Annotated in this window: 51 protein-coding genes (1 of these 51 only partly in view); 23 read left to right on the forward strand and 28 right to left on the reverse strand. The window is 49.7% G+C overall.

Translation table 11 applies throughout. The features are described 5' to 3' along the window. Nucleotides 1-125 precede the first annotated feature (125 nt). Nucleotides 126-2,198, reverse strand: coding sequence for a cytochrome-c peroxidase (locus ACTS3T_RS01820; RefSeq protein ID WP_462934653.1), 2,073 nt, complete (start codon nt 2,196-2,198; stop codon nt 126-128). A gap of 827 nt (nt 2,199-3,025) precedes the next feature. Then, the gene (locus tag ACTS3T_RS01825) at nt 3,026-4,675 is read right to left on the reverse strand and encodes a CocE/NonD family hydrolase (protein ID WP_462934654.1); all 1,650 of its coding nucleotides are present in this window, start codon (nt 4,673-4,675) and stop codon (nt 3,026-3,028) included. An 89-nt stretch (nt 4,676-4,764) separates the two neighbouring features. Here ACTS3T_RS01825 and ACTS3T_RS01830 point away from each other — a divergent pair, with 89 nt between their 5' ends. Then, on the forward strand, nt 4,765-5,022 hold the full coding sequence (locus tag ACTS3T_RS01830) for a phosphodiester glycosidase family protein (RefSeq protein WP_462934708.1): 258 nt from the start codon (nt 4,765-4,767) through the stop codon (nt 5,020-5,022). Here ACTS3T_RS01830 and ACTS3T_RS01835 read toward each other — a convergent pair. The 4 genes from ACTS3T_RS01835 to ACTS3T_RS01850 all read right to left on the reverse strand — a co-directional run bounded on the left by ACTS3T_RS01835 (nt 5,019) and on the right by ACTS3T_RS01850 (nt 8,064). Further along, on the reverse strand, nt 5,019-5,210 hold the full coding sequence (locus tag ACTS3T_RS01835; RefSeq protein WP_462934655.1) for a hypothetical protein: 192 nt from the start codon (nt 5,208-5,210) through the stop codon (nt 5,019-5,021). The genes ACTS3T_RS01830 and ACTS3T_RS01835 overlap by 4 nt on opposite strands. 240 nt (nt 5,211-5,450) lie before the next feature. After that, nucleotides 5,451-6,236 (reverse strand): MOSC domain-containing protein, encoded by a 786-nt coding sequence (locus tag ACTS3T_RS01840; RefSeq protein WP_462934656.1) that lies wholly within the window; start codon nt 6,234-6,236, stop codon nt 5,451-5,453. A 74-nt stretch (nt 6,237-6,310) separates the two neighbouring features. After that, nucleotides 6,311-6,574 carry a hypothetical protein gene (locus ACTS3T_RS01845; protein ID WP_462934657.1) on the reverse strand — a complete coding sequence of 88 codons (264 nt, stop codon included), beginning with the start codon at nt 6,572-6,574 and terminating at the stop codon, nt 6,311-6,313. A 77-nt stretch (nt 6,575-6,651) separates the two neighbouring features. Then, on the reverse strand, nt 6,652-8,064 hold the full coding sequence (locus tag ACTS3T_RS01850) for a NupC/NupG family nucleoside CNT transporter (protein WP_462934658.1): 1,413 nt from the start codon (nt 8,062-8,064) through the stop codon (nt 6,652-6,654). A 181-nt stretch (nt 8,065-8,245) separates the two neighbouring features. Between ACTS3T_RS01850 and ACTS3T_RS01855 the strand changes: the two genes are divergently transcribed. The 3 genes from ACTS3T_RS01855 to ACTS3T_RS01865 all read left to right on the forward strand — a co-directional run bounded on the left by ACTS3T_RS01855 (nt 8,246) and on the right by ACTS3T_RS01865 (nt 10,505). Then, a complete protein-coding gene (locus tag ACTS3T_RS01855) occupies nt 8,246-8,491 on the forward strand; it encodes a hypothetical protein (protein WP_462934659.1) in 246 nt (81 codons plus the stop codon). Between the two features lie 119 nt (nt 8,492-8,610). Further along, entirely contained in the window at nt 8,611-9,333 is a 723-nt protein-coding gene (gene rnc, locus ACTS3T_RS01860; protein ID WP_462934660.1) for a ribonuclease III, read from the forward strand. Nucleotides 9,334-9,461: 128 nt separating this feature from the next. Further along, complete coding sequence (locus ACTS3T_RS01865) at nt 9,462-10,505, forward strand: Gfo/Idh/MocA family protein (protein ID WP_462934661.1); 1,044 nt, start codon at nt 9,462-9,464, stop codon at nt 10,503-10,505. Between the two features lie 34 nt (nt 10,506-10,539). Here the strand turns inward: ACTS3T_RS01865 and ACTS3T_RS01870 are convergent, their stop codons facing one another. After that, nucleotides 10,540-11,673 (reverse strand): succinylglutamate desuccinylase/aspartoacylase family protein, encoded by a 1,134-nt coding sequence (locus ACTS3T_RS01870; RefSeq protein ID WP_462934662.1) that lies wholly within the window; start codon nt 11,671-11,673, stop codon nt 10,540-10,542. Nucleotides 11,674-11,762: 89 nt separating this feature from the next. Here ACTS3T_RS01870 and ACTS3T_RS01875 point away from each other — a divergent pair, with 89 nt between their 5' ends. After that, nucleotides 11,763-12,875: an S-(hydroxymethyl)glutathione dehydrogenase/class III alcohol dehydrogenase gene (locus ACTS3T_RS01875; RefSeq protein ID WP_462934663.1), complete on the forward strand. Its 1,113-nt coding sequence runs from the start codon at nt 11,763-11,765 to the stop codon at nt 12,873-12,875. A 21-nt stretch (nt 12,876-12,896) separates the two neighbouring features. Here ACTS3T_RS01875 and ACTS3T_RS01880 read toward each other — a convergent pair whose 3' ends face one another. From ACTS3T_RS01880 to ACTS3T_RS01895, 4 genes are all read right to left on the reverse strand, one after another. Then, nucleotides 12,897-13,640, reverse strand: coding sequence for a metal ABC transporter ATP-binding protein (locus ACTS3T_RS01880; protein WP_462934709.1), 744 nt, complete (start codon nt 13,638-13,640; stop codon nt 12,897-12,899). Between the two features lie 147 nt (nt 13,641-13,787). After that, nucleotides 13,788-14,243: a Fur family transcriptional regulator gene (locus ACTS3T_RS01885; protein ID WP_462934664.1), complete on the reverse strand. Its 456-nt coding sequence runs from the start codon at nt 14,241-14,243 to the stop codon at nt 13,788-13,790. A gap of 260 nt (nt 14,244-14,503) precedes the next feature. Then, nucleotides 14,504-15,397: a metal ABC transporter permease gene (locus ACTS3T_RS01890; protein ID WP_462934665.1), complete on the reverse strand. Its 894-nt coding sequence runs from the start codon at nt 15,395-15,397 to the stop codon at nt 14,504-14,506. Nucleotides 15,398-15,399: 2 nt separating this feature from the next. Next, complete coding sequence (locus ACTS3T_RS01895) at nt 15,400-16,140, reverse strand: metal ABC transporter ATP-binding protein (protein WP_462934710.1); 741 nt, start codon at nt 16,138-16,140, stop codon at nt 15,400-15,402. A 420-nt stretch (nt 16,141-16,560) separates the two neighbouring features. Between ACTS3T_RS01895 and ACTS3T_RS01900 the strand changes: the two genes are divergently transcribed. Then, nucleotides 16,561-17,517: a metal ABC transporter solute-binding protein, Zn/Mn family gene (locus ACTS3T_RS01900; RefSeq protein WP_462934666.1), complete on the forward strand. Its 957-nt coding sequence runs from the start codon at nt 16,561-16,563 to the stop codon at nt 17,515-17,517. Here the strand turns inward: ACTS3T_RS01900 and glgA are convergent. Both glgA and ACTS3T_RS01910 read right to left on the reverse strand, forming a co-directional pair. Beyond that, the gene (gene glgA, locus ACTS3T_RS01905; RefSeq protein ID WP_462934667.1) at nt 17,514-18,983 is read right to left on the reverse strand and encodes a glycogen synthase GlgA; all 1,470 of its coding nucleotides are present in this window, start codon (nt 18,981-18,983) and stop codon (nt 17,514-17,516) included. The genes ACTS3T_RS01900 and glgA overlap by 4 nt on opposite strands. A 278-nt stretch (nt 18,984-19,261) precedes the next feature. Next, nucleotides 19,262-20,428 (reverse strand): pyridoxal phosphate-dependent aminotransferase, encoded by a 1,167-nt coding sequence (locus ACTS3T_RS01910; protein ID WP_462934668.1) that lies wholly within the window; start codon nt 20,426-20,428, stop codon nt 19,262-19,264. 607 nt (nt 20,429-21,035) lie between these two features. Between ACTS3T_RS01910 and ACTS3T_RS01915 the strand changes: the two genes are divergently transcribed. Next, the gene (locus ACTS3T_RS01915; RefSeq protein ID WP_462934669.1) at nt 21,036-21,443 is read left to right on the forward strand and encodes a DUF4253 domain-containing protein; all 408 of its coding nucleotides are present in this window, start codon (nt 21,036-21,038) and stop codon (nt 21,441-21,443) included. Between the two features lie 238 nt (nt 21,444-21,681). Here the strand turns inward: ACTS3T_RS01915 and ACTS3T_RS01920 are convergent, their stop codons facing one another. Beyond that, a complete protein-coding gene (locus tag ACTS3T_RS01920) occupies nt 21,682-22,338 on the reverse strand; it encodes a TVP38/TMEM64 family protein (RefSeq protein WP_462934670.1) in 657 nt (218 codons plus the stop codon). Nucleotides 22,339-22,568: 230 nt separating this feature from the next. On the opposite strand from ACTS3T_RS01920, the gene ACTS3T_RS01925 reads away from it, so the two are divergent. Next, nucleotides 22,569-23,900 carry a hypothetical protein gene (locus ACTS3T_RS01925; protein WP_462934671.1) on the forward strand — a complete coding sequence of 444 codons (1,332 nt, stop codon included), beginning with the start codon at nt 22,569-22,571 and terminating at the stop codon, nt 23,898-23,900. Nucleotides 23,901-24,063: 163 nt separating this feature from the next. Here ACTS3T_RS01925 and ACTS3T_RS01930 read toward each other — a convergent pair whose 3' ends face one another. From ACTS3T_RS01930 to ACTS3T_RS01945, 4 genes are all read right to left on the reverse strand, one after another. Further along, the gene (locus ACTS3T_RS01930; protein WP_462934672.1) at nt 24,064-24,330 is read right to left on the reverse strand and encodes a DUF3493 domain-containing protein; all 267 of its coding nucleotides are present in this window, start codon (nt 24,328-24,330) and stop codon (nt 24,064-24,066) included. A gap of 76 nt (nt 24,331-24,406) precedes the next feature. After that, nucleotides 24,407-25,357, reverse strand: a complete 951-nt coding sequence (locus ACTS3T_RS01935; protein WP_462934673.1) for a patatin-like phospholipase family protein — start codon at nt 25,355-25,357, stop codon at nt 24,407-24,409. 103 nt (nt 25,358-25,460) lie between these two features. After that, nucleotides 25,461-27,533, reverse strand: coding sequence for a putative bifunctional diguanylate cyclase/phosphodiesterase (locus ACTS3T_RS01940; protein ID WP_462934674.1), 2,073 nt, complete (start codon nt 27,531-27,533; stop codon nt 25,461-25,463). Nucleotides 27,534-27,833: 300 nt separating this feature from the next. Beyond that, a complete protein-coding gene (locus ACTS3T_RS01945) occupies nt 27,834-28,664 on the reverse strand; it encodes a Cof-type HAD-IIB family hydrolase (protein WP_462934675.1) in 831 nt (276 codons plus the stop codon). A gap of 102 nt (nt 28,665-28,766) precedes the next feature. Between ACTS3T_RS01945 and ACTS3T_RS01950 the strand changes: the two genes are divergently transcribed. Continuing rightward, nucleotides 28,767-29,726, forward strand: coding sequence for a cation diffusion facilitator family transporter (locus ACTS3T_RS01950; protein WP_462934676.1), 960 nt, complete (start codon nt 28,767-28,769; stop codon nt 29,724-29,726). 20 nt (nt 29,727-29,746) lie between these two features. On the opposite strand, the gene ACTS3T_RS01955 is transcribed toward ACTS3T_RS01950, so the two are convergent. Beyond that, the gene (locus ACTS3T_RS01955) at nt 29,747-31,066 is read right to left on the reverse strand and encodes a dihydroorotase (RefSeq protein ID WP_462934677.1); all 1,320 of its coding nucleotides are present in this window, start codon (nt 31,064-31,066) and stop codon (nt 29,747-29,749) included. Nucleotides 31,067-31,221: 155 nt separating this feature from the next. Here ACTS3T_RS01955 and lepB point away from each other — a divergent pair, with 155 nt between their 5' ends. Then, nucleotides 31,222-31,785 carry a signal peptidase I gene (lepB, locus tag ACTS3T_RS01960; protein ID WP_462934711.1) on the forward strand — a complete coding sequence of 188 codons (564 nt, stop codon included), beginning with the start codon at nt 31,222-31,224 and terminating at the stop codon, nt 31,783-31,785. Here the strand turns inward: lepB and ACTS3T_RS01965 are convergent. The 5 genes from ACTS3T_RS01965 to dnaK form a co-directional block, all read right to left on the reverse strand. Next, nucleotides 31,782-32,537, reverse strand: coding sequence for a sulfite exporter TauE/SafE family protein (locus ACTS3T_RS01965; RefSeq protein ID WP_462934678.1), 756 nt, complete (start codon nt 32,535-32,537; stop codon nt 31,782-31,784). The genes lepB and ACTS3T_RS01965 overlap by 4 nt on opposite strands. Before the next feature lie 49 nt (nt 32,538-32,586). After that, entirely contained in the window at nt 32,587-33,285 is a 699-nt protein-coding gene (locus ACTS3T_RS01970; RefSeq protein WP_462934679.1) for an MBL fold metallo-hydrolase, read from the reverse strand. Nucleotides 33,286-33,441: 156 nt separating this feature from the next. Then, nucleotides 33,442-35,196 carry a sensor histidine kinase gene (locus ACTS3T_RS01975; protein ID WP_462934680.1) on the reverse strand — a complete coding sequence of 585 codons (1,755 nt, stop codon included), beginning with the start codon at nt 35,194-35,196 and terminating at the stop codon, nt 33,442-33,444. A gap of 7 nt (nt 35,197-35,203) precedes the next feature. Beyond that, a complete protein-coding gene (locus ACTS3T_RS01980; protein WP_462934681.1) occupies nt 35,204-36,166 on the reverse strand; it encodes a phosphate/phosphite/phosphonate ABC transporter substrate-binding protein in 963 nt (320 codons plus the stop codon). A 362-nt stretch (nt 36,167-36,528) separates the two neighbouring features. After that, the gene (gene dnaK / locus ACTS3T_RS01985; protein WP_462934682.1) at nt 36,529-38,451 is read right to left on the reverse strand and encodes a molecular chaperone DnaK; all 1,923 of its coding nucleotides are present in this window, start codon (nt 38,449-38,451) and stop codon (nt 36,529-36,531) included. 196 nt (nt 38,452-38,647) lie between these two features. Between dnaK and ACTS3T_RS01990 the strand changes: the two genes are divergently transcribed. Continuing rightward, a complete protein-coding gene (locus tag ACTS3T_RS01990; protein ID WP_462934683.1) occupies nt 38,648-38,899 on the forward strand; it encodes a hypothetical protein in 252 nt (83 codons plus the stop codon). Here ACTS3T_RS01990 and ACTS3T_RS01995 read toward each other — a convergent pair. After that, nucleotides 38,871-40,595: an ABC-ATPase domain-containing protein gene (locus ACTS3T_RS01995; RefSeq protein ID WP_462934684.1), complete on the reverse strand. Its 1,725-nt coding sequence runs from the start codon at nt 40,593-40,595 to the stop codon at nt 38,871-38,873. The two genes, ACTS3T_RS01990 and ACTS3T_RS01995, sit on opposite strands and share 29 nt — an antisense overlap. A 171-nt stretch (nt 40,596-40,766) precedes the next feature. Between ACTS3T_RS01995 and ACTS3T_RS02000 the strand changes: the two genes are divergently transcribed. Next, nucleotides 40,767-41,267, forward strand: coding sequence for a protein-tyrosine phosphatase family protein (locus tag ACTS3T_RS02000; protein WP_462934685.1), 501 nt, complete (start codon nt 40,767-40,769; stop codon nt 41,265-41,267). Nucleotides 41,268-41,271: 4 nt separating this feature from the next. Here ACTS3T_RS02000 and ACTS3T_RS02005 read toward each other — a convergent pair whose 3' ends face one another. Both ACTS3T_RS02005 and ACTS3T_RS02010 read right to left on the reverse strand, forming a co-directional pair. Next, the gene (locus tag ACTS3T_RS02005; RefSeq protein ID WP_462934686.1) at nt 41,272-43,488 is read right to left on the reverse strand and encodes a GumC family protein; all 2,217 of its coding nucleotides are present in this window, start codon (nt 43,486-43,488) and stop codon (nt 41,272-41,274) included. A 61-nt stretch (nt 43,489-43,549) separates the two neighbouring features. Further along, complete coding sequence (locus ACTS3T_RS02010; RefSeq protein ID WP_462934687.1) at nt 43,550-44,983, reverse strand: SLBB domain-containing protein; 1,434 nt, start codon at nt 44,981-44,983, stop codon at nt 43,550-43,552. A gap of 812 nt (nt 44,984-45,795) precedes the next feature. Here ACTS3T_RS02010 and ACTS3T_RS02015 point away from each other — a divergent pair. The 7 genes from ACTS3T_RS02015 (at nt 45,796) to ACTS3T_RS02045 (ending at nt 54,149) form a co-directional block, all read left to right on the forward strand. Continuing rightward, a complete protein-coding gene (locus ACTS3T_RS02015) occupies nt 45,796-47,553 on the forward strand; it encodes an S-layer homology domain-containing protein (RefSeq protein WP_462934688.1) in 1,758 nt (585 codons plus the stop codon). Nucleotides 47,554-47,587: 34 nt separating this feature from the next. After that, entirely contained in the window at nt 47,588-48,211 is a 624-nt protein-coding gene (locus ACTS3T_RS02020) for a hypothetical protein (protein WP_462934689.1), read from the forward strand. Between the two features lie 66 nt (nt 48,212-48,277). Next, on the forward strand, nt 48,278-49,633 hold the full coding sequence (locus ACTS3T_RS02025; protein ID WP_462934690.1) for a glycosyltransferase family 4 protein: 1,356 nt from the start codon (nt 48,278-48,280) through the stop codon (nt 49,631-49,633). 75 nt (nt 49,634-49,708) lie between these two features. Beyond that, entirely contained in the window at nt 49,709-51,019 is a 1,311-nt protein-coding gene (locus ACTS3T_RS02030) for a flippase (RefSeq protein ID WP_462934691.1), read from the forward strand. Nucleotides 51,020-51,022: 3 nt separating this feature from the next. Beyond that, nucleotides 51,023-51,844: a sulfotransferase domain-containing protein gene (locus ACTS3T_RS02035; protein WP_462934692.1), complete on the forward strand. Its 822-nt coding sequence runs from the start codon at nt 51,023-51,025 to the stop codon at nt 51,842-51,844. 16 nt (nt 51,845-51,860) lie between these two features. Further along, nucleotides 51,861-52,823: a class I SAM-dependent methyltransferase gene (locus ACTS3T_RS02040; protein ID WP_462934693.1), complete on the forward strand. Its 963-nt coding sequence runs from the start codon at nt 51,861-51,863 to the stop codon at nt 52,821-52,823. Between the two features lie 57 nt (nt 52,824-52,880). Further along, nucleotides 52,881-54,149: a glycosyltransferase gene (locus ACTS3T_RS02045; protein ID WP_462934694.1), complete on the forward strand. Its 1,269-nt coding sequence runs from the start codon at nt 52,881-52,883 to the stop codon at nt 54,147-54,149. 13 nt (nt 54,150-54,162) lie between these two features. On the opposite strand, the gene ACTS3T_RS02050 is transcribed toward ACTS3T_RS02045, so the two are convergent. Then, complete coding sequence (locus ACTS3T_RS02050) at nt 54,163-54,471, reverse strand: hypothetical protein (protein ID WP_462934695.1); 309 nt, start codon at nt 54,469-54,471, stop codon at nt 54,163-54,165. Here ACTS3T_RS02050 and ACTS3T_RS02055 point away from each other — a divergent pair. The 4 genes from ACTS3T_RS02055 to ACTS3T_RS02070 form a co-directional block, all read left to right on the forward strand. Continuing rightward, nucleotides 54,460-55,641, forward strand: coding sequence for a hypothetical protein (locus ACTS3T_RS02055; RefSeq protein WP_462934696.1), 1,182 nt, complete (start codon nt 54,460-54,462; stop codon nt 55,639-55,641). The genes ACTS3T_RS02050 and ACTS3T_RS02055 overlap by 12 nt on opposite strands. A gap of 79 nt (nt 55,642-55,720) precedes the next feature. Continuing rightward, nucleotides 55,721-56,428 carry a class I SAM-dependent methyltransferase gene (locus ACTS3T_RS02060; RefSeq protein WP_462934697.1) on the forward strand — a complete coding sequence of 236 codons (708 nt, stop codon included), beginning with the start codon at nt 55,721-55,723 and terminating at the stop codon, nt 56,426-56,428. Between the two features lie 31 nt (nt 56,429-56,459). Then, a complete protein-coding gene (locus tag ACTS3T_RS02065; RefSeq protein ID WP_462934698.1) occupies nt 56,460-57,605 on the forward strand; it encodes a glycosyltransferase family 4 protein in 1,146 nt (381 codons plus the stop codon). Nucleotides 57,606-57,623: 18 nt separating this feature from the next. Beyond that, on the forward strand, nt 57,624-57,671 hold the beginning of the coding sequence (locus ACTS3T_RS02070) for a glycosyltransferase (RefSeq protein WP_462934699.1). The gene runs 1,140 nt beyond the window's last position; 48 of the gene's 1,188 nt are visible here — the first part of the coding sequence; the start codon lies at nt 57,624-57,626; the stop codon falls past the right edge of the window.

The following is a 57,671-nucleotide window of genomic DNA, read 5'->3' on the forward strand; positions in this document are numbered from 1 at the left end:
GTTGGATACGGATTAATTCGCAAAATTGAGAAGATAAAGGTAGCCCCGACGGTTAAAAGTCTGGCGGGGGCTACCCTTCTAGAGGGCTTAGCGTCTAAGGCTCAGCGTCTTTTGGTGCCCTCAAGCTACTGGCAGAGGTAGCCCCCCGGTAAAGCCACATAAGTGGTACCAACTGGGCAGTCAGCATCTTCAGGACTGATGCCACCGCCAAGGGGTGAAGGATCAGGTGCAGGTTCAACCGCAGCCGTTGGACGAACAGCAATGGGCTGATTCAGGAAGTTAGGACTGCCTTCCCAGCCACCAGCACCCACAGCAGGTAGCAGCAGTTGGCGGTCTTCGGCTTGGCCATCGCCATCGTTGTCTTTGACCTCGCGATCGCTACCGCGTTGGCCGTCAGGTAGCGGTAGCTCTGGGTGATCGAAAGGAGCGCGATCGTAAATCACGCGTTCGTCTGTCAGCGCTTCCATGAAGGCGACAAGATCTTTCTTTTCGCGGTTGGTCAGCCCTAAACGTTCAATGTCTGGGTCGCGGTTACGGTTGTTTTTGAAGTCACCCCCGCGATCGTAAAAGTCCACCACCTGCTCCAGCGTCAACTGACCGCCATTGTGGAAATAGGGAGCCGTTAGCGCAATGTTGCGCAGTCCTGGGGTTTTGAAAGCACCATTAACCGCCCTACGCTCGTTGGGTTTGAGGCGTCCGGTTTCGGCTGGGGCTTCACCCGGCACAATCGGAAAAGGTGGCCCAGCTTGCTGTGCTAGCTTTGTCATCGACAGAGGATTGCCAAAGGGATCGTTGCCGCCCAGTCCGAGGTCTTCGCGGGTGGGGCGCACCCCCACGTTGTAAAACCCATTGTCATAAACAGCGATGCCATCGTTGCCCATCACCATGCGCTCTAAGGGCTGATTTTGCACACTGGCGACAGAAGCCTTGGTTAATTCTGGCCCTGCATGACAGTTGATACATTTCCCTTTGGTCTGGAAAACTTCCAAACCTCGAATTTCACTCCGGCTCAAGGCGTTGCGATCGCCTGCTAGATAGCGATCGACGGGGGTATCATCCGAAATCAGGGTGGCTTCGTAGGCTTGCACCGCTAAGCCAAAAAAGAGCGAAAAATTGTACTCCATCTGGGTGAATTCGTTCGCCCCTGCTTGGTCAGGCGGTTTGTTGATAAAGGCTAAGTCGCCGTCGTCGTCTAACCCGACTAACTGTGAGCTATTCCACCACTGATTGCGAAACGCGTCTTTAATCATGGCGCGGTAGGAGCCTTCTAGCCCATTTTGCGGGGCGCGGCTGCTGGCTCCTAGCACGCTATCGTCAGGCGCTACCAGTTGTTTGGCTAAAGGTCGCAAACTTAGCGTTCGATGAGCAGCTTTCGCCCGACGTTTGCGAGCCCGTCTGCCAATATCGGCAAAGCCGCGTCCTTCGGCTGACATCTCAAAGGCGCTAAGCGGTGGGCCAACAGCTTGAGATGCCAGCGAAGACTGATCCAGGCTGATGCGAGTTGTTTCCAGGCTGTCCTGACGCGATCGCAGCACCACTGCATCCGGATCTCGCTGCCCAAAAGGACTAACACCGTTAAAGTCGTTTTGCGCCCGACCATCCCAGAAGTTACGGAAGTTAAAGACTGCATTGATCACGCTGGGGGTGTTACGCGGTTCAACTCTGCGCACATTGATCCCATGAACGTTAAAAACTTCGTCGGGTACAGGGTTGGACGTTCCCGTTTGCTGGTCAAAGACGCTACTGTGTACCCCTTGTGAAGAGGCGACATCGTTCGTATCTGACAGCACAGTAGAATTGCGATTGTTCGGATTAGATAGTTTATGAAAAGGAAAGTCGTCCACTTTTAGCTGGTAGTTAGGCCCACCTAGCTGAAAAGTTTTATCCGGATCTGGAATAGCTTCTCCGTCTTCTGCATCTTCCCGCGTGATCTGGAGTAACCCAGGGCTTAGCTGGTTGCGAGAACGATTGTCAACTCCAGCATGGAAGTGACAGCTTGCACAAGAGGTTTTACCGTCTGAGCCAATCTGAATGTCCCAAAACAGGGCTTTACCCAGCCGCACTAAAGCCTCTTCATCTTTAACAAAAGTGCTGAGGTTACTGGGTTTGGGCACCGGGACGCTACTTAGAGGTCTGAGCGGTTCGGTTTCCATTTGGGCTGAAGCCACCTGCCCAACTGCGATGACGGCAAAAACCACAGCAGCAACCGATCCTACCCGCTGTAATCGGAACCGACGTCGTAACCAGCGTCGAGAAGTCCCAAGCAGCCAATCCCCCATAGGCCACTTGGGAACAAGTTTTTGAAAAAAGCGTCTAAGTGGAGTAAATCGCCAAGCAAAACAGAACGCTAGGCTTATCCCTAACGCGGCCAAGATATAATAATTCATAGGTTTCTAGTTGCCGATCCATTGCGGATCAGCAGCTTGATGACAGTTGAATGTGCAAGAACTCGACTGTTAAATGGTTCTGGTAGGTCTTCCCCAAGACCTGCCAGATTTTTTTGGATTGGTTCAATCGCTACTAGCTTTTTGGAGCGTGGCGATTAAACGTATTTGGCAGCCTTCCCCAAACCTGCCAAGCCTCTTGAAACAGTAAGGCTAATGAGGTTTCCTCCTGAGTATTAACTACCGCCTGAGCCAGTGCTGGTGCCCTTCAGGTGACTGAGCATCCTGTGAGGTAATGTGTTGAGTCGCAAAGCTAAAGCTCTTTTTGGGAGAATTTTGGCTTTGTCGCCTAAACTATCACTTCAATCAGTCAGCCAGCTAAAGGAGTAAGTAATTTCCACATGAATGAATACTTTTTGAGTGTAATCTCCACCAATGGGATAGTCAAAGTTTTTTTTATATGTTTTAACCAATCGTCCTGATAGGCTACAAAGCCGCTATATAAAGACCTACGGACTTTACTTTGTCAGATCTGCCCACGCCGTTTTATGAAATTTTGGAGATTGAAATGTCAAGTTTTGATGAACTTGTAAAGCTCGTTTCTCTACCATAAGATGGATTTATTGGACAGACTTTTGAGCTTATTGAGAATCTTTATGGATAATTGGCAGTTTTACGACGGTTGGATATTGCTCTCCGGTTGCGATCGCCAAAGTAACAATTCGTGACTCGATTAACCGACTTTCGCCTGCTGTTTTTCCAGTACCCGCATTGACCGCATAGGCTGGAAAGCAAGCCCCACTAAGGCTCAGACGTAAGGCATGACCAGCAGCAATCCGAAAGCAAGTAGGCTGTAGCGATACCGTATATTCCTGGGGATCAGCGGTGTTAAAATTAACCTGATCGAAGCGTTTGTAGCCTTGGGTCAAATTATATACCTGTCCCAAATCGTTCACCTCTGACAAGATAACGCACAAGTCAAAGCTGGGGGCATCGACGGTACAGTAAAGGGTGACCGATACTTCGCCAACCACCCGCAGCTCGGCGGCTAAGGCGGCTGTGGTGTAGGTCAATATGTCGCTACGGTTGTCTAAGTGCGATCGCTCAAATGAACCAGCCGGAATGCCAGCGTGTCCGCCTAAAGCGGGTGCTGGCCGCCAGGGATCATGCACTATTCGCTCTAGTACGGCTGACGGTGGCGGTAGAACTTCAGTCAGCCGACCGTCATCTTCACGGATGCTGGCTAGGCCGCTGCTACTAAAAAAGTAAGTTTGCACTGCACCCATAGGCCAAGTGTCAAATGAACGCCACTGGTTGCTGCCCATTTCAAACAGGCAAATCGCCGCTTCTTGCAGCAGTCCAGTATCTTCACCTTTAAGAAAGTGGTTAAACCAGCGAACCTGAAGACGATCAATCGGGCTGGCGGCGGCTGGGCCAAAATCGCGTCCGCCCACAACCCGACCCCAGGGAAGATGCCCCCAAGGGCCAATCCAGATCTGCTGAGGCGCTGAACCTGCCATTTCTTTGAACAAGCGGATATCTCCTCGCAGGTAAGGATCAAACCAGCCGCCCACATGCAGCATTGGGAGTTTGACATGGGCTAGCTGCGGCTTCAGCGCTGCCCAATATTCATCGGGCTGAGGGTGATCGAGCCAGTCGTGGAAAAAAGAATCGGGTGCCAGCGTGGATAAAATTTGCGGTCGAGCCGGAATCGCGTCGCTTAAAGGCAGATTACGAGCAGCGGCATAAAGCTTTTGATAAGCGGTTTCATCTCCGCGTAGACGAGCCGTTTCAGCCGCAATTTGCACAGCCCAGCCCAGCCCCGCTTGCAAACACAAAGCACCGTTTTCGTACGCCCAATCTGCATAGAGGTCATAGCCTACCATTGCCGGAGCGATCGCCTTTAGGGCAGAAGGTTGGGCTGAAGCCGCATAAAGCTGAGTCATCCCCTGGTAAGAAAAGCCATACATGCCCACCTGGCCGCTACTGCCCGGTAGCTGGGCGGCCCATTCCACCGTGTCGTAACCATCAGCCACTTCGTTGGCAAATAAACGAAACTCACCTGCCGAAGTGCCCCGCCCCCGTACGTCCTGAATGACGACAATATAGCCTTGAGCCGCGTACCAGGCGGGATGCGCATAAACAACGGTTGAAGCGATCGCCCGACCATAGGGCTGTCGCATCAGCAGTACCGGATAGTCTCCGGCAGCGGCAGGTCGATAAACGTCGGCTTCTAAGCAAACGCGATCGCGGGTCTGCATCGAAGCCGTTTCTAAGTAAACTGGCAGCATGGAAGAACTCTAAAGCAGATTTGACACCATACTTTAGCAGCACCAGCTCAGCTTAGTCGTCAGCCCTTTATTCTCTTGGCTAGTCAGGTATAGCGAAAGGCAGCGATCGCCCTGATGCCCGCGCTGCGGCTGGACTCGACAACAGCGGTTACACGCTATGGCTGGTTGTCGTTGACGGTAAACAGCCCCGCTACAGCGAAGGGATGCTGCTGACAGAACTGGTAGAGGTCTTGCAATCACTAGGCCCAGCCAAAGGCCGCATCTGCTTAATGCCCCGGTTCACAATAAAGGGGCGCTGGGAACACTCGGTCGCGACTTCATCTGGGGTTTTATCCGGCCTCCCTTAGCGCTGAGTCGCCCTAACCACTAAAATATACATCGCCGAATCGCGCAGTTGATTGACCCGCGAAGCCTGCAAGCCGTGGTTGGCAGACTCATGCACATGAGCCAACCCCAACAGCGTCGTCGTCCAGGCAATAATCAACGCTGACAAGTTTCGAGCAATGCGTTTGCGGCAGAAGGCACAGTGCAGCATAACGGTATTCCCAGTTCGCTAAGTGGTAGATCATCCATAGCAAAGATGCTATGAGGCTAGAATGCCCGTAGTTTGAAGCATCAAAGCTAACTGACATAGCCCCTAATGGCTCAGTTAGGCTCAGCCATTAGGCTGAAATTCGCCAGCTTGAACCTGAGAAGTCCCTGAGAGAATTTGGCAGCATTGTAGGCCATAACCCCAGTTTTGTTTACAGAATAATAAAAACTTAGCTTTTTGACTTTAAGCCTCAACGGCGAGGCGATCGCCAACTTGCAGCCGTTGGCCGCTTTGGGTGGGGGCTAGCCGGGTATTGACCGCTACTCGGTAAAAATGGTTAAAGCGCGATCGCACGACCCAAGGCGGCAGGGTTTGCGATCGCTGGCGGCTAAATTCTGCTTGAAACTGGGCAGTGGCTTCGCCTGTGTGCGGATCGCGAGTGGGTACGATACAGCGCTGACAAGGATTAATGCCTTGCAGCGTTACCTCGCCAATCCGAAAATTGACGGCCTCCCCCGACTCGCCAAAAAGCTGGTCTTCCCAAAATGCCGGAACACCGTCAATTTCTAAGTTGGTACGCAGGCGTTGACGTACGGCTTCTAAGCTGAGGGGTGGATACCAGCTAGCGATCGCCGCTAAGGTTGCTGTGCTAATAACGGTAGGGCCAGGAGAAGCGGTATCATCCGGAAAGCCCATGCCCCTGTCTTCCCGCAGATGGACAGGCTGGTCAAAATAGTGGCTAAACCAGTCTGCCAAGGCGGGTTTGCCTTCAGGCAGGTGAAAGCTCAGCGGTGCGGCTGAGGCTGTCTGCAACGTTACCAGACTCAGATCAGCGCTAAACTGAGCGCGAATGCGGTGAATTTTAGCCGTCCGCTTGCCGTTGATCACCCGTCCTTTTACGTCAAATAGAGCAAAGCGGCGATCGCCAACTAGCGCCCCACTCGGCAAAACCTGCACCTGCTGCACCGAAACTCCGTCTAAAGACTTGATGGGGTACAGATCAATCCGCGCTAGATAAGGAATAGACATAGCTAGAAAAGAAGCGTCAGCAAGAGGCGTTAGCGATTAAAAGTGGCCAACAAATTGGCGGCTGACGGCTGCTTTCAGGATAGAGTAATTTCTTCGCCAAAACCGAGTCCAGCCCGATAGATCGCTTCCTGGCAAGCGTCAATCGCCTGCTGCTGTAGAGAATTGGGCGGAATATCTTCACACAGTCGGCGGGCTAGGGCTTGGCTAGCGATACAAGCCAGTTGAAAGTCAGCTCCGACCTGCAGTAGATCTTGGAGAAATTGTTGAGAGGTGCGGCGAGTCAAGTAAAGATTACTAAAAAGAATTTTTTGAGGAACCAGCATGCCACGACGAGCCACGAGGGAACTAGCTTTCTCTTCTCAAGGTTCCCTGACTTGTCCGGAAAGTAGATATCCCGGTTAAGGGCTGCAAAATGCTATCGACCCAGCACCGCTGTCCCTTCGTAAAAATAAAGCCCTGCAATACACCCCGTCATTAAGGTGGCTAGCGTCCCGGCCCAAAGTGCTTTCCAACCCAGTTCGCTGATGTCTTGGCGGCGAGACGGCACCAGCCCAGCTAGCCCCCCCACAAAAATTCCGACTGAAGGGATATGGGCAAAACCACAAAGAACGTAGCTGACAATGACCATCGTGCGATCGCTAATTTCGCCACTAGCGGCCAGTCCGGCCAGGGTGAGGTAGGGCGGAATGGCGGTTTCTAGCAAACGGCGGCCAATAATTTTGGAAGCTTCCCACAGTTCTGGCCAATTGTCGGCGGGAGCCGTCATCAACGTCAGAGGCAAAAAGAGCGCCCCCATGATGTTTTGCAACGTCACCACCTGAAAAATTTGGCCGATCCAGCGCAATACAATGATTTCACTGTCTGACCACGAAGCTAGCCCTGCAAAAATCAGGTTTAGCAACGCAATTAAGCCTAAAATTGCCACAATTACCGCAGCAATTCCCACCGCCATTTTGACGCCATCTAAAGCACCTAAAATCAGCGCATCCATAGGACTTTGCTGGGTTTCAGCTTCTCCTTTTTCTTCAGGAACAATGCCTAAGGTTTCGGGCACCCCAGTTTCGGGTACCAAAATCTTAGACATGACAAAAGCAGCCGGGATAGTGAGTACCGAAGCGGCCATCAAATGTCCGGTAATGGCGGGGAAAGTAGGCCGCAAAAAGCCAGCATAGAGCGCCAAAACGGTAGAAGCAATTGAGCCAAAACAAGACGATAACACCGCACACAGCTCACTGCGGGTCATTTGGGCTAGAAAGGGTTTAATGGCGATCGCCGATTCAATGCCCACAAAAATGTTTGCAGCCCCCGCCAAAGATTCCGCGCCGCTGATATTCATGGCCGAGCGAAATAGCTTGGCAAAGACGCGCACAATCGGCTGAATGATATTGAGGTTGTAGAGCAAGCCAATTAAGGCAGCAAAGAAAATGACCTGAGGCAACGAGCGAAAAGCAAAAATAAAGCCAAGATTGAGGTTGTCTGCGCCAATGCGATCGCCTTGAACCGCCGCGAAGGGGGGCGTCAACGCTCTAGCTAGCCAGCGCCCCGCACCGACTGGCCCTGTCGCGGCGTTCGGATCGGGAACAAAGATCGGCCCAAACAAAAACCGGGCCCCTGCTTCGGAAGCGTCAATAATGCCGTTGAGCAAGTCATTGAGAATCAGAACCAGATCACGGGTGCCCGGTATGCGAAAAACCAGCAGGCCAATGACTAGCTGTAGCCCCAGCCCCCAAATGATGACTTTCCAGGGAATGCGGCGGCGATCTTCTGAACCTAACCAAGCAATCAAACACAACCCAAATAAACCCAGAAACGAGAGCAAATTCAGCATTGAGTTGAGTGCCTCCCGGAATGAACTAAGTGCTGAGCCAACGTCAATATTATTCGCAAACGTCCCCACCATATCCGAGGTCACTGTTAATTTGGCTGGTGCTTAAAACTTCGACATGCACTCAAGCCGAAACGATTGCTAGCTCCGATAATAGGAAAGAACTGCAAGCGGCAAGCTGTTTATGGATGTTTTTGCACCGATTCCGCCTGAGTGGACTCAGTCAGCCACCCATGCTTACCGATTTAATTGCCCTCACTGCGATGTGCCAAGCGCTCAGGCTGAGGCTGTTTGGATCAATCGGCGATCGCCTGTCTATACCGAAGGACATCGCCGCAAGTGGCAAGAATTCTATCACTGTAGCTGTGGGACGGCTTGGTGGGCCTGGAGCAGCGATCGCCCCCCAGCAGAAACTTACAAGGAGGTCTGAGCCAGAGCGATCCCAGCGAGGCCAGTCTAGACTGCTAAGATCGCTTTCAAGCGATGGTTGAACGCTCAGTCGGCTGTTAAAGCCAATCGCTTTGGCTCTTTGCGCATCTTTTGGGGTTTATGTCCGCAACTCTCACGCCTGAACGAAAACGGCATCTGCAACAGTTAATTATTCAGCTAGGGCTACCTGCTGCGACCGAAGTAGACTGGCAAAAGCTCAACCAGGCTTTAATCCACCCGTCTTTTCAGGCCAATGAAGCCTACGAGCGGCTAGAATTTTTGGGCGATGCGGCGTTACGGCTGGCAGCAGCAGAGTTTTTACTCCAGGCGTTTCCGGCGGCGTTGGTGGGTGAGGTAGCCGAGCTGCGATCGCGACTGGTTAGCGATCGCGTGTTGGCTCAGCTAGCCGACGACTACAACATTGAGCAGTTTTTGCTGCTGTCTGAGGCTGCTATTCGCGATCGCGCCGGACGCGCTTCTCGCTTAGCAGATGCCTTTGAAGCCATTCTAGGGGCGCTTTATGCCACCACTGACAACACCGCTTTGATCCATCCCTGGCTCGATCCGCACTTTCGCCGCTTGGCGGAAACCATTCGCACGGATCCGGCCTTGCAAAACTACAAAGCTGCTTTACAAGAATGGACGCAAGCCCACTACAAAGTCTTGCCTGAATATCGCACTCAAGAACTCAGCCAAAAACACGGCGACCCGGAACGTTTTGGCGCTATTGTTTGGTTTCAGGCGCGCCAGTGGGGCGAAGGTAAAGGCCCCTCAATTAAGCTGGCCGAACAAGCCGCCGCTCGGCAAGCCTACTATGCTTTGCAGGCTGTAGCCGACAGTTGAGCAATTGCATTTTGGCGGCTGGGCTGGGTGCTAAGGTGCGGTTCCGGCGAAATTTAGCCGTTTGGCTAGCTCACCGATTCGACAAGCCGGGTACTTTGGCTTCAGCAGTTACCTTTAGCAGTCAACAGATGACCTCTCAACTTGGTTTGGCAATTTTTGGGGCAGGGCGGTGGGGCACCCACCTGCTGCGCAACTTTTTGGCGCTACCGGGGGTAACGGTGCAGGCCGTTATCGAACCCGACCCCGCCCAGCGCGATCGCATTCAACGTCAGTTCAAGCTGCCAGAAGCAACTCAGCTGATGGCTGACTGGCAAGCGGCTTTGAACCTGCCTCAGCTACAAGCCGTCGTCGTTGCCACCCCAGCGCAAACCCATTACTCCCTAGTCGAAGCAGCGCTAAAGCGGCGGTTACACGTCTTAGTAGAAAAGCCGCTGACGCTAGATAGCCAGACCAGTCTGGCTCTGTGCCAGCTAGCCGAACGGCAGGGGGTGCAGCTTGTGGTGGATCACACCTATTTGTTTCATCCGGTGGTTGAGCAGGGTCAAGCTGTCTTGGCAAAAAAACGGCTCGGCCCGCTGCGTTACGGCTATGCTACCCGCACAAATCTGGGGCCAGTGCGACAAGATGTAGATGCCCTTTGGGATTTGGCCATTCATGACCTGGCAATTTTTAACCACTGGTTAGGCGAAACACCTTGCCAGGTGAGCGCTCAAGGCCAAACCTGGCTGCAAAATACGGTAACGGATTGGCCGCAGTTTCCTCATGGACTGGCAGATTGGGTGTGGGTGAAGCTAACGTATCCCAGCGGCTTTCAGGCAATGCTGCATTTGTGCTGGGCGAATCCTGACAAGCAGCGGCGTTTGGCTGTGGTAGGCGATCGCGGTACGCTGATTTTTGACGAGATGCAGCCAGAAACGCCGCTGACGCTGCAACACGGCTACTTTCAGCAGCTTGACCATCGCTATGTGCCTCAAGATGTTCGGCTAGAGGTAATCCCCGCGATCGCTGAGGAGCCTTTGCGTCGCGTTTGTCAGCATTTTGTTGCCTGTGTCAAAGCCAATGCGCCGTCGGTTCTCTCCTCTGGCCGGGTTGGCACGGCTTTGGTCAAGCAGCTCTCCGGTATATCAGCTTCGCTGCATCGGGGCGGAGAGGTCGTCGTCCCTGTTGACTAGGGTCAGCCGCAAACCTCTGCCGCTTGAGGCGACCTCACTCATCCAACCGAATCAACGACAACACATATTCTCCCTGGCTGAGCGCTCGGTTGGTAGAAACGTCATAGACCAACCCCGCCGACTGCGCTTGCACGTCAAGCACGCCGGGAAGCGATTCTAGCTTATTAAAGCAAAGCAGCTGATACAGCAGATCTCCGGCTTTGACTTCGGTTCCGGGGCGAACGCGATTTTCGATGACGCCCCCGGTGGTGGCATAGTACTTGGTAACCTGACTGCGATGAGCCAGCGCCATGCAAACTTCGCTAACATCATTGACTGTTACCTCAGCTAGCAACCCCTTGCGCACCAGATAGTTTTTGACGCCCTTTAGTCCGCGTTCAACCGATTGGGGGTTGAGTTGCATCCCCGTGCCTAGCTCCAGCGTCCAGGCTTCTATGTCGCAGTGGAGCGATCGCCCTAATTGCTCAAAAGCCGCCTCTAGAGCTAGCCAGGGTTTGATAAAGGCTTCGTCAAACGCATCGCCGTCATACTTGTCTAGCAAAATGCCAAAATCAAGGCCAAAATAGCAGGCACTCTGGTCGCGATCGCGAAAGTAATAGACATAATCAAGTCCTTCGTTGGTGGAGCTGTGTAAATCCACCACGTAGTCAGCATCGAGTGCCAAAGCCTGCAGCCGAATTCGATACAGTTCATGCACTGGTACCCCGGTCGGCGCAGCGATCGCCGCTAGCTGTGCGGCAAAAGCGTTTTGAATTTGCTGCCGATATGCCGTGACAATCGCTGTAACCGGGCTGTCTAAGTGCGATCGGGCAAAGGCCAAAATATCAGCGCCTGTTTTTTCGTAGTCCCAAAAAATACGGTTGTAGTCGCGTCCGTCATAGGGGTTGTAGCGTCCGGAAGCAAAGTTGTGGGCTCGCTGATTCACCCCCATCGGGTTACACACGGGAACCAGGCAAATTTCGCCCTTCAGCGTCGTATCGTCTAGCTGACTTAGCCACTGGATTAGCTCATGAATAACGGCATTGCCCGCCAATTCTGCACCATGTAGGTTGGCTTGAATATAAACCTTTTTGCCGGGGCGATCGCCGACGAAACGGTAAGTTTGCAACATCAAGCGATCGCCTGATGCCAACTGCATCAGGGGTAGAGCCGTAATCTTGGGATACATGGATTCTTTATACTGAAAGAAAATGTCCTAGCCTTAAAGCAGTTTGAGCCAGTAAGCTAACCACTTAGGCTAATCGTAGGAGATACATCATGGAAGTCAAGGCAGCTGTAGCATTTGAAGCGGGTCAACCGCTCAGGATTGAAACGGTACAGCTCGAAGGCCCCAAAGCTGGCGAGGTACTGGTCGAAATCAAAGCCACCGGGATCTGCCACACAGACGCCTACACGCTATCGGGTAAGGATCCAGAAGGACTCTTTCCCTCAATTTTAGGCCACGAGGGCGCTGGCATTGTGGTTGAAGTGGGGCCAGAAGTCAGCAGCCTCAAACCAGGTGATCACGTCATTCCCCTCTATACGCCAGAGTGCCGCCAGTGTGAATATTGCCTCAGCTTCAAGACCAACCTCTGTCAGGCCATTCGCGCCACCCAGGGCCAGGGGTTGATGCCTGATGGCAGCCGTCGCTTTTCCCAAAATGGCAAGCCCCTCTATCACTATATGGGCACCTCTACGTTTGCCAACTACACCGTCGTCCCTGAAATTGCCCTGGCTAAGATCCGCGAAGATGCTCCGTTTGACAAGGTGTGCTACATCGGCTGTGGCGTTACCACTGGCATTGGCGCTGTCATCAATACCGCGAAGGTAGAACCTGGCTCGAATGTGATTGTGTTTGGGCTAGGGGGCATTGGCCTTAATGTAATTCAGGGCTGCCGCCTGGTCGGGGCTGACATGATTGTGGGAGTTGATATCAATCCGGCACGACGAGAAATTGCTGAAAAATTTGGCATGACCCACTTCGTCAATCCCAAAGAAGTTGACGGGGACTTAGTGCCTTATCTGGTAGACCTAACTAAGGGCGGAGCCGACTACACGTTTGAATGTATTGGCAACGTCAACGTTATGCGGCAGGCGCTAGAGAGCTGTCACAAGGGCTGGGGTGAAAGCGTCATTATCGGTGTGGCGGAAGCAGGAGCCGAAATTAGTACCCGCCCGTTTCAATTGGTGACGGGGCGCGTTTGGCGAGGCAGTGCTTTTGGGGGGGCTAGAGGCCGCACGGATGTCCCCAAAATTGTGGATTGGTATATGGAAGGCAAGATCAATATTGACGATCTAATTACCCACACCATGCCCCTAGAGCAAATCAACCACGGATTTGAGCTAATGCATAAAGGCGAGTCAATTCGTAGCGTGGTGTTGTTTGACTAGCCCCTATTGGATTAGCCAACATTAGCAAACATAAGAAAGGGGCAGCTTACCCGTCAAAATCGGCTGCAAATTTTCGCCATAGGCACGCTGAATATTTTCGAGCGTCATCACCGCTTGGGGGGTGTCGTTGGCTAAGAGTTGACGGTTGAGTAGCAGCAGGCGATCGTAGCGGTTGAGCGCATTGCCCCATTCATGGCTACACACCAGCAGGGTTTTGCCTTGGGCTTTGAGTTCAGCAAACACCGCTAGCAGAATAGCCTCGGTTTGCTTGTCAATACCCGTAAACGGTTCATCGAGCAAAAACAGGTCTGCTTGCTGAGCCAAAGCGCGAGCCAAAAACACGCGCTGCTGTTGCCCACCCGAAAGCTGACCAATTTGGCGGTGCGCCAGATCTAGCATGTCTACTCGGTCTAAGGCAGCTTCGACGCGCTGCTTTGCCTGATCACTGGGCGATCGCAGCCAACCTGCACTGGCTGCTTCTGCCATCAAGGCAACGTTCCAAGCGGTGATGGGGTAGTTCCAATCAATTTGCGATCGCTGGGGAACATAGGCGACTCGTTGCCGTTGGCGGCGCAGCGGTACCCCTTTGAGCAACACACTGCCGCGATAGTCGGTCAAACCCAAAATTGCTTTGATTAGGGTGCTTTTACCTGCGCCGTTAGGGCCAATCAGCCCAGCCAGTTCACCCGGCACAAGCGTCATCGAAACTTTTTCTAGCGCCCGCACACCCCGATAAGTGACCGTCAAATCTTGAACCGCCAGCATATGCCAAAAAATGATAATCATTCTCGCAATCTATGGGCGATCATAACAAGAAAAAACCTGCCTGGGTCAGACAGGTTTGCATTATTTCAAAATCGTTTTCACGAGCAATTTGGTTTTGGGTGAAAGCGCCGCCAACGCAAATTGTGTTTACAAAGGTACGACCGATCGCTGGCAGGTTGGGCACACCGCATGAATCAGCAGTTGGCAATCGAGCAGATGATAGCCAGATTTTTCGGCAGTTTTTGCCCCCGCTTTGAGAACAGAATCATTCTTAAACTCGATGGTTTTATTGCAGCGAACACAGATGAGATGATGGTGATGGTGCGGGGCTGGCTGGTTAATTTCGTAGCGCTTTTGCCCTTCAGCTAGCTCTAACTCGCGCAAAATGCCCATACGAGCCATAAGTTTGAGATTGCGATAGATAGTAGAAAGGCTGATAGCCTCGCCTTCTTCTTTCAATAAGTCGCAAAGTTCTTCAGCGCTGAGGTGGTTGCCTTTAGCCAGGTTTTGAAAGGTCTTTAAAATGGTTTCTCGCTGGGGAGTCATGCGCCAGCCGCGTTCGTTCAGTTCGGCTTTGAGTGCAGTCGCGGTGTAAGCAACCATCGCCTTGTCCCCTTCTTAACAAATGTCAATAAAAATCTCTTATTGAGAATGATAGCGAATGTAGAATTTATTTGCAACAAATCCTCCTTGTTGAGAATGATCCCTAAGAAGCAATAAAGATTCGGCTATCAGCGATCGCTTTGCAAATCCAAGTTGGCTGGCCTGCTTTGCTAGAGCCATACCGTAAGGCTCAAATATGGCGAAAGGCAGACAACTAAAGCCAAGATGAAAGACTTGCTGTCAGTAGCTGGTAGCCCTTCTTAGCGAAACAGTGATTTGATGTCTCGCCAGAGCGGAAGCTGTACTGAGTGGCTTTGGGGTTGGGTCAGCAGCCCGTAGCTAGGGCTAAATAGCAGCGCCAGGAAAAAAATGCCAGAAGCTACCATCACAATAGCGGGCCCAGAAGGCAGGTTGATGTAGTAGCTCAAGTACAAACCACTAACGCTAGAAATCACCCCAATAGCAGAGCCTAGCCACATCACTTGGTGCAACCGGGGCACCAGCAAATAGGCAGCGGCGCTGGGTGTAATCAGCAGCGACAGCACCAGAACCACCCCCACCGACTTGAGGCTGGCTACAATTGTCAGGGCAATCAGCACCATCAGTCCTGAGTTCAGCAGGCTTACTGGCAGCCCTGCCGCCTGCGCTCCGAGGCGATCGAAGCTATAAAACAGCAGCTCTTTATAAAAAAGGAAGACACAGAGCAGCACCAGAGCCGCAATCAAAGCCGTGTCGCGCACGTCTGCTAGCGTTACCCCCAAAATGTTGCCAAACAAGAAGTGATTGAGGTCAATCTTGTTGTCTTTTTGGATCAGGGTGATCAAAATGATGCCAAAGGCAAAAAAGGCCGAAAATACAATGCCCATAGCGGCGTCTTCTTTGACGGGCGATCGCGTGTGAATTAACGAAATAACCACAGTGCTAATGACCCCAGCGATAAAGGCACCGATGTAGATATTGGTGCCCAACATAAAGGCGATCGCCAAACCCGGTAGCAGCGAATGGCTAATGGCATCGCCCAATAGCGCTAGTCGCTGCACCATCAAGTAGCTGCCCACTACGGCGCAAATGACGCCCACCAGCACGGCAATTACCAGCGATCGCTGCATGAAGGCATATTGAAGCGGTTCGGTGAGGGAGGTAAGCCAGTCCATGCTTAAGCGGCGCTCGAAAAGAACTGCACCTGACCCCCATAGGCTCTGACCATATTGTCAGCAGTAAAGACTTGCTGACGCGGGCCAAAAGCAACCATTTCGCGGTTGAGCAGTAAGATCTGGTGGAAATGGGTGATCGATTCGCCCAAGTCGTGATTGACAACTAGAACAATTTTGCCTTCGTCAGCCAGTTCACCAAAAATCCGAAACAGAACCGTTTCCGTTTTTTGATCGACCCCCACAAACGGCTCATCAAAGAAAAACAAGTCGGCCTGCTGAGCCAAAGCACGAGCCAAAAACACCCGCTGCTGCTGACCACCAGAGAGGGCACCAATCCGGCGATCGCGAAACTCGCTCATACCTACCCGCTCTAGGGCTGCAGCCGCAATCCGGCGACTAGGAGCCGAAAAGCGATTAAACCAACCCGCTTGCTTTACCCGCCCCATCAGCACCACATCCCATACGGTTGCCGGAAACGTCCAGTCAATCTGCGATCGCTGGGGGACATAAGCGGTTTGGGCTAGCTGGTCTACCAGCAGGCGATCGCCGTAGTGCACCCGTCCGGTGGTCAGCGGAATCAGACCCAGCATGGCTTTAACCAGCGTACTTTTGCCAGCGCCATTGGGGCCAAAAATGCCAACAAGCTGCCCTGGTTGTAGGGTAAAGCTGATGTTGCGTAACGCCTGTAAACTGCGGTAGTTGACGCTGAGATGTTCAACAGCGATCGCGCCGTTGTCTGCCATTGGAGTACCTCCGGGATACTTACAAAAGGTGGCGGTGGGGTGAGCAGTGCCTTTCACAGGATGCGCTATCAGACTTTGTGGTACATCAAGCTTTAGAGGTAGGGAGCCAAACCGCAGTCTCAGCCGCTCTATAGATTTTGCCGTAGCCCAGGTTAGGGAAAAAATCATGGCTGCCTGTTTTACCAGTGCTTAGACAAGCCTTAGCCCGACCTGACTTTCCCCTAGCGCTATCTACCGCTAAAGGCAGCAGGCTAAAGCAAAGGGCAGAATCAAAGACTTTTAGCAAAAAGCTTGCAGCAATTTGAGGGTTTTGACCCTGGTGGCTAGCGCTGTATTTCAAAGCTAGGACATTTATGAAAGGATTATGAAAAGTATTGTACGCTAAAAAAATGAAAGAATTATGAAATTAGGTAACCGTTCATGCAAGTAGGCACTCATCAGGCGATCGCATGGCTAGCGGTCGGCGGGTTGGGCTTGGGGATAAGCCTGAGCGGCTGCCAACCGCAAACTCAAGAAACGACTGCCGATAATCGCCCTGATGTCGTTTCCACCAGCACTATGATTGCGGACTGGGCAGCCCGTATTGGTGGCGAAGAGATTGATTTAGTCGGCATTCTCGAACCGGGTGCAGATCCGCATATTTATGAGCCTGTGCCTGCCGACAGCATTGCCTTTGAAGAAGCTGAGCTAATTTTGTATAACGGCTACAATTTAGAGCCAAATCTGATCAAAATCATGAATGCAGCCGGGGTTCAGGCCAAAAAAGTAGCCGTTGGTGAAGTGGTTGCCCCGCTAGATTTTGCCTACGAAGGACGGACTGTTCCGGATCCACACGTTTGGGGTAGTGCAGCCAACGTGGTGCAGATGGTGGCGCTAATTCGCGACGAACTTATCGCGCTTTCCCCCGAAGACGCAGCGACTTTTACCGAGAATGCTGCCGCTTTAACTGACGAATTGCAGCAGCTTGATCAATGGATTAGGGCGCAAATTCAAACGATTCCAGCTAGCCAGCGGCAGCTTGTTACCACCCATGATGCCTTTCAGTACTATACCGATGCTTATGGGTTAGCCGTAGCCGGAACCCTCATTGGCATAAGCACCGAAGAACAACCCAGTGCCCGCACTGTGCAGCAGCTAGCAGCGTCTATTCAGCAGCTAGGGGTACCCGCCATTTTTGCTGAAACTACCATCAACCCGCAACTAATCACGACCGTTGCGGCAGAAGCGGGCGTCAATTTAGCGCCAACCGAGCTATATTCTGACTCAATTGGCGCACCGGGCAGCGAAGGCGACACTTACATCAAGATGATGGTGTCTAATACGCGGGCGATCGTGGAGAATCTAGGAGGAACTTACCGTCCATTTCCGACTCCCTAAGCGCGAATGTGGTCGTAAACCCCCACATATTGCTCACCGGGATTGTGCCAGGAGTAGTCATACTTCATGCCCTGCAGAGCCAACTGCCGGAAGAGTTCTGGATTTTTATAGTAAAGATCGAGGCAGCGACCCAAGCCAGATTCCAAAGCGGTGTAATCAGACTCAAAGAAAACAAAGCCGTTCCGTTCTTCTGGCAGGTGCAGTTCGTCATAGTCCCAATCAAAGACGGTGTTAATCAGACCGCCCACACCCCGCACCACTGGTACGGTACCGTACTGCAAACCAATCATCTGAGTCAGACCGCAGGGTTCGTAGTTGCTGGGCACCACAATAATGTCAGCGGCGGCGTAAATCAGGTGAGCCAATTCTTCGTTGAAGCCAAGTTCTAGGTGGCAGTTAGGATTTTCGTTGAGGAAGGTTTTTTCATGCCAGAACCAATCGTTGATGCCCGGTTCGGTCGCAGAACCCAGTAAAACAAATTGAGCATTGCGGTGGAGCGAGTAGTACAGAGCATGATGCACCAGATGAACGCCTTTTTGCTGATCAAGCCGACCGATAAAGGCAATTAAGGGCTTATTGGCCTCTTGCATCATCAGCCGTTCGCGTAGGGCTTTTTTGTTGAGGATTTTGTCTTCGAAGTTGTCAGCATCGTAGTGGAAAGGAATGTAGCGATCGCTATCAGGGTTCCAAACTTCGTAGTCAATGCCGTTGAGAATGCCACCAAACTTGTAATGATGAGCATCAAGCGTAGGCTGCAAACCACAACCAATGGGGCTAAAGCGAGCCTCCCAAGCATGGTGTGGCGAAACTGTGTTGACGTGGTTAGCGTAAACGATGCCTCCTTTCATCATGTTGATAGCATCGTGGTTGTTGTCGCGCAGTTTATCGGGACGGTAATAGTAGTCGTCGCGATTAAGCCCCGTACCTCGCAGCACTTCTGGCCCACAGACCCCCTGGTGCTTGAAGTTGTGAATGGTGTAGCAGACTCGCTGGTCAGCCATGCCATGCCAGCCATACATTTCATAAAGCATCACGGGCACCAGCCCCGTTTGCCAGTCATGGCAATGAATAACATCCGGTCGCTTATTCGATCGCAGCAAAAACTCCAGGGCGGCCTTGCTAAAAAAGGCAAAGCGCATCGGGTCGTCAGGTGCGCCGTAGTAGACCCCTCGGTCAAAAAAGTTATCGCTCGAATGGGGTTGAATAAAAAAGCACAGCCGCCCATGCACCCAGCCACAAAAAACGGAGCAATGAACAGCGCCGCCATACCAGGGTACAAACAAGTCGCGGTAGGCATCATGCAGACCCCAGATGTGGTCGTAGCGCATGTTGTCATACATCGGCAGAACTAGCTCGACGCAGTGGCCTCGATTTTCTAATTCACGACTGAGGCCATAAACCACATCTCCTAAGCCACCCGCTTTAATTACCGGGGCGCACTCGGAGGCAATCTGCACAATGTACATGGCTTCTCCCTGCTTAATATAACTTCACTTATTATGTCTACATTCAAATAGAGGACAGGACATCTGACAAGAGCATGGTCTTAGGAGTTGGGTTTGAAAAACTTATCAGACAGCCTCTACCCATGCCACAAATTTAAGGATAGTCGAGGCGGCTGGGTGAGTTGCGCCCAGCGTTATCGGTCTTGCCAGTTGGTTGGCGAATGGCGATCGCGGATAGAAGCACAAACAGTATCGCAGTTAACCAGCCAAGCGTCAGGCTGTCAAAGTTTCTGGCTGATTTACAGGTTGGCTTTGATGTAGGCTTCCATCCGTTCCATGCCGTGCTTAATCGTGTCTAGATCAGTGGCATAAGAAATCCGAATGCAGTCGTCAGCCCCAAAGGCCACACCCGGAACGGTGGCTACGTGTTTTTCTTCTAAAAGGCCGTTGCAAAAGTCGAGCGAGGTCATGCCCAACTGGCTAATATCGACAAATACATAAAAAGCGCCTTGAGGCGTCGGGCAGGTGAGTCCCGGCATTGCTCGAATCGCTTCGACAATATAAGCTCGGCGCTGGGCAAAGGCTTGTCGCATTTCGGCAACGCAGTCTTGGGAGCCTTTTAAGGCCGCGATCGCACCATACTGAGCAAACGTACACACGTTAGAGGTGCTGTGACTCTGCAAAGTGCTACAGGCTTTAATCAGCTCGGTTGGGCCAGCTAGATAGCCCAACCGCCAACCCGTCATCGAATAAGCTTTGGCAAAGCCGTTGCTGATAATGGCATGCTGAAAAGCTTCAGGGCTAGCGGCACCAATGCTGAGGTGGGTCGCACCGTCGTAGAGAATTTTTTCGTAAATTTCGTCAGAGACCACCCAAATATCCGCTTCTACTACCACTGCGGCCAAGGCTCGAATTTCGTCAGGGGTGTAAACCATGCCTGTGGGATTAGAGGGGGAGTTCATCACAAACAGGCGCGTTTTCGGTGTGATGGCGTTGCGGAGTTGCTCAGGGGTGATCTTAAAACCACTGGCTAGGTCAGTTGGCACAATCACTGGCGTGCCGCCTGCCAGTTTGACCATCTCTGGGTAGCTAACCCAATAGGGTGCCGGGATAATGACCTCATCGCCTTCCTCGATCATCACTGTGATCAGGTTGTAGAGTGAGTGCTTGCCGCCATTGGTGACAATGATGTTTTCGGCAGCGTAGCAAAGGTCATTGTCGCTTTGTAGTTTTTGGGCGATCGCCTGTCGCAGCGCGGGTTCTCCGGCAGCAGGGCCGTAGCGGGTTTTGCCGTCGTCTAGAGCTTGCTTAGCAGCGGTGCAAATGTGGGCGGGGGTGGGGAAGTCGGGTTCTCCGGCACTAAAGCTGCAGACATCCAAGCCTTCTGCTTTCATAGCTTTGGCTTTAGCAGAAATAGCTAGCGTCATCGACGGTGAGACTTGGGTGATTCGAGCAGACAGTTTCATAGGCTTCCCCAGCGATTGAATCGGCTGATATTAACTTACGATTCTGACTAGCTTAAGACCTTTTAATGTCAGGCGTTGCCAGATTTTTAACTTTTGACAGGATTGATCAACCGAACGCCCGCGTCAGGATTTCCATCCTGACGCGGCGGCGACTGCTTGAAGAGGTGAACGGATTAAAGGGGTAATACCGATTCTTCAAAAGAAAGGTACAGATGAAAATGACGAAACGTATGTAGAGCCAAGACTGGTCAATTCAAAATCGAAAATCCAAAATCGAGAATTGATATAACTTGGGAGCGAGGGCGATTTGCTGGATGGTGCAGCCAGACTTTAGATCTACGCTAACAATCAGGTAGATTTGAACCGAGCCAAAACCGGGTCGCTCTTTTTAGGACGGAACCCGCAACGTAAATAGGTTTTATTAACCGACCTGTTTAGCCACCCGCAGCAAAGGATGCTATAGCTTTATCACCGAAGCTAAGACACCGAAATGGCTGTAAGCCGCTGACAGAAAAGCTTTCATTCTACCTTTTGCCTTGAGCTATATCTGTCTGGTTTTGCTAGATAAGCAAGGGCTGCAATTGAGGCGTTGTTAAATAAAAGACTTATGGATCTTAATCAAGCTATTGATCAAATTCGTCAGATTGGCACGAACGGTATTAACTGTGATGTTGATACCAACGACATTGTAGAGCGTCTGCTTGATTGGTCAAAGCGCTTTCGATTTGAAGTTTTAGAAGTTGATCAGGCAACTGTTCACTTGAAACTTTACTCGTTGCCAGAAAACCTGGCTGATTTTTGTCAGGAAGTTTATGAGTTTTGCCCCGATGTGATCGATCAAGGGTATGGCTGTCTGGCTGAGATGATTGAAATGTCTCAGGAAATGGGAGATGAAATAGATCCGGCTAATCTAGAGCTAGTAGATGGACTTGATCCAGAAGCAGAAGATTTTGGCTTAAAGGTGATGGCAAAAGACTTGCCTCGCACCATGGCGCTCATGCTTTGGTGGGATTAGAAAATAGGCTGCAAGCGATCTGACCTAAGTCCTCTGGTGAGGGGTAATAGTAAGGGGGTTACAGCAGCGCGATCGCTTACCTAAGAGAGCGTTTGAAAAGTGATCTGCTGTAGCCTTAGACACCTGTTGATCTCCCTGCCCCCTCAAAAAAGGATGTAAAAGTCTCTTTAAGGGGGATTTAGGGGGATCTCCACTTTTGCTATAGAAAATAAGACTGTTCAAACATCCTCCAAAAAACTCACTTCTCGGCGTCATTAGACAGGGCTTTTTGGGCAAGGCGGGTGGTATAAATAGCCGCCGCGATCGCCGCCAGCAATCCGCCTATCTGCAAGACCAGCACACCGGGTTTTGTATCTCGCCCCAGTAAGCTCATGCCAAAGTAGCCGATATAGACATAGAAGCTCAAGACGGGCAGCATCCCCACCCACGTACACAGCAAATATTGCCAGAACTTAACTTGGGTCAGGCTAAAGCCGTAATTCAGCACGTTAGACGGAATCATAGGAGCCAAACGGCTCAGAAGCAAAATTTTCCAGCCTTTTTTAGCAACGGCTTGATCTAAGCGATCAAACTGCGAGTTTTGCCCTATCCAGGCTTTTACCTGGCGACGAATTAAAGTACGTCCCAAAACAAAACAGGCGATCGCGCCGATGGTATCAGCCACCGAAGCCGACAACACGCCATTGAGCAAGCCAAAGACAGTCCCCGCTACCAGCACAAAAATCACATTGGGTAGACCACAGACTGTGGCGACGACATAAATAGCGACAAAAGCTGGAAATGCCAACGGCCCCAGTGATTTAAGCCATTGATCAATAGCGACTGCCCATTCTTTCGTTGGTAGCAAGAGGCTCAGTAACACAACAACAGCTATGCCTAAGACAATCAGAGCCATGAAGCTTTTATTTCGTAGCCAGGTTGCCCGCATAGAGCCTCAAAGAGTATGACGCGGAGGATTGACTCAGGATAGCTCAACTCAGCGTCATCCCTGTCTGTCAGCAGAAAGATTCGTACCCAAAAACAGCCAGAGCGCGATCGCACCTCGGCCTGCGGTTCTCCACACTGCTACCGCCGGAATTCCCTCTCTATACTGGTATTTAAGAACGTTTCCATTGGAGAGATCGCATGGCGCTCAACCCAGCGGTTATGAAAGCCGTCGAGCAGCTTCGCTATCGGGTTACGGTAGGAGATGTCGCCACTCAGGCGGGTCTCAATATTCAAGTCGCCCAGTCTGATCTGCTAGCGCTGGCCTCTGAAACCCAGGCTCATTTGCAGGTATCCGAAACAGGGGAAGTTGCCTATGAGTTTCCGCGCAACTTTCGCAGCATCTTACAGAGCAAATATTGGCGCTTGCGCTTACAGCAAACCTGGCAGCGGGTTTGGAACGTCTTGTTCTACCTGATTCGCATCTCTTTTGGGATTTTGCTGCTAGTTTCGATCGCACTCATTTTTATTACCATTGCGATTTTGTTGATTGCCATGAACTCTTCTCGTTCAGAGGGCGATCGCGATGGGGGCTTTGGCGACAGTCGGGGCGGTGGCTTTATTTTTGTCCCTCGTCTCTGGTTTGGGCCAGATTTGTTTTGGTTTTTTAATTACGACTATGGCAACCGTCGCTATCCGCGCCAAAAACCCCAGCGTGGCAGCAACAGCGAACTCAACTTTTTTGAGGCTATTTTTTCGTTTTTGTTTGGCGACGGCGACCCCAACGCCGATTTAGAAGATCGACGCTGGCAAACCGTGGGCAACGTCATTCGCAATGCCGAGGGAGTGGTCATTGCCGAGCAAATCGCTCCCTATTTAGACGAATTAGGCCAAGGCTGGTCGCAAGAATACGAAGACTACATGCTGCCTGTTTTGAGCCGTTTTAATGGCTTGCCAGAGGTCACGGCAGAAGGTGGCCTGGTCTACCGTTTTCCCGATCTCCAGGTGACTGCCAGCGATCGCCGTCAAGCTTCGGTTTCGGCCTATCTCAAAGAGTTTCCTCGTCGTTTTAGTCTGGCTAGTTCAGGGCAGATTATGCTGGCGGTAGGGTTAGGGGCGGCCAATATTATTGGGGCTTTAGTTTTAGGAGGGCTGCTGCAAGACCAGGCACTGGTGGCAGAGTTAGGCGGGTTAGTAGCCTTTGTCAACTCTATCTACTGGCTGCTGTTAGCTTATGGCACCGCCTTTTTGGGCATTCCCCTGGTGCGCTATTTTTGGGTGCAGTGGCGCAACGGCAAAATTGAGTCGCGAAATCAGTCGCGCCAACAACGGGCGATCGCTTTTAACCAGGCAGGTACCGACGTACAAAAGAAATTAGCCTACGCCAAACAGTTTGCCCGCCGCGAAATTGTCAGCAAAGAAGACCTGGCCTACACCACCGAGCAAGACTTAATTGAGCAAGAAGCCACTCAGCGCGACAAGCTAGACGCTCAATGGCAAAAACGCCTAGAAGAGCGTAACAACAATTCGTAGGCAGTCGTGTATTGGCTCAAGCAGCGGCCAATAATCACAGCAGGTTTGCAGAGCAGCTTTTCTAGGTGGCTTAGGTGGGCGATCGCGCTAAAGGCGGAGAGTGGCGGTGCCTCAGCGCAACGCCCGGTGAATTGACGCTGGCGACTTCTCCTTAAATCAACGACTACTTGCTCTCTAGTCGCCACAGCCACACCATCAAAGCCACCACCCCAAGCTGCAACGCCAGGTTGGGCAACGCTGTAGCCACTTCCCGCCCCGCCAGCGTTTGGGCTAAAAAGACAAAAGCCCCAATCAAACCAGACGCGCCAAAAGTGCCATAGACAAATTTGCGCAAGCCTTTATAAGGGGCTTTGGCTTCAGCTTTAAGCCGCTCATACTTTTCTCGACTCATACCTTTGGGTAGCGGATTGGGGGATTCAGGATTGGGCATAGGTTTATGAACTTGACAGCATGCTCAGATCCTACCGAGACAGGGTTCCTGTCGGAAAGACCCGATGTAAGGCGATTTACTCAGTCGTAGCTAATGCTTGCAGGTCAGGCAACACGGCTTTTGCGGCCTCATAGCCTCTTTGCATAATGGGTTGGGCTTGATGAAAGTCAAAAATACCGAATTCCATCAGCTTTGGCTCGATCAGCAAATGTGGCTGATCGGTTTGCAAATTAATTCGGGTGACCTGCTGTTCTAGCATGTTCATGCAGTTGCCGATCACATCAAAAATGTTTAAGCCAGTGGTGGGGTCGGGAATCCAATCGTCTACTTCGTCTTGTAAAGCGCTTTTTAGCGTCTCATAGCGATCGGCTAGACTTTGGACAAAACCGCTAGCAGGCACTGCGAGGTGTCCGCCGTTAGACGAGTCTGGGTGGGGCGAGGGCGTCTCAGTCGCGGAGTCGGGTCTCGATGGAGCTTCAGAGTCACTGTTGAGGTTGACCGCCACAATTGCGTCGGCTCCCATCGCCCTGACAACGCTCACAGGTACCGGATTCACAACACCCCCATCCACCAGGTAAGCATTTTCATAGCGAAAGGGGGCAAAAATACCCGGAATAGAAATACTGGCTCGTACCGCATCCACCATAGAGCCAGATTGAAAAATCATTTCTTGCTTTGATAGAAAATTAGTGGCAACGCAGCGAAAAGGAATAGCCGCCTCTTCAATCTGGTAGTCAGACAGATATTGGCGGATAAACTGCTGCACCTGGTCGCCGTTGATCAAACCCAAGTTGGGAAAAGAAATGTCAATCAAAGACACGAGCGTTTCTAGGCTGGCTTCATCGGCAAAGCTTTCTAGCTGAGCCAACGCCCCAACCACATAAACAGCCCCCACCAACGCCCCAATACTGTTACCTGCTAGATAGTCAACTTTAATATCGGCTTCTTCCATGGCTCGCAGCACACCGACATGCGCCCATCCTCTAGCACCGCCGCCACCCAGTGCTAAGCCTAATGCCTTAGTCAACTCACTTTTCCCTAATCTTTTACCGATACTGTTAGCTTAACGAAAGCTCGGTTTAAAGATGGGCAAGCTGGGCTTGGCCTTCTACAGCAACAGGTGCAGTCTTTTAGCTGAGCGTTGGGCAGGCTTTGCCCCGGTACCAGGTCTGCTCAATGACGGCAGGAGGATGGGGTTTGCCAAAGTAGTATCCTTGGGCATATTTAACGCCAAAACTTTTGAGCATGTGAGCTTGCTCAGCGGTTTCTACTCCTTCAGCGACCACTTCTAAATCTAGGCCATGAGCCAGCGAGGTGACGAGCTGACAAATTTTGGGCATGGCTTCGGCACCCGAAACAAAACTGCGATCGATTTTAATCGAGTCAAATACATTCCATTGCAGACAGCACAGCGTATTGCGACCTGTACCAAAATCGTCTAAGGATAAGTTGCCGCCAATTTTTTTGATTTGATGCGCGGCGGCTCGCACTTCACTAATAGCAATATCAGAAATTGAGGTTTCCGTAATTTCAAAAAAAATACAGCTAGTACCGATCGCTTTTTGGTTTAGCGTTTCTTCGATCGCGCTTAAAAAGGTAGAGTGGCTGAGGTCATCTACACATAAATTGATGCCCATTTTAATAGGGCAATTTGGGGAACTCCATTGAATGGCTTGATCATAAGCTCTACGCAAAACATACTGAGAAATAAGATGAATTAGCCCAGATCTTTCAGCGATGGGAATAAAAAAATCTGGATAAATTAATCCGTGTTCTGGGTGTTGCCAGCGCAGTAACGTTTCAAATCCAATAATAGGAAAATCTTCGGCTTGTAAGTCAACAATGGGCTGATAATAGAGAACAAGGTGTTGCTGCTCAATCGCCGTTCTTAAGTCTTCTTCCCAGTGATCACGCTCCTGCATTTTGAGCAAAATAGATTCGTCGAACCGAGCGATCGCAGGCATCATCGGCTCTTGCCGCCGCAGTTGTTTCGCTTCATACATGGCGGCATCTGCACGACGAATAGCCTGTTCTAGAGGGATTGGCTCAGGCGGAAGACGGTAAACGCCGATAGAGGCACTCAGCAAATATTCCCGCATCTCTAGCTGAATGGGCTGCTCAATCTTAGCAACAATCTGCTCTGCTGTGTCGTAAGCAAGGTTGACCTGTTCGCCACAGCGATCGCTAATTAAAATGACAAATTCATCTCCGCCCCAACGAATAACGCGATCGCAGGGACGAACAGCAGATTGTAAGCGCTGAGCAATTTCAATTAAGACTAAATCGCCTATTTTGTGACCAACTCTATCGTTGATATTTTTAAATTTGTCTAAATCGACAAACAAAACCGCATTGATGTTTTCGAGGTCAGCCGCTTCTAAAATACTGCGGTTAGAAATACGCGTGAGTGTGTCTGTGGTGGCTTGCTGGCGAAGTTGGGCTTCTGCTTGCTTGTAATTAGTAACTTCGGTAAAAGAGACGAGAAAGCCATCCGCTAGCTTAGAGGAATGAATGCGAAACCAGCGATTTTGGTACTCTTTACCTTCGTATTCAAACTCTAGTTCGGCTGATTTTCCGGTTTCTGTCACCTGGCAATACAGGTCAAACACACCATTTTCTAAGTGGTAAGGCGCAATGTCTAAGAGGCGCTTACCAATGAGATCGCTTTGACCCGCCATTTCAGCAGCAGCTTGATTTACCAAGACATATTGAAAGTCGGCAATCTTACCGTTGGCATCGCGAATGGCTGAAAAAGCCATCACCCCATCTAAGTTAGTTTCCAGAATAGTTTGCAGGGTTTGCCGCTGGGTTTCGGCTGTCTTTAGTTCAGTAATGACTTGCTCTACCCTGGCTTGAGACAGTTGAACCGCCCAAACTGCCGACCAAGAGGCGATCGCGATCGCCATTTTGAGCGCCCCTTCGCTCCAATAGTTAGAATGCCAAACATTCCAAGCTGAAAAAGTGTGACCGAGTCCGCAAAACAGAATAAACCCGTAGGTGATTAGGCGCTGCTGACCCAGCCAGGTCTGCGGATATTTACGCAGAAAAAACGTCAACTGGAAAGTAATAGCAAGATAAGAAAAAGCGATCGCTAGATCGGTACTGACATGAAGTGAAGTCAGCCAGGGATCCCAAAGATAGCAGGATCCATGCGGCATCAAGGCAAACAGCATATCCAACGGCAGGCAAGCATTGAATGACACTCTAAGGTTCCCTATAGATAAAGCCTTCAGGTAAAAAAAAGAAAAAAATCAGCAGATTTGCGTACGCAAATCTGCATAATCCGGATTTTGGGGGTACGAATAATTAACGACCGTTGCTTTTTACAAAGTAGATAGTGATAAAGCGAGAAGGCTGAAAGCTAAAGACAAAAGGAGAGCTTTTTTGTCAGCGGCTAGTAGCCATTAAACATCTCAGCCGCAAGGTCTATCGCGATCGCTGACGCTCACCTAGCCGCTAGTCTTTCAACTCGCGAAAAGACTGGCTAGTAAATTGCTCTCAAATTAGAGCAAAAATTCTTCGATCGCTGCGGCTACGCCATGTTGCTCTACCGCCGGGGCAACCCAATCGGCTTCTGCTTTGACGGCAGCAGGTGCATCTCCCATAGCGACGCCAATTCCGGCATATTGAATCATTTCTAAATCGTTGAAGTTGTCGCCGATGGTCATCACCTGATTAGCGTTTAGACCCAACAACGCTTCAGCCAAAAACTTTACGGCGGCTCCTTTGTTGGCTTGAGGGCTGGTAACTTCAAAAAAGGTCGATACCGAACTGGTGAAGTAAAGGTCTTGGCTGCTGTATTGTTGCCGCAGTTCGGCTAGCAAGGTTTGCACAAGTTCGGGTTGGGGGCTGAGGGCTAGCAGTTTGGTTGTTTCTAAGGTAGCGTTTTGCGTTAGAAAAGCACGTAAGTCTCCGGCGGCAATGGGCTGAATTTGCGATCGCGCGGCATAGGCTTGGGTGTCGGCAATAATTTCGCGAACGTGTAGCTGATCGTCAATATAGAGATGAATAGAAAGCGCCTGATCAGCTTCTAAAGGCGCTAAATACTCCAGTAGTTTGAGGGCATGCTGGCGAGAAAGAGGGCTGTGCTGGTAGAGCTTTTGGGTAAGGGGATCTTTAATTAAGGCACCCTGATAACTCATCAGCGGTAGCGTAGACTTGACTGCCTGATGAAAGCGCACAGCCGAGCAGTACATTCGCCCGGTGGCGATCGCTACCTGAATGTGTTTAGCTTGGGCTGCTTGAATGGCCTTGAGTACAGTGGGTTCGATTTGATTTGAATGACCTGATAGCGTACCGTCGATGTCAAGTACCAATAGCTGTATATTGCTCAAGGTTGACCTCCTACAACTGCTCCTTGGTGTTTTTTCTTTATCGAGCCTAGCAGCCATGCTTGCTTCAAAACTGACCCTACCCACGGAAGGCGAACTGGTTTGATGACAGGTGGAATCACTCAGCGCCAATTTACCCATCGTCTGCTGATGTTAACGCTCTGGATGTTGCTGTTAATTCTGGCGGTCGAAGTGGGTGTCGGCTGGACTAGCCAGTCTTTGAGCTTGCTAGCAGAGTCTCTACACACGCTGATTGATGGCTTCAGTACAGTGCTGAGCTTAATCGCCGTCACCTCGCCGCAGCGCACGTTAGGCCGCGAGATTTGGGGTCACGGTCGCACCGAAGTGGCTTGTACGCTGTTGCTGGTTGCGTTTCTCGGCTTTACTGGCTTTAGCCTGGTAATTATTGCGCTACAGCAGATGGAAACGGCTGCACAGGGCAACAGTCTAGCTTTTCTGGTGAGTCTAGATGTGCGCCTTGTGCAACTGGTGCTGGTGATGATTGTCGTGCAGCTAGGGGTTGCTTTGTTTTGTGGCTATCAGGCTAAGCAGCTCTCTAGCGTCGCTTTTAAGCTCAATACCAGCCACATTTTGCAAGATAGCTGGATGAGTCTAACGCTGCTGGTAGTGCTGCTAGGCATTTTGCGCGGCTATCGCTGGTTGGATCCGCTCTTTTCTATCTTGCTGGTGGGTATGGCAGGGCGCAGTGTGTGGCAGGTCATTACTGCCCAGTTGCCGATGCTCTTAAAACCAACCGCGATCGCCCCTGAAGCCATTGCTGAAATTATTAACGCTGTAGAGGGCGTCATCCGCTGTACGCGCATTCGCACACGCGGCATGGTGGGGCGGCAGGTGTGGGTAGAAGTTTGGCTCATGCTGCATCCCGAATATCTGGTTCAGGCTCACCAAATTGGTGAACAAATTGAAGCGGCCATTCGCGATCGCTATGGCCCGATTCGCGCCCAGATCTGGATAGAAGAATCTTTTGCCCAGATGAGCGATCTCTCTGAGCATCTGCCAACCCACGATCCTTATCCGTCTTCTGAAACAGACTATTGGGAGTAGCGATTGTTCGTCGCCAGCCCTTAGGGTGTGCCAAACGTCAGGGCTTTGCCGCGTACCGTATCGTCAAAATGCCCCCGCTCAAAAGCCACCCGCCCTGCCACAACCGTAACGGTGGGCCAACCCGTTAAATCCCAACCTTCAAAAGGACTCCAGCCGCACTTGGTTTGCAGTTCTTGGCGCAGCACGGGGCGATAGGTTTCGAGATCAACGAGAACCAAATCAGCGTCATACCCAGGCGCGATCGCCCCTTTGTTGGGTATTTGATAGGCTTTAGCCACTGCCGTAGACATCCAGTTGGCCACCTGAGCCACGGTGCAGCGTCCCTGCATCGCTTGAGTCAGCATCAGTGGCAAAGAAGTTTCTACCCCCGGCATGCCCGAAGGCGTGGCTGGGTAGCCTTTGCCTTTTTCTGCCAGCGTGTGGGGAGCGTGGTCGGTGGCAATAAAATCGATAACGCCATCGAGTAGCGCTTGCCACAAGACCTGGTTATCGTGGGGCGATCGCAGGGGGGGGTTCATCTGAGCCAGAGTGCCAATCGTTTCATAAGCAGCCGTATTGAGCAAGAGGTGCTGAGGGGTCACTTCCGCTGTTACCCAAGCGGGCTTATCCTGCCGCAGCAGTTCGGCTTCTTCAGCCGTCGAGAGGTGCAAAATATGCAGGCGTCGCTGGTATTTTTTCGATAGCTTCAGCGCTAGCTGCGTCGCTTCTAGAGCCGCCTGATTGTCCTGAATTTCAGAATGGACTTTCGGATCGCTGCGTCCGGCAAATTGCTGGCGTCGTTCTAAGATGCGGGCTTGATTTTCAGCATGAACAGCAATCAGGCGATCGCCCTCAGCAAAAATGGGTTCGATCGCGGCTTCAGTATCAACCAGCAGCGCCCCATGAGAAGACCCCATAAAAATCTTAATGCCAGGAGTGGGGGTTGCCGTGCGCAGGTCTGGCAAGTTTTCAGGCGTAGCGCCAATAAAAAAGCCGTAGTTGACCAAAGACTTTTCGGCGGCTAGCTTCAGTTTGGCATCGAGCGTTTTTTGAGTAATCGTCAGCGGTAGGGTATTCGGCATTTCTAAGTAGGAAGTGACCCCACCTCGGGCGCAGGCATGAGAAGCGGTGTAGAGGTCTTCTTTATGCTCCAAACCTGGTTCGCGAAAATGTACCTGCGGGTCGATTACGCCAGGTAGCAGCGTTTGGCCTTCAGCCTCAATCACCCGCGCCCCTACCGTTGGTGTGATCGTGGGGGCAACTTGGGCAATGCGATCGCCTTCGATACTCACAGCGCCAGTGATAAATTCGCCAGACGGGAGCAGAATACGAGCGTTTTGGATGATAAGGGTGGCTGTCATAAATGTCACGAGAGAGATTGGCCGTCTTTGCGGTAAATTGTGTAAATTGACTATGATCGATGAATTCGATGCTGCTTTTCATTCAAGTTTAGGTTTTGCCTGTGGCCGACAATCCCCACCAGTCTCCGCCGCCCGGTTCAGACGATGTTGCTAAACTGCCTGAGCAGCCAACACCGTCTACCCCACCGCAACCCACAGTCAACCCTTGGATTGAAGCGCTCCAGACGGTTGGGCTTAGTGTCATCTTAGCGCTCGGCATTCGCCATTTTATCGCTGAGGCTCGCTATATTCCCTCTGGTTCGATGGAACCCACGCTGCAAATCAACGATCGCCTCGTGGTTGAAAAAGTCAGCTACTACTTTAATGTGCCAGAGCGGGGCGATATTGTCGTTTTTTGGCCACCGGAAAATCTGTTTCCCGCTGGGGGACGGCGAGATGCCTTCATCAAGCGGGTAATTGGTTTGCCGGGTGAAACGGTTGAAGTCAACGGGGGTCAAGTCTATGTCGATAATAGAGCCTTGACGGAAGACTACATCAAAGCCCCCCCCGACTACCAGTGGGGCCCAGAAACCGTACCGCCTGAACACTATCTCGTTTTGGGGGACAACCGCAACAGCAGCTTTGATAGCCACTCTTGGGGATTTGTCCCCCAAGAAAATATTATTGGCCGTGCGGTTGTGCGGTTTTGGCCCCCTAGCCGGGTGGGGGGGCTTGACTAATGCCGCCACAAAACAAAAGCGGCCACTGCTAAAACAAAATAGCCAAAGCCTTTCTGTAAATGCTTGGCATCGATGAAGCGATTGAGATAAGCCCCCAGCAAAGTGCCAAAACTGGCAGCTAGCGTAAAGGAAACCAGCAACGCCCCGTCAAGCGTGACCTGGTTGAGGTAGCCCAAAAATCCCGTGGCTGACTTGACGGCAATAATCAGCAATGACGTGCCGATAGCGGTTTTCATCGGTACCCCGCCTAGCAGCACCAAAGCGGGAATGATGGCAAAGCCACCGCCCACCCCTACAAAGCCGGTTAAAAGACCAACGCCTAACCCCTCAATGGGAATGGCTAACCAGTGGTTCTGTGAGGGTTTGAGCGCAGATCTTGCTGGCTGGTGCTGGCGAATCATCAGCAGGCTCGCCAGCACCATCACCAAACCAAAGCAAATGAGCTGAAAAGTTTCGCTCACCCAGGGTAAGCCCGCCAGTCTGGCTCCCGCGTAAGCCCCAACCATGGCCGCAGGCGCAAAAATAGCTGCTATTTTAAGATCGACATTGCCTTGCCGCCAGTGCGGAATCGCGCCGATTAAACTGACGGTTCCGACCGTAACCAAGCTCATTGCGATCGCCGCTTTCGGCGACAAACCCAGCACATACACCAAAACCGGGACAGCCAGAATTGAGCCGCCGCCGCCAATTAAGCCCAGGCTAACGCCAACGGCGATCGCCAACCCATGCCCGACAATAAATGTCACCGTCATCTAGGCCATCCTCCCAACAACTTCGCCCCTCCCTGAACCCAAAAACGCTTTAGGCAGACAGCGCCAGTCGTCCGCAGCGTTCATTGGCGGGGACGGCTTCCATCATTTTTTGCGGATCTGGTAGATGCAGTTGCCCCATAAATTCAATAAACTCGTCTCGACTACGGCCAGCAAAGCGCGGATTGAAGGCTTTTTCTTCGGCAATGGTGGAAACGGTGTGGCCGCGATAGTCGTGGGCTGGATAAACCTCCGTAGCATCCGGCAGCGTAAACAGCTTTTGCGTAACGGAGTCATACAGCCGCCCCGCATCCCCACTTTGAAAGTCGGTGCGTCCACAGCCACGAATAAACAGGGCATCGCCTGTCAGCAAGCGATCGCCATTCACCCGATAAGCCATATGGCTATCGGTATGACCAGGGGTAGCGATCGCTTCAATTTCAATCTCTCCTAGCCGCAAAACTTCGCCATCTTGAATGAAGCGATCGGCGCAGGTGGCATGGGCGTTAGCAGGCACAATGCCCTCACAGCCTGTTTGTTCTCGCAGTTTGCCTGTGCCCGTAATGTGATCGGCATGAATATGCGTTTCCAGGCAACATTGCAGCGCTAGTCCCCATTCTTGAAGGAGCTGCAAGTCTCGTTCCACCTGCTCTAACACCGGATCGACCAAAATAGCAGCTTGCAGGTGCGTATCGGCAATTAAGTAGGTGTAAGTGCTGGATGTGTGATCAAAAAGCTGGCGAAACAGCATAGCGCATACCTCCTTTTTCCAATCACTTAATTATTTACTTAATTATATGCCTATTTAAGAATATGGAAGAACCAAAGGCAAAGGGCAGATTGAAAGCGTTTCTGCTAGCGGCTTTTAGCTATTTGAGTGTTTTAACCCTGGTGGCTCTAGCCAACGTTATGCAGACGTTGGCAGGTCGGCGAGGGTTTGCGGGGGAACGATAGGCAGTTCGATCACAAACACTGTTCCCGCTGCTGTAGAGGTACAGCTCAGTTGGCCCTGGTGTTGCTCAACAATAATCTGGTAGCTAATTGACAGTCCTAAACCCGTCCCTTTGCCCACATCTTTGGTGGTAAAAAAGGGGTCAAATAGCTTCTGTCGCACCGTTTCAGGCATCCCAGGCCCATTGTCTGCAATCGAGATGCTTACCCAACCGGGTTTGAGCAGTTGAGTTTGAATTTGAATTTTGGGGTTCGGCCCGCGAGGGGCAAGCAAAACCGGAACGGCGGGTGATGCTGTCTGCCGTTCCAGCAAGCCATTATCAGCTTTTGGCTGAGCCAAAGACTCTTCAAGGGCATCAATGGCATTGGCCAAAATGTTCATAAATACCTGGTTGAGCTGCCCACAATAGCAGGTTACAGGCGGCAAGTCTCCGTAGTCTCGTACGACCTCAATAGCAGGGCGGTTGCTTTGTTGCTTCAATCGATTGCGTAAAATCAGTAGGGTGCTGTCTAATCCTTCATGAATATCAGCCGTTTTGAGGCTGTCGCTATCCTTGCGCGAAAATATTCGCAGCGATCGCACAATTTCAGCAATGCGAGCTGCCCCTACCTGCATTGACCGCAACAATCGCGGAAAGTCTTCACTTACAAACGCCAATTCAATTTCTGCAATTTTTTGTTGAATTTCAACCGCAGGTTGAGGGTAATGCCCTTGATACAGCGCTAATAGCGCAAGTAACCCTTCGGCGTAGCTTTGGGCGGGCTGAATGTTTCCGGCAATAAAACTGGTAGGATTGTTGATTTCATGGGCAATACCCGCCACAAGCTGCCCGAGACTGGCCATCTTTTCACTATGAACAAGCTGAATTTGGGTTCGCTGCAATTCGTGCAAAGTCTGTTCTAGCGCAACTGCTTTTTCAGAGGCTTGAGCTTCACTTTGGCGCAGTTCTTGGGCTTGTAGCTCCATTTGAGCAATCAGCGTTCTTAGCCTAAGCGTCATCGTGTTGAAAGCTTCAGCCAGTACAGCCGTTTCGTCATTAGACTGCACCTGAATCGTTCGCGAGAGATCGCCAGCGGTCAATCGCTGGGTAGCTTCAGTCACTAACCGCAACGGTTCAGTAATTGAGCGGCTCAGTAATCGAGCTAGGGCAATGCCCAGCCCAGCCGCCACCAGGGCTAAAACAATTCCCTGGTTGCGAATTGCGGCCAGTTTGTCTTGCAAAAGATGAGTGGATAGGCCAATACTCAGCGCCCCCAAGGTTTCGCCCCCCACCACGACAGATTTGCCTGCCAATAGGGTGTCAGCTTGCCATTCAAAAACCGTTTGCTCACCTTGCATCAGCCGCACTCCAAACGGATCGGACTGCAAACTTTGTATTTGAATGCCTTCTAGATGGGCATCTGAGACAACGCGACCATCTGCTTGATAAGCTTTGCCAGCTACTAGCAAGCCTGCGTCAAGCTCTCGGCTGAGCTTGGTCATGAGATACTTCAGCTCGTCGTAATCGCGCAGATAAAAAGCATCGCTAGCAGCAGATACCATCACATCTAGCATCATTTCAGCCTGATACTCTAATTCAGTTTGAAAAGCTTTGCGAGTGCGATAAATAGACAGCCAGCTAACGCCAGCTACTACCACCACCAACACCGTTGTGATGACGAAGGTTAGCTTAGTGGCTAAATACCTGGTTGGATAACGAGTCTGAGACATGCATTACTTACTCGGCCTGAATTTGTTGGTAAAGCGATTGCAGATAATCCAGCGACATTTCAGCGGGGATTTCGTCAAACTGGGTTGTTTCTTCAAACTGCTCTAAGATCGATTCTCCTTCCGGAACGTCGTCGAGATTTGTTAACAAGGCTTTGAGCCTGTCTACTTGCTGAGGGCTGAGGGTTGCCGAAACCACCGCTAGATGGCGAGGCACAGCTTCCGTGACGGCCAAAACCTGCATTTGGCTGCTAACCTCTGCCGGGAGGTCTGAAAAAGTGCCGCTGTCAACGGCTCCTGCGGCTACATCGCCGTTAATAACCCACTCGACGGTATTTTCATCGCCCTGGCTAAAGACGTAGCCAATTTCGGTAGGGGCGATCGCTGCCTGAATCGAAGCTTTTTCCGTTAGCGTCAGGCCAGCCTGTTTCAGCAAGACCATTGGTAGTAAGTAGCCCGTAGTTGAGTAAGGGCTGTCTAAAGAAATGAGATGACCGGGCAAATCGGCTAACGATTGCACCGGACTCGTCTGCATAGCAAAAATAACGGTGTGATACTCAGCTACACCTTTTTTCCAGCGGCGTAAAATTGGCTGAGCTGAGGTTTCTGCTTGAATCCGCATCACTGGGTAGGGGCTATCAAAGTACAGGTCAACTTCGCCCGTTTGTAGCCAGCGCATCATCGTATCCATATCAGGCGCAATCTTGACACGTCCTGCTTTGATGCCTGAATCAGCCATTTGAGCGGCCAGGTAATTAGCAAGCGGCTGATATTGTTCAACCTTCAGCGTTGGATCGGCAGAAATATCTCCTAAAACTAACGTTTGCGCTGGGTTATCGGACGGTGATTGATCCGCATTTGAAGGCGGTGCAGCGGATTCACTCAACTGACTACAGCCAGCCAAACTGCTAAACAACCCCACAATTAACAGACGCTTGACGACAGCCTCCCACTGAAAAGAGGATAAGTTCATGGTTTAGAACCTCTTAATATTGCAGCTAGTCAGCGCACCCCTCGCGCAAACAGAAAGGCAGCAAAAAGGGAAAAAAGAGGATGACGAAATCTCTTGTATATTCTTTTATACATAGAGAATTCAGTAATTACCGGGTTTAAGTCTCAAGCGTAACAAATTGATGCCTGCCGATTGAGATTGAGATCACCGCTAGTAGTGATTTAAGTTGCAGCAAAAAAGGCGGATGGAAGCTTCCATCCGCCCCTTGCTAGCCGGAGCAAGGCCGAGGCTATTCTGTTGTGGGGTTTTTACGGGCAGGCGTACTCAGCGATCGCCTGCCTGCCCCATAACTCCGTTCTACCTAAAACGTGGCCAGAACCCCCTTACTTGTTAGCGTCTGACTCTGAAAATTCAGCATCAATCACGTCATCTTCGCCGCCTGTGGCGCTGTCGCCGTCGGCAGGCGCACCCGCCTCAGCACCAGGGGCACCCGCAGCAGCGCCATCGCCTTGCTGATACAAATTGCTGCTGACGGTATAGAGTGACTGTTGCAGTTCAGTGGTTAGGGTTTTGATCTTGTCGAAGTCTTCGCTGGCGATCGCTTCTCTAAGGTCTTTAATCTGGCCTTCGATTTTTTCTTTGTCGGCTGCAGGCACCTTATCGCCTAGCTCACCAATTTGCTTTTCAGCCTGGTAAGACAACGAATCGGCCTGGTTTTTAAGGTCAATTCGTTCACGCCGTTCTTTATCGGCTGCGGCATTGGCTTCTGCATCTTTCACCATGCGATCGACTTCTCGCTCATCTAGAGTCGATGCCCCGGTGATGCTAATAGACTGCTCTTTGCCAGTGCCTTTGTCTTTGGCCGTTACGTTGAGAATACCGTTGGCGTCAATGTCGAAGATGACTTCGATTTGAGGAACCCCGCGAGGAGCCGGGGGAATCCCATCGAGCCGGAACGTCCCTAGGCTCTTGTTGTCGTTAGACATTTCCCGCTCACCCTGCAGGACGTGAATTTCGACGTTGGTTTGGCCGTCTACGGCAGTCGAGAAGACCTCAGACTTTTTGGTAGGAATGGTGGTGTTGCGCGGAATCAGCTTGGTCATGACGCCACCTAAGGTTTCAACCCCTAAAGAGAGCGGCGTAACGTCTAGCAGCAAAATGTCTTTGACTTCGCCAGCTAGCACACCCGCTTGAATAGCCGCCCCAATGGCAACCACTTCATCCGGGTTAACGCTTTGGTTGGGATCTTTGCCCAGAACGCGCTTCACCAGTTCTTGTACAGCCGGAATTCGGGTAGAGCCACCGACTAGAACAATTTCGTCGATGTTTTCTTTGCTGAGCTTGGCATCGCGCAGCGAATTTTCGACCGGGATACGGCAGCGATCGATGAGATCAGATGCCAGTTCTTCAAACTTGGCGCGGGTTAGCGTTGTATCTAGGTGCTTTGGCCCGTCTTGCGTAGCTGTGATAAAAGGCAGGTTAATTTCAGTTTGAGTAGCGCTAGACAGTTCAATCTTGGCTTTTTCAGCCGCTTCAGTTAGCCGCTGTAGCGCTTGCTTGTCTTTGCGCAGGTCAATCCCTTCAGACTTAGCAAACTCCCCTGCTAAATAATCAACGATCTTCTTGTCAAAGTCGTCACCGCCGAGGTGGGTGTCACCAGAGGTCGAAAGCACTTCAAAAACACCGTCGCCCACTTCCAGAATAGAAACGTCGAAGGTACCGCCCCCCAAGTCAAAAACAAGAATGGTTTCGTTGCTTTTCTTGTCTAGACCATAGGCAAGAGAGGCCGCCGTCGGTTCGTTGATAATTCGCAGAACTTCAATACCTGCAATTCGACCTGCGTCTTTGGTGGCTTGACGCTGAGAGTCGTTAAAGTAAGCAGGAACCGTAATCACGGCTTGGGTAACGGTTTCGCCGATGTACTTACTAGCATCGTCTACGAGCTTGCGTAATACCTGGGCTGAAATTTCTTCAGGGGCAAACTGCTTTTCAGCGTTAGACGACTCTAAACGCACATTGCCGCCAGAATTGAGGACGTTGTAAGCCACTTCAGTCGCTTCGTTGGTCACTTCATCAAAGCGACGACCGATAAAGCGCTTAACAGAATAAAACGTGTTGCCTGGGTTCATCACCGCCTGACGCTTGGCGATTTGGCCGACTAGGCGATCGCCGTTTTTGGCATAGGCGACGACAGAAGGCGTCGTCCGAAAACCCTCTGCATTAGCAATAACGGCAGGCTTACCGCCTTCCATTACCGCTACACAGGAGTTGGTGGTTCCTAAGTCAATGCCAACAACTTTGGCCATAAAATCTTGCTCCGGCTTAACAGCTATTTACTATAGTGCTAGGCAAAAGCGGTTCTCTGAAGGGGGGGTTACCGAACCTGAAGGTGAGGAATTGACGGGGTTTCAGATATCAGGTGCCCAACGGGCTGCCTTTGTATTAGGATGACCAGACTAGCTTTTTATTGTGCAATTTACGAGCAGAGGAGATTTTGCTGATATGTCAGATCTCAATTCTCAGCCGCTGAGCAAAGCCATGTTCAACAGCCTCCAAATTTTGGCTGAAAGAGGCGACCAAAAGGCGATCGAAGCTTTGGCGCGATCGCAGGAACTGGGTCTAGAACCGATGGACGACAATGATGAAGCCGCTGGCGACCTGAAAGTTGTGCTGGAATGGTCGGATGGAATGCACATCGTCACCGATCAGGGGGCTAGCTTTATTCCTAAAGAGGTGATTCCTGACGAGGATTAGTCTGGAGCGATCGCACCCGGTTGAGGGCGGCTGCTAGTTCAAAACGGCGAAAGCTGGCAAAGTCGCTGACGATGCGATCGCTGAGGACTTCTAACCCTTGCTGTTCAATAGCCTGCATGACTAAGTCCAGCACCGTTGCTAAGGGCTGTTTGCCGTCTAGGTAGTGGCGCTGAGCATAGACCATGGCCGCTGCGATCGCCCTGAGCTGTCCCGGCTCGATCAGCTGCTCAACAGCGGCGAGATCGACGGCTTCGTTGCCAAAGCGCAGTTCGTCTACATCGCGGACTTTGAGGCTGACCTCACGGCGACCTTTGCTAGGGTCAAGACTGTCGGGATGAAGAATCCGAGGGGCGATCGCGCCAAAGCGCGGCCCCCCTTCAGCCGTTCGTTCGGTGGCATATTGCTGGGCGATCGCTTTGGCGGCGGCGGTCACATCGGCGGGCTGGTAGCTGTCTAAAGCAATGACGGTGTCGGCTACGTCGAAGTAGTCACCGCTGCCACCCATCACCAAAAGCGTAGAAATGCCGTAGTCGCTATAGAGCGGACGAATTTTGTCAATAAAGGGGGTAATGGGTTCTTTGGCCTTGGCAATTAGCGCTTGCATGCGGCGATCGCGAATCATAAAGTTAGTCGCGGCTGTGTCTTCGTCTACTAGCAGCGCCGTGGCTCCCGCTTCGATTGCTTCAACAATGCTAGCGGCCTGAGAAGTGCTGCCGCTGGCATTGGTCGTCGAAAACTGCTGGGTTGATCGCCCTTGCGGCAGGTGATTAATAAACGGCGAAATATCAACTCCGGCTACACTGCGACCGTCTTCAGCCCGAATTTTAACAGCGCCAGCTACAGTAATGACCTGTTCGCGGCCATCCCCCGGAATGTGATTATAAATGCCCTGTTCGATTGCTCGCAGCAGCGTAGATTTGCCGTGGTAGCCGCCGCCGACAATTAAACTAATGCCTTGAGGGATACCCAGGCCGCTAATTTGCCCTGCATGGGGACAGTCAAACACGACCCGGAGCGAGTCTGGTGAGCGAAAAGCCGTCACCTGCTCCGTCAAAGGCCGATCATCTACGCCACTGCGTCGGGGTAAAATCGCTCCATCGGCAATAAAAGCCACCAGTCCCCGATCGCTTAACTGATGGCGGATTGAGTCGGCATCTTCAGCCGTCTCTAGATGGTGCTGTAGCTCGGCTGCCGACAGATGAGGATAAATCAAAGCGCGATCGACTAGCGCTGGGATATCTTCGCACAGCAGTGTCGCGGCCTGATGCCCCGCAATGCGACGGCCAAAAGCAGGCAGGCCAACCACAAAACGTAGCTCTACCGTTGTCGCCGTGACAAAGGCAGTGGTGCGATCGAGAATGGCCTGTCCTGGACTCATCACTGCAATCAAGCCGCTTTTGCCCGAACCTCGCTTTTGTTTGAGTTGTTGCGCGGCTCGATCAAACTGGCGCGTGAGATAGTCTCGCAGGGCGATCGCTCGACTTTTGTTTTGATATAGCGCTGCTGGAAAGCGGGCGATCGCTTGCGGCACCTTAACCTGAAGCTGGCTGGGCGCGGCAAATGGATCACCCTGGACATAGTCAATCGTGAGGGTGAACGTATCAAAGCGATAGTCGCCGCGAATCGACTTGTAGGCTTTGTAGCTTTGGCCATCGAGCTGGCGTAGCTTTTTTTGTAGGTCTGTCTGAGAGGTCATGAGCTGGGGCGATCGCCTTTAATTTCAATGCGAGTCCTGACGGCCTGATCAACCTTTCCAGGCAGTTAACAAAATTTGCACTAGCATAGAGCAGTCATGAAAGATAGACAACGCTATTTGATCCAAGCCTCTAGCTTGCCGATAGGGTATGGCTAATTAGCCAGGAGCCAAATGCTATTTCAATCCCGCCATCGCCAGCCCCGCACGGCTACTTCTGCCGCTACCTCCCCGCTACATTGGGTGTTGCCGCAGCAGCTTGCCGTTGGCCCGTTTCCGACGGTAGCTGACCTTGCTGAGATCCAAAAAGCCAAGATTCCAGCCATCATAACGCTTTGTAGCCAGTCAGAAGGGCAACTCCCGGCGATCGCCCGTGTCTTTCGCTGTCAACGCTATCCTTTGCCCGATAGTCACAGCCCTGATCAGCTCACCCCTGAGCAAATTAGCGCCGCCGTCGCCCTGGTAGACGATTTTCAACAGCAAGGACAGCCAACCTATGTGCATTGTCTGGCCGGGGTTGAGCGATCGCCTTTAATTTGCACCGCTTATCTCTGTCGGCACTACCAGCTACCCGTTTGGGAAGCACTTAACCACCTCAAAACCATCAACCCGCGTACCCGCCTCACCCCGCCCCAGCTCAAAACGCTGCAGCAGTGGGCTAAGCCTTTTGTTTAGAGGGCTAAATATGGCGACCATTGGCATGGTAGCCATTTGAGGCAGCGCCATTCAAAACGACTGGCTCTTCGGGAACCTCTGGAACGTAGCGTCGCTGCTGGTAATAGTAATCGTAGGTAGACATTGCACTGCGCTTCACCCCATTGATTACTGTTCCTAACACTGGAATGCGGCTAATTTGCAAACGCTCTAGCGTCTGCATCAAAGCGGGCGAATGGGTTTTGTCGAGGCTGACCACTAAAACCACTCCATCCATATGAGTGGCTAAGAGGCTGGCATCAACCAGCGTCGCCAGCGGCGGCGTATCGTAAATCACCAGGTCAAACACCTTATCAACCCGATTGACCAAATGTTTCATCTTTTGAGAAGCCAGCAGCTTGGTCGGATCAGGGGGAATAGAGCCAGCGGTAATGACATAAAGATTTTCGTGTTGGGGTGACTGCTGAATCACCTGCCGCAGCGACAGCCGAGCCGAAATCAGGTTACTGAGTCCTCTAAAATTAGCCAGACCGAGGCGAGTATGAACTTGTGGCTGTCGCAAATCGGCATCTACCAGCAACACTCGCTGTCCCATAGCTGCCGCCGTTTCAGCCAGATTGATAGCAATGGTAGATTTACCATCTCCGGGTAGGGCAGAGCTGACCGTCAGCGATCGCACAGGCTTGTCTGACCCCAAAAAGCGAATACTGGCATGTAAAGCCCGGAAGGCTTCGACAAAGCTGTGGTTTTCGTACGGCTGGTGAGGAGCGCTCAGACCCCCTGTACGGCTACCCTCTACCACAGCAGCCAGGTGTGTAGTCGGCAACTGACGACAAAAAGGAATTGTCCCCAAAACGGGCAGTTGAGTCTTTTCTTTTAGCTCATCAGCGCTGTGAAAGACGGTATCTAGCTTTTCGGCTAGCAGGGCGGCTGCCAGACCTAACAGCAAGCTGGCGGCAAAGCCTAGAATTAAGTTACGAGGAATATTGGGAGAAATCGGCTGTTCTGGCAAATCTGGAGCATCCAAAACCTGCCAGGGAATTTCGGCTTGAGCGCCTTCAATTTGTAACGTTTCTCGCGTGGTTAAAAAGCGATTCAAGCTTTCGGTCGCGACGTGCAGTTCTCGTTCTAAGTCGGCGTACTGGCGAGCGATCGCGGGCAACTGCTGCATCTGCTGAGCCAAAACCGCCTCCGACTGAGACAAACGGCTGCTTCTACTTTCTAACGTCTGAATATTGTTTGCAATTTGCGCCCGTTCAATTTCTAAAACCCGCTGAGCCTCATCTTGTAAAATCGGCAGCAGGTTTTGCCGCTCTTCTTGCAGCACGGCCATTGCTGGGTTTTCATCGGTAAAGCGAGTTGTTTCTTGGGCAATTTTGGCTTCAAGTTCGCGGATGCGGCTAACCAACTGCTCGTAAACAGGCGCGTCTTTAAGCACTGAGATGGAGCCAATTGTTTGCTGTAGCTCTTGCCACTGCGATCGCACTGCCGCCAACTCCTGATCTAACGTCAGCCGCTCTTGCAGCAAGGCAACTCGCTGCTGGCTGAGTTCTTGAGCCTGCGTACCCGGATCAATGAAATTATACTGCTGGCGAAAAACCTGGAGCTGTCCCTGAAGCTGATTCACCCGTTGTTCTAGCTGAGGTAGCTGCTCGTTGACAAACTCAATCCCCTGTCGCAAGTTGGTTTTACGCTCATTGAGGCTATAGGCCAGGTAAGCAGCCGCCAGCTTTTCTAAAACTGTTTCAATTTGCACCGCATCTGGATTGCGGTAGCGTACCTCCAAAATCTTGGTATCTTGTAGCTGCACAATCGTCAGGGCTTCCATCAGACTGTTGTAGTCCAGATCGGGGTAGGTTTGCTGTAGCTGAGCGATAATCGGTGCTAGCAGTTCAGGGCTTTTTAAAACTTGAATTTGCGTATCGTAGTCTAACCCCGTCTGCGGTAAATCGATTGTGGGCGTTAGCTGAGCTAGCTCATCATCGGCGGTAACGGGTTCTACCAAAAGCTGAAACTTGCCTTCGTATTTCGGGGTTTGAGTAAACGTAGTGGCCACGGCTGTCGCCAGCACCGCTGCCATCACCGTGACAATAAGAACCGCGCGACGGCGTACCAGCGCTAAGCTCTGACGCAGATCAAAATCGTCTTCGTCGTTGATCAAAGCCTGCGGCCAGGGCAACTGTAAAACTTGAGCGGGGGGATGGCTATGGCCGTTTGACCCGAAGGGCTGATAGGGTTCCATTAAGCTGACTCCTCAAACCACAAATAGTAAAAATTCGTTTGTTTGCCCACAAAACAGCTCCTCAAAAGAAAATTGAAAAAGGCAGCAAGAGCCGCAAGGGGTTAAAGAGAGCACCTAAGTTTTCCGAAAGGTTGGTCAAGCCAGAGGGCGCTACCACCACCACATCTTGATGGCGCAAGATGGGGTTGGTATCTTCGTCGATGCCAGCAGACAAATCTACCTCAATGTTGCGCCGGGTCGCGGTGCCATCTGGGTTCAGGCGAATCAGTTCGACCGATTCAGTGCGGGCTTCGTTGCTAAAGCCACCAGCCGCCAGTAGCGCCTGATTGAGCGGCGTATTGGGGCGTAGCTTGACGACGCCGGGTTCTTCCACTCGCCCCACGACATTGACCTCAATCTCATTGGGTGAAAAGCTGGCACTGGCAAGCTGTACGGCTTCTTCCGGGCTGAGGTTGGCAGCTTCTGGCACCACAATGGTATCGCCCTGCTGCAAAATCAGGTCTTGCTGCAAGTCGCCTCCCTGCAACAGCGCCCACAAGTCAATGGGAATGGTTTGGGTACTGCCGCTGCGGGTTTGTCGCCGCACTTCAAGCTGGCGAATATTGGCAGTCGGGGTAATGCCCCCGGCCACTTGTAAGGCTCTCGTCAGCGTGGGTTGGTCTTGGTTGTCTTCTTCGATGTTGAGCTGGTGCGAACCAGGCCGAAAAACTTCGCCCACGACAGCAATGTTGAGGGATTGGTCAGGCACTTCGGCAAAGTTGGCGGCTGCAAGCTGATTGATCGCCGCTAAGTCGGTTTGCGCCACGGTGGGAATCACCAGGGTGTCGCCATCTTGCAGAGCCGGATTTTGGCTGAGATCACCTTGCTGAAGCAAAGCCCATAGATTGACTTGAGTAACTTGAGCCGTACCGTTGGCTTGGGGACGACGGAGCTGAATTTGGGCTAAATCGGCAACTTGGGTGAGGCCACCAGCGGTTTGAATAGCCTGTACCAAGCTGGGGAATTTGGCTCCTTCTTCAACCGCTAGGGTATAAACACCAGGACGGCTGACTTCACCTGCGATCGCAATTTCGACCGGACGCGGCTGTAGCAAACTGACCGTTACCAATGGTCGCCGCACCAGGGGAGCATAGGCGACACCGATGGCTTCTCCGGCAGCCGCCAGCGACAGCCCTTTGACGGATACCCGGCCTACCATCGGTAAATTTAAGGCTCCATCGACCAAAACCTGATACTCGCCGCTATATTCGGGCACGTTGAAAACTTCAATCTGCAAGCGATCGCCGACTCCCAAGCGATAGGCTTGCTCGGTTGCGGCTGGCAGGGCTGGCGTAGCGGTTGGCCAGTTATTGATGGCTTCAGGCGCTGATGGCAATTGTTCTAGGGTTGAAGCGGGTATCTGCGCCCAACTCGAACTAGCCGCGATCGCCCAATAGATTAACCCCAGGCCGCCGCCGCGAAGCAATTTGAGGGGAGAGAAGACCGATATCAGCATAGCTTCTAAGACAGAAAGATTGGAGCCAAACAGGTTATGAGGGGAGAAGGCTCACCAGAAAATTAGCAGTTGCGTTGAAGGTTGCCATAAGCTTAACGGCTAAAGTGATTTCTGGCGAAAAATATTTTGACAGCAAGCTGATCAGAACCTAGCCAAACGTTGCACCCGCTAGAGCCATACTATAGCGATCGCCGGGGAAGGACATCTACAGATTTCCAAGCGCCTCTATCAAACTTTATCGGTTCCTTTTGCGTAAATACACAGAGCCGCCAAAAACCTCATAAAACCTCAATGTTTTTGCCTTAGTTTTTTTCAACTCAAAAGTTTGATATTACTGTCAAGCCCCTTGACGATTACCGCTGAGTTTGTTTTCTTTTAGTTATATTTCTTTTGGAACTGCTAGTAGATACGCTTGAAAATTAGCTGTATAGCCTAATTTTTGCGATTTTCTGCTAAATTTTTAGCACTCCCCCAGGGATTTATCGCCGCCAAAAACGGGTCAAATTGCTCAATTAGAACTCTCTTTTTGGTTCACTCAACATTTTATACCGGGTCATCCAATAAGTATTATTCAGCACATTTTTGGACAAGCCTTGGGGGAATTTGGTTTTTATTCATGTCCTTTTGCGGCAATCTCTGTAGCTTTGCATTTTTAAAGAAAATGCGAGTTGTTTTTTATACCGCCACCAGCAGTAAACGCAAAAATAATATTTCTTAATATTAATCAGGCTAATTCTAATTACTATTTGCAAAGGCTTGTTTAAGGCAGAAATAGCCTAGTTCAAAGCCAACAACGCGTGAGGAGTTGAAACATGACGCTATCCGTAATTGGCCATGAGCGACAGCGAAGGCAAGGGTCATGGTACTGGGGGACAGGGTGGATACTGGCAAGTTTGGCCCTTTACGGCACGGCTGAATGGGGCGTAGCTACTGGCAGCGCTGAAGCGGCTGAGGCTGCAACCTCGTCAACCCTTAGTCAGGCACCCGCGGTTGCAGCCACCCATCCGGCACCCGCCGTTCCTCGCTTGAGTCGCTTAGCCTCGCAAGTACATACCTCGCAGCAGTTATCTGACCTCACGGCAGCTTCTCTGGCTCCTAGCGCGGCTCTCACACCTGAGCTATCTTCCCTTAACCAAAATGCAGCGGGTAGAACGGCTGATTCGCTCACCCAACCCGGTTCGCAGCCTGGGCAGGTGGCTCAAGGGTCAACCCTTGCCGATGTTCAAGGTCACTGGGCGCAGGCGTTTATTCAACCCTTGGTGCAACGGCAAATTATCAGAGGTTTTTTAGACGGAACGTTTCGGCCAGATGAACCCGTCACGCGCGTGCAGTTTGCCGCTTTGGTGCGTCAGGCTTTTTCCGGTACGGCTGTGCGTACGCCCTTGGTTTTTAGCGATATTTCGCCAGACTACTGGGGCTATGAAGCAATTCAGGAGGCCACGGCACTGGGCTTTTTAAGTGGCTATCCGGATGGAACCTTTCGACCCAATCAGCCCATCTCGCGGGTTGAGGTGTTGCTGGCTTTGGGGAGTGGCTTAAATTTGTCGAGTACAGCCGATGTCAGTACGGTGCTGATGCGTCGTTATGCAGATGCCGGAGCGGTGCCAGACTATGCGCGATCGCGCGTTGCTGCTGTCACCGAAGCCCAAATTGTCGTCAACTACCCTGATGTAGGGCTGTTAAGACCTAGCCAACTGGCCACCCGGGCTGAAGTAGCAGCCTTTGTCTATCAAGCTCTGGTGGCAACCGACCGCGCGCCAGCTTTAGCCGCGACGAACCCTGTCACCCGCTACATTGTGGCTTATGCCCCCCCTGGCCCCACCCTGGCTGAACTAGAAGCGATTCGTAACCAGCTTTTGCTGCCCGATACGCCAGCAGAAGTGCCCGCTTTGGTTGTGGCTCCCACGGGTGCTTTAGGCATTCCAGGTTCAACAATTGGTTCACCGACTGCCTTTGGGGCAGATTGGCGAGATGTCTTTTTTGGCGCTACGTTTCAGGAACGGGCTCGCTTTACCAATCGTGCGGATGGGGCTGTTTCTGTCGGCTTTGGCTTGGGAGATGCGCGTAATTTAGTGGGGTTAGAAGTAGCGTTAGCCATTGTTGATTTGCAAGGTGATGCCTTTGAAGATGGCGGCTTTAGCTTTAAGCTGCATCGACAGTTTGAAGGGGGATGGGCGATCGCGGCTGGGGTTGAAAACCTGATTACTTTTGGCAATCCTGATGGGGGAGAAAGCGGCTATGGGGTCGTCAGTAAAATTTTTCGGCTTAGAGACGATCCCAGCCGACCTTTTAGCAGCATCACTACTTCGGTTGGCTTAGGCGGCGGTCGTTTCCGCAGCGAAGGCAGTGGCGAGAATGACGTTGATGTTTTTGGCAGTGTGGGGATTAGAGTTGTCGAGCCTGTTTCTGTGATTGCCGATTGGACGGGACAAGACTTAAATTTAGGGGTTTCGGTCGCGCCTTTGCGCAACTTTCCTTTAGTGATTACGCCAGCCTTAGCAGATGTGACCGGGGAAGCGGGGGATGGAACCCGCTTCATTATGGGCGTCGGGGTCGGTACCACATTTTGATTGCATAGAGTCCATGTTTAAGGAGTAAACAAGGATGCGGCTGCTAAATTTTCGGCTAAGTTTTTTGATCGGGGTGAGCTTTGTTGCTATAGGCTTAACCGATAGCTTGCCTGCTCAAGCTCAAAGCGGCAATGCTTCTGATGTGACAGGCAATATTATTACTACTGGCGATATTGCTGGCGGGGCTTTTCAGCCGCAACCGTCTACCCCAGTGAGCGGCACCCCGGTGGCGGCGGCGATTAACGCTGCCTTAAATCAGGCGGTCGATCGCTTGGCTGAGTGTACTTTAGCGCCTCCCTCGACTGGGCTGGCTGCCGCAACCACTCAGACGGCCTATTGCAGCGCCCAAACGAGCCTCTATGGTCAACTGGTCTCTCCCGGCGGGGGTGAAACCCCGTTGCAAAACAGCCTCATTACTCAGGGGGCACCGACTGCGCCGACTCAGCAACTGGTAACCCGCTTAAGTAGCTTGTTGTCTAGCGATCCGACAGCAGCTTCTCTAGAGAGCACCGTTGCGGCGTATAACAGTGTGGTTCGCGGTGCTGATGCCAACTTTTTAACTAATTTACCTGCTGAATTTCAGGTGATTCAGGCGCTTTTGGAAACGGCCAACAATGCTGCGCTTTTGGCTGCCAATGAAGCAGCCGCCAATAACTAAGCTGTTGAGGGTGGCCAGACCCGCCTCTCGGCTTTCCCGAACCCAACCCAACTATGAGGAGGTAGCATGTTCGGGCAGTACCGATCTCAATCTCAGCTCGATCATTTAGCGAAGGCGGCAGGCCAGTTGCGATCGCAGCTATCTGCTTTGCCGCAGTCGCTAAAGCTTTGTATTATCACCCAGTTTTATCCGCCTGACTACGCCGCTACGGGACAACTGATTGAGGATTTGGCGCAAAATTTGGGCCAGTTTAACATTGCGGTTGAGGTCTTTACTGGCCAACCCGGTTATGCCTTTGATCAAACCTCCGCGCCTGCTGTAGAAAAGTCTGAGCGGTTGGTCGTGAAGCGATCGCCCATTGCTCGCCTTTGGTTCAACCGGATTCGGGGCAAAGCCATTGGTGGCCTGCTGTTTTGCATTCACGCTATCTTTTACTTACTGCGAACCGCTCGGCAGCATGAGGTTTTGCTGGTGACGACAGCCCCTCCTTTTCTGCCGTTTTTGGGTTACTTGGCTCAGCGATGCTTGGGCTTACCCTATGTTTGCCTGCTCTACGATTTGTATCCTGACATTGCGATCGCCTCTCAAGTCCTTTCTGATCAGCACTGGCTAGCCCGCTACTGGCGACGGCTCAATGCTAAAGTTTGGCAGCAGGCTCAAGCCATTATTGTGTTGAGTCCGGCTATGAAGCAGCGCCTTGTAGATTACCAGCCCGAACTGGCTACTAAAATTTCTGTGATTCATAACTGGGCTGATCCAGAGCAGATTGTGCCCATTCCTAAAAATCGCAACTGGTTTGCCTGGAAGCATGATTTGGTTGAGCCTTTCACGGTGCTTTATTCAGGTAACATGGGTCGCTGCCACGATTTAGAAACGGTGATAACGGCTGCTAGATACCTGAAAAATAAACCCATCCGCTTTGTTTTTGTTGGCGGCGGCGCTCAGCGTCATCACTGCCAGCAAAAAGCCGAAAGCCTGGGTTTAAAAAACTGTCTGTTTTTGCCCTACCAAGCCCGTGAAACTTTACCCTATTCGTTGACGGCTTGCGATCTATCGCTGGTTAGCATTCGTTCAGGCTTTGAAGGTTTGGTTGCCCCCAGCAAGTTTTACTCTTCGCTGGCAGCAGGTCGCCCGGTTGCTATCATCAGCGAAAAAGATTCTTACTTGGGTCAACTTGTCAAAAAAATCGGCTGTGGCGCGGTTTTTGAACAAGGCAATGCCAAGGCGCTGGCTAAGTTCATTCGTTATCTCAGTTTAGATACCACGGCGGCGCAACAAATGGGCGATCGCGGACGCCAGCGTCTAGAGTCTTGGTTTTCTCCTCAAACCGCCACTCAACAATATGCAGCCGTATTAATCAAACTAGCGGCTTCTCACCCACAAACCGCTGCTGTGCCCTACCCGATCATCTACAAAAACTAGTCTCAACCGCAGCTAAGCTGCCAAAGCTTAATCAACGCCCTACCGTCGTTTGTCTTACACGGAGCGTGAAACGGTTTGCAAAAAGATGAAAGTCTTAAGCAACGCTTAATTAAAGGAGCCGTCGGTTCTTTTGGCCTCAAAGTTATCTCTACAGCCTTAGCGTTTGGTCTAAACCTGTTGCTAGCTAGATTGTTGGGTACTGAAGGATTAGGAATATACGCTTTAGCCATCACCTGGATAGGTTTATTGAGTATTCCTGCAAAACTAGGTTTTCCTCAATTGTTGGTTAGAGATATTGCTATATATTCTTCGCGATCGCAATGGGGACTCCTTAAAGGTCTATTAAAGCGGGCATATCAAATAATAGCTATTCTTTCATGTACATTAGCTCTACTAATGGCTATTCTTGCCCGATTCTTGCTCACAGACTCACAGACATTTTTAACTTTAGTTGTTACCGCACTCAGCCTACCTTTTAGCTGCCTCAGAAGCCTCAATCAGGCTGCCATGAGTGGGTTTTACAAAGTCGTTCAAGCTCAATTACCCGAAAGCTTAATGACGCCTTGCTTAATGACACTGTCAATTTTGATCTTTTATGGCGTACTAGACGACAAAGTCACCCCAGTTTTGACAGTTGGCTGTTACGCCATCGTGACGCTCATTACGTTCCTTTTAGGTCTTTGCCAACTGAGCTATACCTTACCTAAAAACCTGCTTGCGGCTACAGCTGAATACAAAACTCACGCCTGGATACGCATGGCACTACCGTTCATGATGCTAGGAGCACTATACATTGTCAATTCGCAAGCAGATATTGTCATGTTAGGAGCCATACAAAATGCCGAATCCGTTGGCTTGTATGTAGTTGCCAACAAAATAGCTTCAATAATTGTGTTTATTTTGATGGCTAGTAACTTATCCCTAGAGCCAAACATTGCTAGCTTATATGCCCTAAACCAATTAGGGCAGCTAGAAAAAATTATTCGGGAATCTTCAAAAATAGTTTCAGCTTTTTCTTGCACCGTGGCAGCATCCATTATTTTTTTTAGAGACAACCTTTTGAGTTTATTTGGTCAAGAGTTTTCCCATAGCAGTATAGCTCTATGCATACTGGTAATAGGTCAATTAGTTAATGTTTTAGCTGGCCCAGTAGGACTACTGCTCAATATGTCCGGCAACGAAAGATTGACCTTTTTTGCCTTTTCCTTTAGCGCCATTGTAAACATTTTACTGAACTTTTACTTAATACCTACTTTTAATATTGAAGGCGCAGCGACTGCAACCACCATTAGCATGGTTATATGGAATTTACTAAGTTTAGCTTTAGTCATAACTCGGCTTAACATCAATCCAACCGCTTTAGGAAGCAGTAGAGCACGAAGCTAATATATGCAACCTGGTAGCCTGTTAAAAATCTTTCCCCCTCAGTATCAATCTGCCTTATTGACGCTTACCAATCACCAGCGTGGGAGAAATATCACTGTCTTTGATGACGATATATTTATAACTTCCTATCCCAAGTCAGGAAATACCTGGTTGAGATTTTTAATCGGATATCTGTTATACGAAGATCAATTAACTGGATTTGACAACATAGAAGTAAAAATACCTGATATATACGTTAACAGAGAATATGAACTTCTCAGGTTGCCCCGGCCAAGAGTTCTAAAAAGCCATGAATATTTTGACCACAGATACAAAAATGTGATTTATATAGTTCGCGATCCACGAGATGTTGTCATTTCATATTTTAACTTTCATAAAAAGACGTATTTTATACCACAGGATTATCCGCTAGAAAAATATGTTGACAAATTTATTGCTGGGACGTTAGACCAATATGGAAGCTGGGAAGAAAATGTTAACAGTTGGATACGAGTCAAAAACAGAAACAAGCGGTTTTTACTCATACAATATGAGCATTTATTAATAAACCCCAGATTAGAAATTGAAAAGATAGCCGATTTTTTCAAACTTAAAGTCAGTGAAAAAACAATAAAAAAATCGGTAGAATTTAGTTCTGCCAAAAATATGAAAAAATTAGAGCTTATGCAAAGTAATAGCTGGCTTCCTACTAAACACAGTCGTAAAGATATAGCATTTATAGGGTCAGCTACGTCTAAAACCTGGAAGTATCAGCTTCCTCTATCCCTAGTTTTGTCTATCAACAATGCTTGGGAAGAACTCATGATGGAATTGGGATACTTGTAAAACTGCAATCAAAAAAATGTCTGTACTGCCAAATTCGGACAACCTGCTAAAAAGTGAAATGGCTGATTGGATAGTCGTCAAAGATTGCCCGTCGTGTAAATCTGAAAAAGCTGTTGATCGAGGCAAACTACCGTTAGCTTTTTATCATTTCGCGGGGGAGAAAGTTTGTATTCCTCGCAAAGGCATTTCAGTTTTTGAGTGTAAAAACTGCAAACTTTTATACAAAGATAAAATGCCTTCACAGTTGCTTTTGTCTCAACTGATTAGCAATAAATCTGACTTTGTTTGGTCGCACCAATATAATTTCATAGACGAAACTAACTTAATTAATAGCTTATTTTGTGGCAGCAGCAGCTATGACTTGCTAGACGTCGGCACAGCAAATGGAAATTTGTTAAAAGCTTCTGCTAAATTTGGAGGTAGGCGTTCTGCTGTAGATATCGTGCCTTATCCACATCTAGAAATTAAAGATCAGGGAGAATTTATACAAGGGTTTATTGATGACTCTTCGCTAGCTTGGAGCCATCAAAAATATGACGTCATTACTTTATTTGATGTTTTAGAACATTTGTACAATCCCATAGTTGCTTTTTCTAATTTAAAGAAATTTCTCAAAAAGGATGGCTTTGTTGTTATAGAAACGGGAGACTCAGACCAATACTGGTGCCAGCATGAAAAAATTAGCCACTGGCAGTATGTCAGATTGTTTGAGCATCATGTCTTTTGGAATTTTCAGGCAATTAGCTATCAAGCTCAAAAAAACGGCTTTGAAATTGTTTCTTATACGCACAAGCAAAACAAACACCTTAAAGATATTTCTTTACTCAAAAAAATTGAAAACCTTTCTATGCTTGGATTATACTTCAGTTCAAAAAAAGCTTATTACTTATTAGGTAAGCTAATGAATAAGCAGGGTATACAACCCATCAATCTTTTCTCCAAAGATCACTGTCAGGTAGTTTTAAGAAGCATCAACTAATTCTTGGCCAGAAAAGTTAGAAAAAGTTTTGTATTAAACTGACTTTGCTTAAATACAATGACAGCAGTCAATACCAAAACAGTTAATAGCTTTAAGCAGGTTGCCGAACCCAAGATTATGCTTTTTGATTTGGCTGTGGAGGGGCACCATCCGAGCTATATTCGTCACTTAATAACATACTGGCACGATGAAGCATTGACAGGCAGCTTGTTTGTGGTGGTTTCGCCTACATTTTTTCAAGATCACGCTAACGTTGTCAACTTGTCCAATTCTTCAACTAAATTTGTTGCCATTTCTTCAGATGAAGCGACAAAGCTAGCTCAGACAAAGTCCATCATTCAGCAATCCTTTCTTGAATGGAAACTTCACTGTAAATATGCAAAAGAGCTTCAGGTGAATCATAGTTTGTTGATGTATTTTGATCACCTGCAACTTCCTATTGTAATGGGACAAAAGTCGCCTTGTTCCTTTTCGGGTATTTATTTTAGGCCAACTTTTCACTATAAATATTTTGCGAACTATACTCCTTGCTTAAAAGATCTCTGGCGGGCTTGGCGACAAAAAGTTTTGCTGTTTTTCACGTTAAAGAACAAACAATTAAAAGCATTGCTAACTTTAGACAGCTATGCTATAAAACACATTAAATTATTAGCATCTTCGGAGAAAATAGTTAAGCATATTGCTGACCCAGTTCTTGTTCCTTCAATAACGCACCAGCAAACACAAAAGCTAAGAGCTGATTTGGGAATTGATGAACAGAAAAAAGTGTTTCTTTTATTGGGTCATGTTTGTGAGCGGAAAGGAATTTTTCAAGTTTTAGAAGCCATGCGCTTACTTCCACAGCATGTAGCGGATCAATGTTGTTTGCTACTAGTGGGAAAAATTTCTCAAAGCATACGACTAAAACTACTAGCTAACATTGATAGTTTGCTAAAAACTTCGCCAGTACAAGCAATGGTAATTGAGGGTTATCAGCCTGAAGAAAAAATTTCTTTGTATTTTTCTATGACTAACTACGTGCTAGCCCTTTATCAAAAGCATGTTGGCATGAGTGGCGTTGTAATATTGGGTGCTGCCTATCAAAAACCCATTTTAGCTTCTAATTACGGATTAATAGGTAAAATAGTCTGCGACCAAAAATTAGGATACACGCTCGATTCAACTTCTCCTCGCGAAATCTCAAAACATATAGAAGCATTAGCTAATGGTTCAGTATTAAAAGATTATCTTCCTCATAAAAGCAACTTTTCTCGGCAAAATCATAGTCCTAAAAAATTTTCCTGTACTGCATTTGAAAGCGTTAGCCAAAAACCACTTTCTCAATAAGTTAAAAAACCTGTTAATTTAAAAGTTCGGTAAATATTGCCATGAAAACAAGCAGTTTAATTAAGCAAACGTCGCTTTTTTTTATAGTTTCTCTACTAGTCTCTACGTTTGTCGTTTTTTCAGACTTGACTTCGCCTTTAGATGAAACTCTTCGTAGTAATTCCTCACTAATTGTTTTATCTTTTTTAGTTAATGGTTTTTTTAGCTTGAGTCTTTTGTCGCTGTCTTTAGCTAAAGACGGTATATCTTTGAGGGTTGTTTTTTTTTCTTTAACTCTCTGTTTTTCTTTGCCGTACCCCTTGCTCAGTACTTGACAAACCAATGGATTTTTCTAACCGACTTTGATGACCTTGTATATGCGAATATTTTAATTTTAATTGCTATAGCTTGCTTTTATTTTGGTTACAAGCAAGGAATACGAAAGTCTCAAAAGATGCTAAAAAGATATTTAATTAAAAATATTTATTTTAGCAAAAGCTCTTTCTTTTTAGAAAATAAAAGGTTTGCTGCGGCAATCATTTTTATTGCCACATTTTTTGCTTTTGTAGTCTCAAAATCAGGATTTAGTTCACTACTCCTTAGAAGTCAAAGTGGAGTCACGCAAGCTGTAGGAGGATGGGGGCCGTTTGGTCTAGTGGCAGAGTACTTTTTTAGACCTCTACCTTTAATTCTGCTGCTCTTTTATCTTTATGAAGTTCAAATTAACCGCTGCCCTAAAAAATTGCAAAATTTTGTCTTCTTAGTTGGATCTCTTATTCTTTTACTACTTTTAAACTTTCCTACTAGTACTGCTCGTTTTTATACATTCACTGTTTATTTAGCTATTATTTTTGTTTTAAACAAGGCAAAGAAAAAAAGTTCGTTCTTTTATTTGTTTGTTTTAGTCTTTGGTTTGTTTGGTGCCAGTCTGATTGACATTTTTAGACATGTTGATGCTTTAACAAATGTAAGGCTAAATTTGAGCTTTGGTCTGAGTAACTTTTTTGTAGGGCATTATGATGCATACGAAAACTTTATTCATGGTATTCAGTATGTAGAACTGCATGGTAACACTTGGGGACAACAGTTGGGTGGCGCATTGCTGTTTTGGGTGCCTCGTAGTATTTGGCTAGATAAACCTATTTCCACCGGAGCTTATGTAGCTGAAAAATATTTAGGGTCACACTATGCGGTTTATAATAACAATCTTTCTTCTCCTTTTATTGAAGAGCTATACATAGATTTTCATATTCCTGCTATAGTTGTCGGCTGTTTTTTGCTTGGGCTTTTATTTGGTTATTTAGACTATTCTTATAAACAAGCAGTTGAATTTTCTAGTATCCACGCTCAGTTCGAAATTAAACCTCAGCCTCTCTATCTAGTTTTATATCCTACGTTAATTGGTTTGTCGCTTTTGTTGCTGAGAGGCTCAGCTATGTCAGCCTTAGCTTATTCATCGGGAATGGTTGCAGCTTATGTAGTACTGCGTTGTTTTTTAGTCAAAACCGGATAGCTTAATCAGGTTTTTGAACTAACTGAAATTCACTGGTTAGAAATAATTATTTTCCCATTTGTCCTTAAAAAATTTGCTTATGAAAACGATTTATACAGATGGAACATATTTGCAAACAACCAAAACTTGGCATGCTGAAGATGCTAACTGGAAAGCAGAGCAAATAAACAAGCTTATTCGAGCTAATCAACTTCAGCTAAATATTGTTGCAGAAATTGGTTGTGGCGCTGGAAGAATTTTAGAAGCTCTTTCTAAATTACAGGGTTTAGCTCAAACTAAGTTTGAAGGGTACGAGATATCTCCACAAGCTATTGAATTAACACACGGCATCAAAAGCAGTCAGATTACTTTCCATTTGCAGGATCTACTTGCAGAAACAGACGTAAACTACTTTGATCTTCTTCTTGTCATCGATGTTTTTGAACATGTGCCAGATTATTTAGGATTTGTCGGCAAATGCAAACGGAAAGCTAAGTATAAAATTTATCACATACCGCTTGATATTCATGTTTCTTCAGTTTTGCGAAGTAGTTTTATAGAAGGACGGTATACTTTAGGGCATCTCCACTATTTTAGTGCGGAGTCTGCGATCGCAACCTTGAAAGATACAGGTCATGAAATTCTTGATTTTGCTTATACGAATGCTGCTTTAGGTTTGTTTAAAGAACATCCCTCCGGCAAACGAGCAGTCGCAAATGTTTTCCGCTATTTGCTTTCGAGCCTTGTTGGCGTTCCCCTTACGGCTCGAATACTAGGCGGCTATTCACTCTTAGTTTTGGCAGAATGATTTTTTTGAGCGGAGTTTAAATATAACTTTTGTGGTTGTAAAAACACCTAATAAAGTTTTACTGCTTTTCGAGAATTATGGGCCTTATCATTTAGCTAGGCTTGCGGCCGCCCATAATTATAGTTGCCACTTTAACGCTCAAATTATTGGATTAGAACTCTCACGATTTCAAAAAAGATATATTTGGCATACACAGTTTGACAATAACTTTTCCCCTCTGGTTTCTGTTATTTCCGATCGTTTACTTGAAGAAGTTTCTAAGCGTGAATTATTTTCCAAGCTTTTTTTAACTCTAAATGATATCAATCCAGACGTTGTTGTTATTGCTGGCTATGCCGAGCCAGCCATGCTTGCAACTCTGCTTTGGAGTCTAATCCGCCGTAAGCCAGCCATCTTGATGTCTGAGTCTAAAGAAGACGACTACCCTCGATTCTTTTTTACCGAGCAACTAAAGGGTTGGCTAATAAAATTATTTAAAGCTGCTCTAGTGGGAGGTCAGCCTCAAAAACGCTATCTTATGAAGCTGGGTAAAGCTGCCGAAAGCATTTTTACCGGATACAACGTCGTTGGCAACGAAGCCTTTCATCCACAAAAAATCAGGCACTTACCTTCCCCTTTGGCTAAACCCTATTTTCTAGCGATTAATCGCTTTGTGCCTAAAAAAAACTTAGATTTGCTGCTTAAGGCTTATGCGATATATCGCCAACAGGCAGGCCACCAAGCTTGGGATTTGGTGCTTGCGGGTGATGGAGAACTTCGGGTTCAGATCGAACAACAAGTCAATCATTTAAGTTTGCAGCCCAGTGTTCATCTGCCGGGTTTTCTGCAACAATCTGACTTGCTACCTTACTTCGCCCATGCTGCCTGCTTTGTTCACGCTAGCATTCAGGAACAATGGGGTTTAGTGGTTAATGAAGCTATGGCCGCCGGACTGCCTGTGATTGTTTCAAATCGCTGCGGATGTTTTGAAGATCTGGTCATTGAAGGCGTCAATGGTTTTGGCTTTGACCCAACTAGACAGCTACAGCTTACGGAACTGATGCTCAAAGTTAGCGCTGGTAATGTTGATTTAGATAAAATGGGGACGGCTTCGCTAGCGCACATACAAAAATTTTCTCCCGTTTATTTTGCCCAAGGACTGAAGCAAGCTGTTGAATATGCATTAGCACACGCTTAGTACCGCAAAAATTTGACTATGAAAGTTTTGATGATTGCTCCCTATTTGGGAGAAAGGTATGGGGGT

Origin of the sequence: Almyronema sp. (genome assembly GCF_052168255.1) — a bacterium.
Lineage (GTDB): Bacteria > Cyanobacteriota > Cyanobacteriia > Phormidesmidales > Phormidesmidaceae > Sphaerothrix > Sphaerothrix epifaneia.

Coding starts and splice junctions, on each gene's coding strand:
- ACTS3T_RS01825 (WP_462934654.1), bottom strand. CDS start 4,675: ATGCTGCCAGTTTACTTAGAAACGGCTTCGATGCAGACCCGCGATCGC.
- ACTS3T_RS01835 (WP_462934655.1), bottom strand. CDS start 5,210: ATGCTGCACTGTGCCTTCTGCCGCAAACGCATTGCTCGAAACTTGTCA.
- ACTS3T_RS01840 (WP_462934656.1), bottom strand. CDS start 6,236: ATGTCTATTCCTTATCTAGCGCGGATTGATCTGTACCCCATCAAGTCT.
- ACTS3T_RS01850 (WP_462934658.1), bottom strand. CDS start 8,064: ATGCTGAATTTGCTCTCGTTTCTGGGTTTATTTGGGTTGTGTTTGATT.
- ACTS3T_RS01855 (WP_462934659.1), top strand. CDS start 8,246: ATGGATGTTTTTGCACCGATTCCGCCTGAGTGGACTCAGTCAGCCACC.
- rnc (WP_462934660.1), top strand. CDS start 8,611: ATGTCCGCAACTCTCACGCCTGAACGAAAACGGCATCTGCAACAGTTA.
- ACTS3T_RS01865 (WP_462934661.1), top strand. CDS start 9,462: ATGACCTCTCAACTTGGTTTGGCAATTTTTGGGGCAGGGCGGTGGGGC.
- ACTS3T_RS01870 (WP_462934662.1), bottom strand. CDS start 11,673: ATGTATCCCAAGATTACGGCTCTACCCCTGATGCAGTTGGCATCAGGC.
- ACTS3T_RS01875 (WP_462934663.1), top strand. CDS start 11,763: ATGGAAGTCAAGGCAGCTGTAGCATTTGAAGCGGGTCAACCGCTCAGG.
- ACTS3T_RS01880 (WP_462934709.1), bottom strand. CDS start 13,640: ATGCTGGCGGTTCAAGATTTGACGGTCACTTATCGGGGTGTGCGGGCG.
- ACTS3T_RS01885 (WP_462934664.1), bottom strand. CDS start 14,243: ATGGTTGCTTACACCGCGACTGCACTCAAAGCCGAACTGAACGAACGC.
- ACTS3T_RS01890 (WP_462934665.1), bottom strand. CDS start 15,397: ATGGACTGGCTTACCTCCCTCACCGAACCGCTTCAATATGCCTTCATG.
- ACTS3T_RS01895 (WP_462934710.1), bottom strand. CDS start 16,140: ATGGCAGACAACGGCGCGATCGCTGTTGAACATCTCAGCGTCAACTAC.
- ACTS3T_RS01900 (WP_462934666.1), top strand. CDS start 16,561: ATGCAAGTAGGCACTCATCAGGCGATCGCATGGCTAGCGGTCGGCGGG.
- glgA (WP_462934667.1), bottom strand. CDS start 18,983: ATGTACATTGTGCAGATTGCCTCCGAGTGCGCCCCGGTAATTAAAGCG.
- ACTS3T_RS01910 (WP_462934668.1), bottom strand. CDS start 20,428: ATGAAACTGTCTGCTCGAATCACCCAAGTCTCACCGTCGATGACGCTA.
- ACTS3T_RS01915 (WP_462934669.1), top strand. CDS start 21,036: ATGGATCTTAATCAAGCTATTGATCAAATTCGTCAGATTGGCACGAAC.
- ACTS3T_RS01920 (WP_462934670.1), bottom strand. CDS start 22,338: ATGGCTCTGATTGTCTTAGGCATAGCTGTTGTTGTGTTACTGAGCCTC.
- ACTS3T_RS01925 (WP_462934671.1), top strand. CDS start 22,569: ATGGCGCTCAACCCAGCGGTTATGAAAGCCGTCGAGCAGCTTCGCTAT.
- ACTS3T_RS01930 (WP_462934672.1), bottom strand. CDS start 24,330: ATGCCCAATCCTGAATCCCCCAATCCGCTACCCAAAGGTATGAGTCGA.
- ACTS3T_RS01950 (WP_462934676.1), top strand. CDS start 28,767: ATGACAGGTGGAATCACTCAGCGCCAATTTACCCATCGTCTGCTGATG.
- ACTS3T_RS01955 (WP_462934677.1), bottom strand. CDS start 31,066: ATGACAGCCACCCTTATCATCCAAAACGCTCGTATTCTGCTCCCGTCT.
- ACTS3T_RS01965 (WP_462934678.1), bottom strand. CDS start 32,537: ATGACGGTGACATTTATTGTCGGGCATGGGTTGGCGATCGCCGTTGGC.
- ACTS3T_RS01970 (WP_462934679.1), bottom strand. CDS start 33,285: ATGCTGTTTCGCCAGCTTTTTGATCACACATCCAGCACTTACACCTAC.
- ACTS3T_RS01975 (WP_462934680.1), bottom strand. CDS start 35,196: ATGTCTCAGACTCGTTATCCAACCAGGTATTTAGCCACTAAGCTAACC.
- ACTS3T_RS01980 (WP_462934681.1), bottom strand. CDS start 36,166: ATGAACTTATCCTCTTTTCAGTGGGAGGCTGTCGTCAAGCGTCTGTTA.
- dnaK (WP_462934682.1), bottom strand. CDS start 38,451: ATGGCCAAAGTTGTTGGCATTGACTTAGGAACCACCAACTCCTGTGTA.
- ACTS3T_RS01990 (WP_462934683.1), top strand. CDS start 38,648: ATGTCAGATCTCAATTCTCAGCCGCTGAGCAAAGCCATGTTCAACAGC.
- ACTS3T_RS01995 (WP_462934684.1), bottom strand. CDS start 40,595: ATGACCTCTCAGACAGACCTACAAAAAAAGCTACGCCAGCTCGATGGC.
- ACTS3T_RS02000 (WP_462934685.1), top strand. CDS start 40,767: ATGCTATTTCAATCCCGCCATCGCCAGCCCCGCACGGCTACTTCTGCC.
- ACTS3T_RS02005 (WP_462934686.1), bottom strand. CDS start 43,488: ATGGAACCCTATCAGCCCTTCGGGTCAAACGGCCATAGCCATCCCCCC.
- ACTS3T_RS02010 (WP_462934687.1), bottom strand. CDS start 44,983: ATGCTGATATCGGTCTTCTCTCCCCTCAAATTGCTTCGCGGCGGCGGC.
- ACTS3T_RS02015 (WP_462934688.1), top strand. CDS start 45,796: ATGACGCTATCCGTAATTGGCCATGAGCGACAGCGAAGGCAAGGGTCA.
- ACTS3T_RS02020 (WP_462934689.1), top strand. CDS start 47,588: ATGCGGCTGCTAAATTTTCGGCTAAGTTTTTTGATCGGGGTGAGCTTT.
- ACTS3T_RS02025 (WP_462934690.1), top strand. CDS start 48,278: ATGTTCGGGCAGTACCGATCTCAATCTCAGCTCGATCATTTAGCGAAG.
- ACTS3T_RS02035 (WP_462934692.1), top strand. CDS start 51,023: ATGCAACCTGGTAGCCTGTTAAAAATCTTTCCCCCTCAGTATCAATCT.
- ACTS3T_RS02040 (WP_462934693.1), top strand. CDS start 51,861: ATGTCTGTACTGCCAAATTCGGACAACCTGCTAAAAAGTGAAATGGCT.
- ACTS3T_RS02045 (WP_462934694.1), top strand. CDS start 52,881: ATGACAGCAGTCAATACCAAAACAGTTAATAGCTTTAAGCAGGTTGCC.
- ACTS3T_RS02060 (WP_462934697.1), top strand. CDS start 55,721: ATGAAAACGATTTATACAGATGGAACATATTTGCAAACAACCAAAACT.